57 protein-coding genes and 2 pseudogenes (2 of these 59 cut by a window edge) are annotated in these 55789 nt (G+C 70.4%); 37 read left to right on the top strand and 22 right to left on the bottom strand.

The features are described 5' to 3' along the window. The 6 genes from ABZ396_RS01885 to ABZ396_RS01860 all read left to right on the top strand — a co-directional run. On the top strand, nt 1-106 hold the 3' end of the coding sequence (locus ABZ396_RS01885; protein WP_358919493.1) for an ABC transporter substrate-binding protein. 1517 nt of this gene lie to the left of the window's left edge; only the last 106 of its 1623 coding nucleotides appear in the window; the start codon falls outside the window, past its left edge; its stop codon occupies nt 104-106. A 149-nt stretch (nt 107-255) separates the two neighbouring features. Next, nucleotides 256-1182, top strand: a complete 927-nt coding sequence (locus ABZ396_RS01880; RefSeq protein ID WP_358919491.1) for an ABC transporter permease — start codon at nt 256-258, stop codon at nt 1180-1182. Beyond that, nucleotides 1175-2113: an ABC transporter permease gene (locus ABZ396_RS01875; RefSeq protein WP_358919489.1), complete on the top strand. Its 939-nt coding sequence runs from the start codon at nt 1175-1177 to the stop codon at nt 2111-2113. The genes ABZ396_RS01880 and ABZ396_RS01875 overlap by 8 nt, the downstream gene beginning before the upstream one ends. Before the next feature lie 11 nt (nt 2114-2124). Further along, nucleotides 2125-3186 carry an ABC transporter ATP-binding protein gene (locus tag ABZ396_RS01870; protein WP_358919487.1) on the top strand — a complete coding sequence of 354 codons (1062 nt, stop codon included), beginning with the start codon at nt 2125-2127 and terminating at the stop codon, nt 3184-3186. Next, nucleotides 3179-4327, top strand: a complete 1149-nt coding sequence (locus ABZ396_RS01865) for a dipeptide ABC transporter ATP-binding protein (RefSeq protein ID WP_358919486.1) — start codon at nt 3179-3181, stop codon at nt 4325-4327. Before ABZ396_RS01870 ends, ABZ396_RS01865 begins: the two co-directional genes overlap by 8 nt. An 80-nt stretch (nt 4328-4407) precedes the next feature. Next, on the top strand, nt 4408-4815 hold the full coding sequence (locus ABZ396_RS01860) for a VOC family protein (RefSeq protein WP_358919484.1): 408 nt from the start codon (nt 4408-4410) through the stop codon (nt 4813-4815). On the opposite strand, the gene ABZ396_RS01855 is transcribed toward ABZ396_RS01860, so the two are convergent. Genes ABZ396_RS01855 through ABZ396_RS01835 form a run of 5 tightly spaced genes read right to left on the bottom strand, consistent with a single transcriptional unit; the run spans nt 4805 to nt 10678 of the window. Continuing rightward, nucleotides 4805-5797 (bottom strand): ABC transporter ATP-binding protein, encoded by a 993-nt coding sequence (locus tag ABZ396_RS01855; protein WP_358919482.1) that lies wholly within the window; start codon nt 5795-5797, stop codon nt 4805-4807. The genes ABZ396_RS01860 and ABZ396_RS01855 overlap by 11 nt on opposite strands. After that, a complete protein-coding gene (locus ABZ396_RS01850) occupies nt 5794-6792 on the bottom strand; it encodes an ABC transporter ATP-binding protein (RefSeq protein ID WP_358919480.1) in 999 nt (332 codons plus the stop codon). Before ABZ396_RS01850 ends, ABZ396_RS01855 begins: the two co-directional genes overlap by 4 nt. After that, the gene (locus ABZ396_RS01845; protein WP_358919478.1) at nt 6789-7730 is read right to left on the bottom strand and encodes an ABC transporter permease; all 942 of its coding nucleotides are present in this window, start codon (nt 7728-7730) and stop codon (nt 6789-6791) included. The genes ABZ396_RS01850 and ABZ396_RS01845 overlap by 4 nt, the downstream gene beginning before the upstream one ends. Then, on the bottom strand, nt 7727-8803 hold the full coding sequence (locus ABZ396_RS01840) for an ABC transporter permease (protein ID WP_358919476.1): 1077 nt from the start codon (nt 8801-8803) through the stop codon (nt 7727-7729). Before ABZ396_RS01840 ends, ABZ396_RS01845 begins: the two co-directional genes overlap by 4 nt. Before the next feature lie 3 nt (nt 8804-8806). Continuing rightward, nucleotides 8807-10678, bottom strand: a complete 1872-nt coding sequence (locus ABZ396_RS01835) for a peptide ABC transporter substrate-binding protein (RefSeq protein ID WP_358919474.1) — start codon at nt 10676-10678, stop codon at nt 8807-8809. Nucleotides 10679-11105: 427 nt separating this feature from the next. Here ABZ396_RS01835 and ABZ396_RS01830 point away from each other — a divergent pair, with 427 nt between their 5' ends. From ABZ396_RS01830 to ABZ396_RS01810, 5 genes are read left to right on the top strand one after another with little or no spacing between them, the layout of a single operon-like run. Beyond that, on the top strand, nt 11106-12737 hold the full coding sequence (locus ABZ396_RS01830; RefSeq protein WP_358919472.1) for an ABC transporter substrate-binding protein: 1632 nt from the start codon (nt 11106-11108) through the stop codon (nt 12735-12737). A gap of 6 nt (nt 12738-12743) precedes the next feature. Then, nucleotides 12744-13667 carry an ABC transporter permease gene (locus ABZ396_RS01825; RefSeq protein WP_358919470.1) on the top strand — a complete coding sequence of 308 codons (924 nt, stop codon included), beginning with the start codon at nt 12744-12746 and terminating at the stop codon, nt 13665-13667. Continuing rightward, nucleotides 13660-14640 (top strand): ABC transporter permease, encoded by a 981-nt coding sequence (locus ABZ396_RS01820; protein ID WP_358919468.1) that lies wholly within the window; start codon nt 13660-13662, stop codon nt 14638-14640. The genes ABZ396_RS01825 and ABZ396_RS01820 overlap by 8 nt, the downstream gene beginning before the upstream one ends. A gap of 8 nt (nt 14641-14648) precedes the next feature. Further along, nucleotides 14649-15635: an ABC transporter ATP-binding protein gene (locus tag ABZ396_RS01815; protein ID WP_358919466.1), complete on the top strand. Its 987-nt coding sequence runs from the start codon at nt 14649-14651 to the stop codon at nt 15633-15635. Next, nucleotides 15616-16701, top strand: a complete 1086-nt coding sequence (locus ABZ396_RS01810; RefSeq protein WP_358919464.1) for a dipeptide ABC transporter ATP-binding protein — start codon at nt 15616-15618, stop codon at nt 16699-16701. Before ABZ396_RS01815 ends, ABZ396_RS01810 begins: the two co-directional genes overlap by 20 nt. Nucleotides 16702-16860: 159 nt before the next feature. Here ABZ396_RS01810 and ABZ396_RS01805 read toward each other — a convergent pair whose 3' ends face one another. Then, the gene (locus ABZ396_RS01805) at nt 16861-18981 is read right to left on the bottom strand and encodes a prolyl oligopeptidase family serine peptidase (RefSeq protein ID WP_358919462.1); all 2121 of its coding nucleotides are present in this window, start codon (nt 18979-18981) and stop codon (nt 16861-16863) included. 189 nt (nt 18982-19170) lie between these two features. On the opposite strand from ABZ396_RS01805, the gene ABZ396_RS01800 reads away from it, so the two are divergent. The 8 genes from ABZ396_RS01800 (at nt 19171) to ABZ396_RS01765 (ending at nt 27064) form a co-directional block, all read left to right on the top strand. After that, complete coding sequence (locus ABZ396_RS01800; protein ID WP_089098958.1) at nt 19171-19365, top strand: hypothetical protein; 195 nt, start codon at nt 19171-19173, stop codon at nt 19363-19365. A gap of 351 nt (nt 19366-19716) precedes the next feature. After that, on the top strand, nt 19717-20598 hold the full coding sequence (mshB, locus tag ABZ396_RS01795; protein ID WP_358919460.1) for an N-acetyl-1-D-myo-inositol-2-amino-2-deoxy-alpha-D-glucopyranoside deacetylase: 882 nt from the start codon (nt 19717-19719) through the stop codon (nt 20596-20598). Beyond that, on the top strand, nt 20595-21011 hold the full coding sequence (locus ABZ396_RS01790; protein ID WP_358919458.1) for a DUF6113 family protein: 417 nt from the start codon (nt 20595-20597) through the stop codon (nt 21009-21011). Before mshB ends, ABZ396_RS01790 begins: the two co-directional genes overlap by 4 nt. A 156-nt stretch (nt 21012-21167) precedes the next feature. Beyond that, nucleotides 21168-23423, top strand: a complete 2256-nt coding sequence (locus ABZ396_RS01785) for a hypothetical protein (protein WP_359183574.1) — start codon at nt 21168-21170, stop codon at nt 23421-23423. A gap of 143 nt (nt 23424-23566) precedes the next feature. After that, a complete protein-coding gene (locus ABZ396_RS01780; RefSeq protein WP_358926733.1) occupies nt 23567-24511 on the top strand; it encodes an ABC transporter ATP-binding protein in 945 nt (314 codons plus the stop codon). Further along, nucleotides 24508-25248, top strand: a complete 741-nt coding sequence (locus ABZ396_RS01775) for an ABC transporter permease (RefSeq protein ID WP_358926734.1) — start codon at nt 24508-24510, stop codon at nt 25246-25248. Before ABZ396_RS01780 ends, ABZ396_RS01775 begins: the two co-directional genes overlap by 4 nt. Nucleotides 25249-25253: 5 nt before the next feature. Next, nucleotides 25254-26453 carry a histidine kinase gene (locus tag ABZ396_RS01770; protein ID WP_358926747.1) on the top strand — a complete coding sequence of 400 codons (1200 nt, stop codon included), beginning with the start codon at nt 25254-25256 and terminating at the stop codon, nt 26451-26453. Continuing rightward, complete coding sequence (locus tag ABZ396_RS01765; RefSeq protein ID WP_358926735.1) at nt 26450-27064, top strand: response regulator transcription factor; 615 nt, start codon at nt 26450-26452, stop codon at nt 27062-27064. The genes ABZ396_RS01770 and ABZ396_RS01765 overlap by 4 nt, the downstream gene beginning before the upstream one ends. Nucleotides 27065-27135: 71 nt before the next feature. Here the strand turns inward: ABZ396_RS01765 and ABZ396_RS01760 are convergent, their stop codons facing one another. Both ABZ396_RS01760 and ABZ396_RS01755 read right to left on the bottom strand, forming a co-directional pair. After that, nucleotides 27136-27999 (bottom strand): transglutaminase-like domain-containing protein, encoded by an 864-nt coding sequence (locus ABZ396_RS01760; protein WP_358926736.1) that lies wholly within the window; start codon nt 27997-27999, stop codon nt 27136-27138. A 76-nt stretch (nt 28000-28075) separates the two neighbouring features. After that, complete coding sequence (locus ABZ396_RS01755; protein ID WP_358926737.1) at nt 28076-29080, bottom strand: GNAT family N-acetyltransferase; 1005 nt, start codon at nt 29078-29080, stop codon at nt 28076-28078. Nucleotides 29081-29220: 140 nt separating this feature from the next. On the opposite strand from ABZ396_RS01755, the gene fdxA reads away from it, so the two are divergent. Then, the gene (fdxA, locus tag ABZ396_RS01750) at nt 29221-29541 is read left to right on the top strand and encodes a ferredoxin (protein WP_130443832.1); all 321 of its coding nucleotides are present in this window, start codon (nt 29221-29223) and stop codon (nt 29539-29541) included. 165 nt (nt 29542-29706) lie between these two features. Next, nucleotides 29707-30801 (top strand): bifunctional succinyldiaminopimelate transaminase/glutamate-prephenate aminotransferase, encoded by a 1095-nt coding sequence (locus tag ABZ396_RS01745; RefSeq protein WP_358926748.1) that lies wholly within the window; start codon nt 29707-29709, stop codon nt 30799-30801. A 105-nt stretch (nt 30802-30906) separates the two neighbouring features. Here ABZ396_RS01745 and ABZ396_RS01740 read toward each other — a convergent pair whose 3' ends face one another. Then, on the bottom strand, nt 30907-31371 hold the full coding sequence (locus tag ABZ396_RS01740) for an ATP-binding protein (protein ID WP_358926738.1): 465 nt from the start codon (nt 31369-31371) through the stop codon (nt 30907-30909). A 281-nt stretch (nt 31372-31652) separates the two neighbouring features. Then, the gene (locus tag ABZ396_RS01735) at nt 31653-32588 is read right to left on the bottom strand and encodes a heavy metal transporter (RefSeq protein WP_358926749.1); all 936 of its coding nucleotides are present in this window, start codon (nt 32586-32588) and stop codon (nt 31653-31655) included. 158 nt (nt 32589-32746) lie between these two features. On the opposite strand from ABZ396_RS01735, the gene dapE reads away from it, so the two are divergent. After that, a complete protein-coding gene (gene dapE / locus ABZ396_RS01730; protein ID WP_358926739.1) occupies nt 32747-33826 on the top strand; it encodes a succinyl-diaminopimelate desuccinylase in 1080 nt (359 codons plus the stop codon). Between the two features lie 104 nt (nt 33827-33930). Continuing rightward, nucleotides 33931-34689: a TIGR00730 family Rossman fold protein gene (locus ABZ396_RS01725; protein ID WP_358926740.1), complete on the top strand. Its 759-nt coding sequence runs from the start codon at nt 33931-33933 to the stop codon at nt 34687-34689. A 58-nt stretch (nt 34690-34747) separates the two neighbouring features. Here ABZ396_RS01725 and folP read toward each other — a convergent pair whose 3' ends face one another. After that, nucleotides 34748-35608, bottom strand: coding sequence for a dihydropteroate synthase (folP, locus tag ABZ396_RS01720; protein ID WP_358926741.1), 861 nt, complete (start codon nt 35606-35608; stop codon nt 34748-34750). 157 nt (nt 35609-35765) lie between these two features. Between folP and ABZ396_RS01715 the strand changes: the two genes are divergently transcribed. Further along, nucleotides 35766-36116: a DivIVA domain-containing protein gene (locus ABZ396_RS01715; protein WP_358926742.1), complete on the top strand. Its 351-nt coding sequence runs from the start codon at nt 35766-35768 to the stop codon at nt 36114-36116. Beyond that, nucleotides 36113-36700, top strand: a complete 588-nt coding sequence (locus tag ABZ396_RS01710; RefSeq protein ID WP_358926743.1) for a DNA-3-methyladenine glycosylase I — start codon at nt 36113-36115, stop codon at nt 36698-36700. Before ABZ396_RS01715 ends, ABZ396_RS01710 begins: the two co-directional genes overlap by 4 nt. 86 nt (nt 36701-36786) lie before the next feature. On the opposite strand, the gene ABZ396_RS01705 is transcribed toward ABZ396_RS01710, so the two are convergent. Then, a complete protein-coding gene (locus tag ABZ396_RS01705; RefSeq protein WP_358926744.1) occupies nt 36787-37590 on the bottom strand; it encodes an enoyl-CoA hydratase-related protein in 804 nt (267 codons plus the stop codon). A 370-nt stretch (nt 37591-37960) separates the two neighbouring features. Here ABZ396_RS01705 and ABZ396_RS01700 point away from each other — a divergent pair, with 370 nt between their 5' ends. Next, nucleotides 37961-38128, top strand: coding sequence for a DUF3117 domain-containing protein (locus tag ABZ396_RS01700; protein WP_004950282.1), 168 nt, complete (start codon nt 37961-37963; stop codon nt 38126-38128). Nucleotides 38129-38230: 102 nt separating this feature from the next. Here ABZ396_RS01700 and ABZ396_RS01695 read toward each other — a convergent pair whose 3' ends face one another. Further along, nucleotides 38231-38929 carry an O-methyltransferase gene (locus ABZ396_RS01695; RefSeq protein ID WP_358926750.1) on the bottom strand — a complete coding sequence of 233 codons (699 nt, stop codon included), beginning with the start codon at nt 38927-38929 and terminating at the stop codon, nt 38231-38233. A gap of 235 nt (nt 38930-39164) precedes the next feature. Between ABZ396_RS01695 and sigE the strand changes: the two genes are divergently transcribed. From sigE to ABZ396_RS01670, 5 genes and pseudogenes are all read left to right on the top strand, one after another. Continuing rightward, nucleotides 39165-39881 (top strand): RNA polymerase sigma factor SigE, encoded by a 717-nt coding sequence (gene sigE / locus ABZ396_RS01690; protein ID WP_358926745.1) that lies wholly within the window; start codon nt 39165-39167, stop codon nt 39879-39881. Further along, nucleotides 39878-40831 (top strand): anti-sigma factor, encoded by a 954-nt coding sequence (locus tag ABZ396_RS01685; RefSeq protein ID WP_359183567.1) that lies wholly within the window; start codon nt 39878-39880, stop codon nt 40829-40831. Before sigE ends, ABZ396_RS01685 begins: the two co-directional genes overlap by 4 nt. Before the next feature lie 215 nt (nt 40832-41046). Continuing rightward, a pseudogene (locus ABZ396_RS01680) lies at nt 41047-41517 on the top strand (PDZ domain-containing protein); the annotation flags it as partial. A 203-nt stretch (nt 41518-41720) separates the two neighbouring features. Next, nucleotides 41721-42155 (top strand): sec-independent translocase, encoded by a 435-nt coding sequence (locus tag ABZ396_RS01675; protein WP_358926190.1) that lies wholly within the window; start codon nt 41721-41723, stop codon nt 42153-42155. Between the two features lie 226 nt (nt 42156-42381). After that, nucleotides 42382-43053 (top strand): hypothetical protein, encoded by a 672-nt coding sequence (locus ABZ396_RS01670; protein WP_358926192.1) that lies wholly within the window; start codon nt 42382-42384, stop codon nt 43051-43053. Between the two features lie 103 nt (nt 43054-43156). On the opposite strand, the gene ABZ396_RS01665 is transcribed toward ABZ396_RS01670, so the two are convergent. The 3 genes from ABZ396_RS01665 to ABZ396_RS01655 are packed head-to-tail and all read right to left on the bottom strand — an operon-like array spanning nt 43157 to nt 46212. Continuing rightward, complete coding sequence (locus tag ABZ396_RS01665) at nt 43157-44290, bottom strand: Mrp/NBP35 family ATP-binding protein (RefSeq protein WP_358926194.1); 1134 nt, start codon at nt 44288-44290, stop codon at nt 43157-43159. A 43-nt stretch (nt 44291-44333) separates the two neighbouring features. Continuing rightward, complete coding sequence (locus ABZ396_RS01660; protein ID WP_358926195.1) at nt 44334-44921, bottom strand: DUF1003 domain-containing protein; 588 nt, start codon at nt 44919-44921, stop codon at nt 44334-44336. After that, nucleotides 44911-46212, bottom strand: coding sequence for a CBS domain-containing protein (locus tag ABZ396_RS01655; RefSeq protein ID WP_358926197.1), 1302 nt, complete (start codon nt 46210-46212; stop codon nt 44911-44913). Before ABZ396_RS01655 ends, ABZ396_RS01660 begins: the two co-directional genes overlap by 11 nt. Nucleotides 46213-46411: 199 nt before the next feature. Here ABZ396_RS01655 and ABZ396_RS01650 point away from each other — a divergent pair, with 199 nt between their 5' ends. After that, a complete protein-coding gene (locus tag ABZ396_RS01650; RefSeq protein ID WP_358926199.1) occupies nt 46412-47143 on the top strand; it encodes a hypothetical protein in 732 nt (243 codons plus the stop codon). Between the two features lie 73 nt (nt 47144-47216). On the opposite strand, the gene ABZ396_RS01645 is transcribed toward ABZ396_RS01650, so the two are convergent. Both ABZ396_RS01645 and ABZ396_RS01640 read right to left on the bottom strand, forming a co-directional pair. Further along, nucleotides 47217-47729 carry a hypothetical protein gene (locus tag ABZ396_RS01645; protein ID WP_358926200.1) on the bottom strand — a complete coding sequence of 171 codons (513 nt, stop codon included), beginning with the start codon at nt 47727-47729 and terminating at the stop codon, nt 47217-47219. Between the two features lie 10 nt (nt 47730-47739). Next, nucleotides 47740-48870, bottom strand: a complete 1131-nt coding sequence (locus ABZ396_RS01640) for a magnesium and cobalt transport protein CorA (RefSeq protein WP_358926202.1) — start codon at nt 48868-48870, stop codon at nt 47740-47742. Nucleotides 48871-49355: 485 nt separating this feature from the next. Here ABZ396_RS01640 and ABZ396_RS01635 point away from each other — a divergent pair, with 485 nt between their 5' ends. Then, nucleotides 49356-49952 carry a suppressor of fused domain protein gene (locus ABZ396_RS01635; protein ID WP_358926204.1) on the top strand — a complete coding sequence of 199 codons (597 nt, stop codon included), beginning with the start codon at nt 49356-49358 and terminating at the stop codon, nt 49950-49952. Between the two features lie 43 nt (nt 49953-49995). Here the strand turns inward: ABZ396_RS01635 and ABZ396_RS01630 are convergent. After that, nucleotides 49996-50251 (bottom strand): annotated as a pseudogene (locus ABZ396_RS01630) (MFS transporter); the annotation flags it as partial. Between the two features lie 101 nt (nt 50252-50352). Between ABZ396_RS01630 and ABZ396_RS01625 the strand changes: the two are divergent. The 3 genes from ABZ396_RS01625 (at nt 50353) to ABZ396_RS01615 (ending at nt 52724) form a co-directional block, all read left to right on the top strand. After that, a complete protein-coding gene (locus ABZ396_RS01625) occupies nt 50353-50994 on the top strand; it encodes a DUF6758 family protein (RefSeq protein WP_358926206.1) in 642 nt (213 codons plus the stop codon). Between the two features lie 126 nt (nt 50995-51120). Beyond that, nucleotides 51121-51978 carry a PHP domain-containing protein gene (locus ABZ396_RS01620; RefSeq protein WP_358926207.1) on the top strand — a complete coding sequence of 286 codons (858 nt, stop codon included), beginning with the start codon at nt 51121-51123 and terminating at the stop codon, nt 51976-51978. 140 nt (nt 51979-52118) lie between these two features. Then, nucleotides 52119-52724: a MarC family protein gene (locus ABZ396_RS01615; protein WP_358926209.1), complete on the top strand. Its 606-nt coding sequence runs from the start codon at nt 52119-52121 to the stop codon at nt 52722-52724. Nucleotides 52725-52851: 127 nt separating this feature from the next. Here the strand turns inward: ABZ396_RS01615 and ABZ396_RS01610 are convergent, their stop codons facing one another. Beyond that, on the bottom strand, nt 52852-53004 hold the full coding sequence (locus tag ABZ396_RS01610; protein ID WP_351704745.1) for a hypothetical protein: 153 nt from the start codon (nt 53002-53004) through the stop codon (nt 52852-52854). A gap of 162 nt (nt 53005-53166) precedes the next feature. Here ABZ396_RS01610 and ABZ396_RS01605 point away from each other — a divergent pair, with 162 nt between their 5' ends. Beyond that, entirely contained in the window at nt 53167-54069 is a 903-nt protein-coding gene (locus ABZ396_RS01605; protein WP_358926237.1) for an NYN domain-containing protein, read from the top strand. Here ABZ396_RS01605 and ABZ396_RS01600 read toward each other — a convergent pair. Together ABZ396_RS01600 and ABZ396_RS01595 are read right to left on the bottom strand one after the other, a co-directional pair. Further along, complete coding sequence (locus ABZ396_RS01600; protein WP_358926211.1) at nt 54066-54941, bottom strand: alpha/beta hydrolase; 876 nt, start codon at nt 54939-54941, stop codon at nt 54066-54068. The two genes, ABZ396_RS01605 and ABZ396_RS01600, sit on opposite strands and share 4 nt — an antisense overlap. 150 nt (nt 54942-55091) lie before the next feature. After that, on the bottom strand, nt 55092-55789 hold the 3' end of the coding sequence (locus ABZ396_RS01595; protein ID WP_358926213.1) for a DEAD/DEAH box helicase. The gene runs 1633 nt beyond the window's last position; the window shows 698 of its 2331 coding nt (coding positions 1634-2331); its start codon lies beyond the right edge, outside the window; its stop codon occupies nt 55092-55094.

Genomic DNA, 55789 nt, shown 5'->3' with positions numbered 1-55789 from the left:
CATCCCGGTGTACTTCTACACCCTGAACACCGGCTTCAGCGACAAGATCAAGTCGATGAAGATCGCCGGTCACCAGATCCTGTGGGACACGGTCAAGCTCAGCTGACCGGGTTCTGAGCAGTTCTGACACAGAGCGGTACGGGGTGAGCAGGGGGAGCAACAGCCTTCCCCTGCTCACCCCTGCTGCCGCCTCCCGTCCGACCGTGCCGACCCCCCCGGCCACGGTCGGGCCGAGCACCCCCCTCTGGAGTACCCATGGGCCGATACGTCGTGCGCCGCCTCCTGCAGGTGATCCCTGTGGTGATAGGCGTCACGTTCATCATCTTCTGCCTGGTCTTCGCTCTGCCCGGCGACCCGATCCAGGCATTGGCCGGCGACAAGCGCGCCGACCCCAACATCGCGGCGATCCTCCGCGCGCACTATCACCTCAACGAGCCGCTCTACCAGCAGTACTGGCACTACATCAGCGGCGTCTTCACCGGTGACCTCGGCGAGACGTACAACGGACGTGCCATCTCGGACATCGTCTCCGAGCGGTTCCCCGTCACCCTGAAGCTGGGTCTGACGGCGTTCGCCATCGAGGCTGTCATCGGCATCCTCGCGGGTATCTTCTCCGCCCTGAAGAAGGGCAAGTTCATCGACAACGTCGTGCTGATCTCGACACTCGTGCTGATCTCCATCCCGGTCTTCGTGCTCGGCAGCGTGCTTCAGCTGGAGTTCGGCGTGAACCTGAAGATCACGCCGGTCGCCGGTATCGAGAAGGGCTGGCCGCAGAGCTTCATCCTGCCCGCCATCGTGCTCGCCTCGACGTCGATGGCCTACATCTCCCGCCTGGTGCGGACGAGCATGACGGAGTCGATCCGCGCGGACTACGTCCGTACGGCGATCGCCAAGGGTCTGCCGCAGCGGCGGGTCATCGGCGTGCACGCGCTGCGCAACTCCCTGATCCCCGTGGTCACCTTCCTGGGCTTCGACCTCGGCGCTCTCATGGGTGGCGCGATTATCACCGAACGCGTGTTCAACATGCCCGGTATCGGCGGTCAGTTGGCCCAGTCCCTCTATCTGCGCGAGCGGCCGGTCGTCGTCGGTCTGGTGACCCTGCTGGTGCTGATCTACCTGGCCGCCAACCTCCTCGTAGACCTGCTGTACGCCGTGCTCGACCCGAGGATCCGTTATGAGTGAGAAGACGATAGAGAGGCCCACCACCGACGAGGCCGCCATCGCCAAGGAGATCGAGGCCGAGGAGAAGGCCGCGGCTCGTCAGGCGAGCCTGCTCAAGGACGGCTGGGCGGATCTCCGCAAGCGGCCCATGTTCATCGTGACGGCCCTCATCATCGTGTGCCTGCTCGCCCTGGCGATCGCGCCCAGCCTGTTCACCCACCGTTCCCCGTTCTCGGACGGTTTCTGCCAGCTGCAGAACTCCATGAACGGGCCGTCGTCCGGGCACCTGTTCGGCTACGACGTCCAGGGCTGCGACATCTACACGCGGACCGTGTACGGCACCCGCAACTCGATCGTCGTCGGCGTGGTGACGACCGTGGTCACCACCCTGATCGGCGGTCTGCTGGGCATGCTGGCCGGTCTGGTCGGCGGCTGGATCGACGCCTTGCTGTCCCGGATCACCGAGGTCTTCTCGGCGCTCCCGCTCCTCGTCGGCGGCCTGCTGATCATGTCCATCTGGGGCGGCGGCGACGTGTGGTCGGTGTCGTTCATCATGGCGATCCTCGGCTGGCCCCAGGTCTTCAGGATCATGCGCGGCGAGGTCATCGGCAACAAGTACAACGACTACGTGATGGCCGCCCGGGCGTTGGGTGCCGACTCGTGGCGAATCGCGTTCCGGCACATCCTGCCGAACACCCTCGCCCCCGTCATCGTCATCACCACCATGAACCTCGGTGTCTACATCGCCGCTGAGGCCGCCCTGTCCTACCTGGGTATCGGCATCCAGTACCCGAACATCTCCTGGGGTGTCATGATCAGCGACGCCCAGGACCGGTTCCTGACGAACCCGCACGCGCTGCTGTTCCCGGCAGGTGCGCTGAGCATCACCGTGCTGGCGTTCATCGTGCTCGGCGACGTGGTCCGCGACGCCTTCGACCCCAAGACGCGCTGAGGGAGGCGTACGTGACCATCATCGACCCGACGGACGCCGTCCCGGCTCCCCGCCCCGGTGACCCGGAGCGAACCGGCCCACTGCTCGAAGTGCGCGATCTGCACGTCGAGTTCCAGACCCGTGAGGGCGTGGTCCGCGCCGTCAACGGCGTCAACTACTCCGTGAACTCAGGGGAGACCCTCGCCGTGCTCGGCGAGTCCGGCTCCGGCAAGTCCGTGACCGCGCAGGCGATCATGGGCATCCTGGACATGCCGCCGGCCCGCATCCCCAAGGGGGAGATCCGCTTCTACGGCCAGGACATGCTCACCATGTCCGACGAGGAGCGGCGCAAGCTGCGCGGCGCCCGGATCGCGATGATCTTCCAGGACGCGCTCTCCGCGCTCAACCCCGTGCTCAGCGTGGGATACCAGCTCGGTGAGATGTTCCGCGTCCACCAGGGCATGTCCCGCAAGGCGGCCAAGGCCAAGGCCGTCGAGCTGATGGACCGGGTGAAGATCCCGGCCGCCGCGGCCCGGGTGAACGACTACCCGCACCAGTTCTCCGGCGGTATGCGCCAGCGCATCATGATCGCGATGGCGCTCGCCCTGGAGCCGGACCTGATCATCGCCGACGAGCCGACCACGGCCCTCGACGTGACGGTCCAGGCCCAGGTGATGGACCTGCTCGCGGAACTGCAGCGCGAGTACCAGATGGGCCTGATCCTCATCACCCACGACCTCGGCGTCGTGGCGGACGTGGCCGACAAGATCGCCGTGATGTACGCGGGCCGGATCGTGGAGACAGCGCCGGTGCACGAGCTGTACAAGCGTCCCGCGCACCCCTACACCCGCGGTCTGCTGGACTCCATTCCGCGCCTGGACCAGAAGGGCCATGATCTCTACGCGATCAAGGGTCTGCCGCCCAACCTGCTGAAGGTGCCGAGCGGTTGCGCTTTCAACCCGCGCTGCGAAAAGGCACAGGACATCTGCCGCACCGACCGCCCGCAGCTGGTCCCGGTGACCGAGCAGGACGGCTCGGAACTGCCGGGCCGCGCCAGCGCATGCCACTTCTGGAAGGAGACGATCCATGGCTGAGTCGACCAAGACCGACGAGCCGATGGACGCGACGCCGAACGTCTCCGACGTCGAGGTCGCGGACGTGCACACCGAGGACGAGGCGGTCGCCGCCCTCGAGGCTCCGGTGGACCGGGGTGAACCGATCCTGCAGGTGCGCAACCTCGTCAAGCACTTCCCGCTGACGCAGGGCATCGTCTTCAAGCGGCATGTCGGCGCGGTGAAGGCCGTCGACGGTGTCTCCTTCGACCTGTACCAGGGCGAGACCCTGGGTGTCGTGGGCGAGTCCGGCTGCGGCAAGTCGACGGTGGCCAAGCTCCTGATGAACCTGGAACAGGCCACGGCCGGCGAGATCTTCTACAAGGGCCAGGACATCACCAGGCTCTCGGGCAAGGCGCTCAAGGCCGTCCGCCGCAACATCCAGATGATCTTCCAGGACCCGTACACCTCGCTCAACCCCCGGATGACGGTGGGCGACATCATCGGGGAGCCGTACGACATCCACCCCGAGGTGGCCCCCAAGGGGGACCGGCGGCGGAAGGTCAAGGAGCTGCTGGACGTCGTCGGGCTCAACCCGGAGTACATCAACCGCTATCCGCACCAGTTCTCCGGCGGACAGCGCCAGCGCATCGGCATCGCGCGTGGCCTGGCGCTCAACCCGGAGATCATCATCTGCGACGAGCCGGTCTCCGCGCTGGACGTGTCCGTCCAGGCCCAGGTCATCAACCTGATGGAGGGACTGCAGAACGAGTTCAACCTCTCCTACCTCTTCATCGCCCACGACCTGTCGATCGTCCGGCACATCTCGGACCGGGTCGGGGTCATGTACCTCGGCAAGATCGCCGAGATCGGCTCCGACGAGCAGATCTACGAGCATCCGACGCACCCCTACACCCAGGCGCTGCTGTCGGCCGTCCCGGTGCCCGACCCGCAGGACCGGGAGCGGCGCGAGCGGATCATCCTGACCGGCGACGTGCCGTCCCCGGCCAACCCGCCGTCCGGCTGCCGCTTCCGCACTCGCTGCTGGAAGGCCCAGGACAAGTGCGCCGAGGAGGTTCCGCTGCTGGCGATCCCCGAGCGCTTCAAGGCCTCGGACACCCCGGCGGCCCATGAGTCGGCCTGCCACTTCGCCGAGGAGAAGGACGTCGTCCACGTGGCCTGACGTCCCGACATCACTGCCACGGTTCCCGGTACCTTCTTCAGGGGTACCGGGAACCGGCACGTCCTGAGGAGACGGCCCGGATGCCGCACCATGTCGAGCTGCGGGTTCCTGACCTGCCCCGTGCCGCCGACGAATGGGGCTGGCTTCTGGGCCGGCTCGGCTACCGCACCTACCAGGAGTGGGCGAGCGGCCGCAGCTGGCGCATGGGCGCGGCCTACCTCGTCGTCGAGCAGTCGCCCGCGATGCGGTCCGGCGCCCACGATCGGATGCGTCCTGGTCTCAACCACCTCGCGTTCCACGCCGGACCGCCCGCACAGGTCGACGAGCTGGCGGACACCGCGCCCGCGCACGGCTGGTCGCCGCTGTTCACCGGTCGCTACCCGCACGCCGGCGGCCCGCAGCACTACGCGGCCTATCTCGTGAACACCGACGGTTTCGAGGTGGAGCTGGTCGCCGCCGACGGGCCACCGCCCGGCCTCACGCTGTGATCCGGGCCCGTGCCCAGTGGCACGCCACCTGTGCCCCGCCCGCTCCGCCCAGCACCTCCAGGTCCTGGCCTCGGCAGGCGTCCGCGACGCCCGCGCGGTCCGCCTCACCCCTCGCCAGGATCTGACAGCGGACGTGGAAACGGCAGCCTGCGGGGATGCGGGAGGGGTCGGGGGGTTCGCCGGTCAGCACCACGCGCTCGCCCGGCGCCTCGGGCAGCACCGACAACAGGGCCTGGGTATAGGGGTGCCGGGGAGCTGTGAGGACCTGCTCGACGTCGCCCGTCTCCACGATCCGGCCCAGGTACATCACCGCCACCCGGTCGGCGATGTTCCAGGCCAGACCGAGGTCATGGGTGACCACCAGTGCGGCCAGGCCCAGTTCGGCGCGCAGCCGCAGCAGCAGCGCCAGGATCTCGCCGCGCACGGAGGCGTCGAGGGAGGCCACCGGTTCGTCGGCGACGATCAGTTCGGGTTCGAGGACCAGCGCGCCGGCGATCACCACGCGCTGGCGCTGCCCTCCAGACAGCTCGTGCGGGTAGCGCAGGAAGAAGCGCTCCGGTGGACGCAGTCCCGCGTGGCCGAGCGCCTCGGCGACCGCCGCCCGCTCGTTTCCCGTAAGGCCGTGAATCCGCAGCCCCTCGGCCACGGCGTCGTACACCGTGTGCCGGGGATTCAACGAGCCGGTCGGATCCTGCAGCACCAGCTGCACCCGCCTGCGGTACGCCCTCAGCGCCCGCGAGGAGTACTCCAGTGGCTTGCCGGCGAAGGAGATCCGGCCCGCGGTCGGCGTCACCAGGCCGAGCAACGAGCGCGCCAGCGTCGTCTTGCCGCAGCCGGACTCGCCGACCAGCGCCACGATCTCCCCGGCCTGGATGTCCAGTTGGACGCCGTCCACGGCCCGGGCCCCCGGGGCGCCGTGGCGTCCGGGGAAGGCTACGTGGAGCCCTTGGGCGCTGAGCAGCGGTGGGGGTGTCGTCGTCATGAGGCGCTCCTGGTGTCCTCGGCCGCGGTGGTCGGTCCGGGCGCTGCCGCCCCTACGTGCACACAGGCGGCCCGGCGGCCCGGCCCGGCGTCCCGCAGCACCTGGTCCTGCGTGGCACAGAGGTCCAGTGCCACCGGACAGCGCGGATGGAACGCGCAGCCGGAGGGCAGTGCGGACGGGTCGGGCGGGTCACCGGCCAGGCCGCGCGGGGCGAACCGGGAGGCGGGGTCGCCGATGCGCGGGAACGCCGCCGACAGCGCCTTGGCGTACGGGTGCCGGGCGTCCTCGTAGACTCGGCGGGCGGAGCCCTCCTCGACGACGCGGCCCGCGTACATCACCATGAGCCGGTCGCAAGTGTCGGAGAGCACCGCCAGATCGTGGCTGATCATGATCAGGCCCATGTCCTGCTCCGCCACGAGCTGTTCGATCAGCCGCAGGATCTGCGCCTGGATCATCACGTCCAGGGCCGTGGTCGGCTCGTCCGCGATGATCAGCCGTGGGTCGCAGGCCAGCGCCATGGCGATCATCACCCGCTGGCGTTGCCCGCCGGAGAGCTCGTGCGGGTACGCGGAGGCGCGGGACGCCGGCAGACCTACGTGGTCCAGCAGTTCGCCGGTCCGTCTGCGTGCCGCGGCCGCCGTCGCCCTGCGGTGCAGCAGGATCGGCTCGGCGATCTGGTCGCCGACGCGGTGCACCGGATTGAGCGAGTGCATCGCCCCCTGGAAGACGATCGAGGCGCCCGCCCAGCGCACCGCCCGTACCTGCCCCCAGCGCATGGTCAGCACGTCCTCGCCGTTCAGCACGACCTCCCCGGACACCCGCGTCCCGGCCGGCAGCAGCCTGAGCAGCGCGAGGGCCAGCGTGGACTTGCCGCAGCCCGACTCGCCCGCGATGCCGAGCTTCCGTCCCGCCGCCAGCGACAGGTCCACGCCCCGCACCGCGACCGCTCCGCCGGGGTAGGTCACCTCCAGGTTCCGGACCTCCAGCAGCGTCAACGGGCCACCCCCAGCCTGGGGTTGAGGACGGACTCCACAGCTCGCCCGCACAGCGTGAACGCCAGTGCGACCGCCGCGATCGCGATGCCCGGCGGCACCAGATACCACCAGTCCCCGGCGCTGACCGCCCCCGCCTCCCGCGCGTCCTGCAGCAGCCCGCCCCACGAGATGACCGTCGGATCACCGAGGCCGAGGAAGGCCAGCGTCGCCTCGGCGAGGACGGACGAGGAGATCATCAGGGTGGTCTGGGCGAGGACCAACGGCATCACGTTGGGCAGCACATGCCGGGTCATGACGTGCCAGTGGCCGCCGCCGAGTGCCCTGGCCCGTTCGATGTACGGCCGGGACTCCACCGCGAGCGTCTGCGCGCGCACCAGCCGGGCCGTCGTCGGCCAGGAGGTGACGCCAATGGCGAGGATCACCGTGCCCAGCGACCGGGACATCACGGTGGCCAGCGCGATGGCGAGCACCAGCGCCGGCATCACCAGGAACCAGTCCGTGATCCGCATCAGCACGGTCGCGTACGCCCCCCGGAAGTGCCCGGCGGTGACGCCGACGACCGTACCTATCACCACCGACAGCACCGCCGCCAGCAGCCCGACCAGGAGCGAGATCCGGGACCCCCACACCACGAGGCCCAGCAGATCACGCCCGAAACGGTCGGTGCCCAGTGGGAACTCACCGCTCGGCGCCTCCAGCGCACCGCCCGGCGCAGTGGTCACCCCGGCCACGCCGGAGCCGACTGTCAGCGGCGCGGTCAGCGCCACCAGGGCGAACAGGACGAGCGCGGTCAGGCCGACCAGTCCGGCGTGGTGTGTACGGTACTGCCGCCAGAACCGTACGGCGGAGCGGCGGCGCCGCTGCCAGGCCAGCGTGTGCGGTCCGGCGATCTCGGGAGCCCCGGCTTCCGGCGCCGGCGGGGTGGCCTCGGTCGTCATCGGCCCACCCGGGGGTCGAGCAGCGGATAGACCAGGTCGGCCAGAGTGTTCATGATGACCACCGCCGAGGCGAAGAAGAGGAACAGCCCCTGCACCAGGGGCAGGTCGGGCACGCTCAGGGCCTGGTAGAAGAGTCCGCCGAGGCCCGGCCAGGAGAAGACGGTCTCAACCAGGATGACGCCCGCGACGGTCCGGCCGAGGTTGACGAAGACCAGGGTGACGGTGGGCAGCAGCGCGTTCGGTACCGCGTGCCGGCGGCGCACCAGGTCGTCCCTCAGGCCCTTGGCGCGGGCGGTCGTGAGGTAGTCGCTGCCCATCTCGTCGAGCAGTGCCGAGCGGGTGACCAGCAGCGTCTGCCCGTACTCGACCGCGACGAGGGTGAGCACCGGCAGGACGAGATGGTGGGCGACGTCGAGGACGTAGGCGAAGCCCTCCTTGCCGCCCGTTTCCATGCCGCCGGTCGGGAACAGCCCGGGGACGGGGCCGAGGCCCACGCCGAACACGATGATCGCCAGCAGGCCGAGCCAGAACGACGGGACGGAGTACAGGACCAGCGCCAGGCCGGTGTTGAGCCGGTCGCCGGGCCGGCCGTGCCGCCATGCCGAACGGGTGCCGAGGAACATGCCGAGCGCGGTGTAGAGCATGAAGGCCGTGCCGGTCAGCAGCAGCGTGTTCGGCAGCGCCTCGCCGATCTTGTCGACGACCGGGGTGCGGAACTGGTACGACGTGCCCAGGTCGCCGGTGAGCGCCTTGCGGCAGTAGTCCGTGAACTGCTCCCACACCGGCAGGTCGAGCCCGAACTCCTTGCGGTACTCGGCCAGTTGCGCGGCCGAGACCGGACGGCCGCCGGTCATGGTCTTGACCGGGTCGCCGGGGATCAGCCGGAAGAGGAAGAAGCCGGTGACGAGGACGGCGAGCAGCGAGACGGCGGCACCGCCCGCCTTGGCCGCCCCGTAGCGTAGATACGCGGCGGCCGTGCGCGCCCGCGGTCTGCTGGCCGCCGGACCGTCCGGAACCGGTACGGCGTCCGTGTCGACCGACGCGGATGCCGCGTCGCGAGCAGTCGGCTGCATGGGCTACTCGCGGTCGTCGGCGGTGGCGCGGCGGCGCCTCGCGAAGAACACTCCGGCGCCGGCGAGGACCACGGCACCCGCGACGATACCGGCGACGGTCCCGGTCGAACTGCCCCCGGAGGAGCTGCCGGAGCCCGCCGGTACCGCCGACCACCAGCTCCAGTAGCCGTCCTGGCCGTAGATGTTGCCGGCGGCCTTGGGCATAGTCTCGATCGACTTGATCTGGTCGGTGCGGTATGCCTCGACGGCGTTCGGGTATGCGATGACGTTCATGTACCCCAGGTCGTACAGCCGCGACTCCATCTGCTTCACGAGAGTCGCCCGTTCGGCGGAGTCGTACTCGGCGACCTGCTCGGCGTACAGGTCGTCGTACGTCTTGTCGCAGACGAAGTTGTCGGTTGCGCCGGTGTCCTTCGGGGTGGCGGGCAGGGCGGCGCAGGTGTGGATGGACAGCACGTAGTCCGGGTCGGGGTTGACTGACCAGCCGTCGAAGGCCAGGTCGTACTTGCCCGCGAGCCAGGGGTCGGTAACGTTGTCCAGGCAGTTGAGGGTCGTGCCGATGCCGAGCTTGGCCCACCACTCCTTGAGGTACTGACCCACGGCCTTGTCGTTGGGGTCGGTGGCGTGGCAGAGGACGCGGTAGTTCAGTGGCTTGCCGTCCTTGCCGACCCGTTTGCCGTCGGCGTTCTTCTTGTAACCGGCCTGGTCGAGGAGCCGGGCTGCTTTCGCGGGGTCGTAGGTGAGTTCCTGGCTCGCCGACGGCTTCCAGAAGTACGTGGAGAAGCGCGGCGGGATGTAGCCCTGGCCTTCGACCGCGTGTCCCTGGAACACCTTGTCGACAATGGTTTTCCGGTCGACGGCCAGGAACAGCGCGTGTCGCACCCGCTCGTCGAGCAGGGAGGGGTCGCCGTCGCCGAACTTCTGGCCGTTCTGCGCCTGTGCGCCTGGGTTGGTGGCGAGGGCGTAGAAGCGGCGGCCTGGGGCGTCGTTGACGTGGGTGTCCTTCTGCCCCTGGAGAAAGGACGCCTGAGCCGGCGTCAGGGCCGGCGCGCCCGCAACGAAGGAGACCTCGCCCTTGCGCAGAGCGGCCACGGCGGCGTCCTGGTCCTTGTAGTACTTGAAGACCAGCTCGTCGAACTTCGGGGCCCCGCGCCAGAAGTCCTTGTTGGCCTTGAACCGGACGTAGCTGTCCGCCTTGTAGTCGGAGAGGACGAACGGCCCGTCGCCGACGACGGGCAACTTGTCGTCGTTGTTGGACTTCGAGAAGTCCGAGACGTCCTTCCAGATGTGCTCGGGCACGATCGGCACGTCCAGGGCGGTCATCGTGGCCTGCGGCTTCTTCAGTTCGATGACCAGCTTGGTGGGGCTCGGGGCCGTCACTCTGCGGAAGTTGGTGACGAAGTTGCCGTTCGCGGTGGCGGCCGCCTGGTCCGTCATCAGCTTGTCGAACGTCCATGCCGCGTCTTCGGCGGTCACCTTCTGCCCGTCCGACCACTTCGCGTCGGAGCGGATCGTGTACGTCCAGGTGAGCTTGTCGGCGGACGCGGCCCACTTGGTGGCCAGGCCGGGAATCGGGTGCGCGTCCCCGGGGTCGTAGTCGGTGAGGTACTCGTACATCAGCCGCTGGAGGCTGGTGCTGAGCAGACGCACCGCCAGGAAGGGGCTCAGCGAGTCGACGCTCTGTGCGACCGCGACAGTGAGCACCTTGTCGCTCTGGGCGGCCTCGGCCTGTTGGGGCGCCGGGTTGAGCGGGGTCGCGAGTGCCGCCGAGATCGTCAGGGTGACGGCGCCAGCGGCTGCCACGAGCCGGGGCGTACGGCGGCGTGGGCTTCTCGGGTGTGAACGCCTTGCGCTGTGCTGGGCTTGTGGGCTCATGGATCGTGACCTCGCGTCATCGCTCGCACAGGGACGGCTTGCTCGGACTTCAGGGCCGGGTTCTCGCCTGGTGACGCCAGTGGGGTGATGAGTGTGTCTATCAGCGGCTGTCTGGGTGCGTCAACGGTGCGTGGATCCAGTGTGGCCTGCGGAAAAGGCGAGTTGACGCCCAATGGGATCATCATTGGTCTAGACCGGTAAAAGGTACCTGGTGGGGCGCCGCCTGATGCCGGACGCGGCCGCCGTTGAAACGTGCCTCGTCGTTGCGGTCGAACGCCCGGCGAAGGCGTCGCCAGCCGGATGGCGCCACTCCTCCGGGTGGGTTGTCCCGCGGATGGGTGCAGTGAATATGTGTTATGCGCCATTTCTGATGCTATTGACCGATGAGGGATCACTCGCGGATCACCCTTCACGGAGGAGGCACGCCATGCGTTCAGCCACGCACGCCCGACGGGCGGCCTGCGCGGTGGTGACGGCGCTCGCCGCCACCGCCTGCGGGGGCGGCGGCAGTGGCGGCGGCGGGGGTGGCGGCAGCGCCGTACTCAGCTCCTCCTGGGGCGACCCGCAGAACCCCCTGGAGCCTGCCAACACCAACGAGGTCCAGGGCGGCAAGGTCCTCGACATGATCTTCCGCGGCCTGAAGAAGTACGACCCGAAGACCGGCAAGGCCCAGGACATGCTCGCCCAGAAGATCGACACGAGCGACTCGCAGAACTACACGATCGCCGTCAAGGACGGCTGGACCTTCTCCAACGGCGAGAAGGTGACCGCCAGATCGTTCGTCGACGCCTGGAACTACGGAGCGAGCCTCAGGAACAACCAGAAGAACGCCTACTTCTTCGGGTACATCGAGGGATACGACAAGGTCCACCCCGACAGCGGCGGCCAGAGCGCCGACACGCTCTCCGGTCTGAAGGTCGTCGACGACAAGACCTTCACGGTGAAGCTGAACCAGAAGTTCTCCGGTTTCCCCGACACCCTCGGCTACGCGGCCTTCGCCCCGCTGCCCCGGTCCTTCTTCACCGACCACGCCGGCTGGCTGAAGCGGCCGGTCGGCGACGGGCCGTACGCCATCGAGTCGTACACCAAGGGATCGCAGATGTCCCTGAAGAAGTGGGACGGCTACCCCGGCGACGACAAGGCGCAGAACGGCGGAGTGACCCTCAAGGTCTACACGGACAGTGGCACCGCCTACACCGACCTCATCGCCGGCAACCTCGATCTGGTCGACGACGTTCCCGCCGCACAGCTGAAGAACGTCAAGAACGACCTCGGTAGCCGTTACATCAACACCCCCGCCGGCATCATCCAGACCCTCGCCTTCCCCTACTACGACAGCGCCTGGAACAAGAGCGGATCGGACAAGGTCCGCACCGGGCTTTCCATGGCCATCAACCGGAAGCAGATCACCGAGACCATCTTCCAGAACACCCGCACCCCGGCCACCGACTGGACCTCGCCGGTGCTCGGCACGGCGGGCGGCTTCAAGGAGGGGCTCTGCGGGAGCGCCTGTGACTACAACCCCGCCGAGGCCAAGAGGCTGATCCAGGAGGGCGGGGGGCTGCCCGGCGGACAGTTCAAGATCACGTACAACGCCGACACCGGCTCGCACAGGATGTGGGTGGACGCCGTGTGCAACTCCATCAACAACGCGCTCGGCAACAACAAGGCGTGCGTCGGGAATCCGGTGGGTACTTTCGCCGACTTCCGCAACCAGATCGGCCGGCACAAGATGAGCGGACCGTTCCGCGCGGGCTGGCAGATGGACTACCCGCTCATCCAGAACTTCCTCCAGCCGCTCTACTACACCAACGCCTCCTCCAACGACGGCAAGTGGTCCAACAAGGACTTCGACAAGCTCGTCGACCAGGCCAACGCCGAGACCGACACCGCCAAGGCCGTCGGAACCTTCCAGAAGGCCGAGGAAGTCGTCCGCGACAACATGGCCGCCATTCCGCTCTGGTACCAGAACGGCAGTGCCGGCTACTCGGAACGGCTGTCCGACGTGGCCCTCAATCCGTTCAGCGTCCCCGTGTACAACCAGATCAAGGTCAGCTGACGCGGCATGGGTCGCTATGTCGTCCGGCGGCTGCTCCAGATGATCCCAGTGTTCGTCGGGGCCACGCTGCTGATCTTCCTGATGGTCAATGTCATGGGCGACCCGATCGCCGGGCTGTGCGGAGAGCGGGCCTGCGATCCGGCGACCGCCGCCCAGCTGAAGAGGGATTTCGGACTCGACAAGCCGGTGTGGCAGCAATACCTCACCTATATGGGGAACGTCTTCACCGGAGACTTCGGTACGGCGTTCAACGGGCAGCCGGTCACCGAGCTGATGTCCACCGCGTTCCCCGTCACCATCCGGCTGACGATCGTGGCCATCCTCTTCGAGATCGTCATCGGCATCACCCTCGGAGTCCTGACCGGTCTGCGGCGCGGGCGGCCCGTCGACACCGGGGTACTGCTGGCGACCCTGGTCGTCATCTCCGTACCGACCTTCGTCACCGGCCTGCTGCTCCAGCTCCTGCTCGGCGTGGAGTGGGGCTGGATCAAACCCTCCGTCTCCCCGGACGCCGCCTTCGGCGAGCTGATCGTGCCGGGGCTCGTCCTCGCCTCCGTCTCGCTCGCCTATGTCACCCGGCTGACCCGCACCTCCATCGCCGAGAACAAACGGAGCGACTACGTCCGTACGGCCATTGCCAAAGGGCTGCCCCGGCGCCGGGTCATCGCACGGCACCTGCTGCGCAACTCCCTCATCCCCGTCGTCACCTTCATCGGCACCGACATCGGCGCGCTCATGGGCGGCGCCATCGTCACCGAGCGGATCTTCAACATCCACGGCGTGGGCTTTCAGCTCTACCAGGGGATCCTGCGGCAGAACACCCAGACGGTCGTGGGCTTCGTGACCGTGCTGGTCCTGGTGTTCCTGGTGGCCAACCTCCTGGTGGACCTGCTCTACGCCGTACTCGACCCGAGGATCCGTTATGCCTGAGCAGCCGTTCGAGCGGGACCGGGCCATCGCCGGCACCGGCATGGGCGGGGCGATGGACCTGGCGGCGACCGAGGCGGAGACGCTGGAGCGGACTCCCGGGGGACCGCTCGGCACCGGCCCGGCCGACAAGCCGCGCTCCCTCTGGTCCGACGCCTGGCGGGACCTGCGCCGCAACCCGGTCTTCATCGCCTCCTCCCTCGTCATCCTCTTCCTCGTCGTCATCTCCCTCTGGCCGTCCCTCATCGCCTCCGGCAGCCCCCTCAAGTGCGACCTCTCCAAGGCCCAGGAGGGCCCCCAGCCGGGCGCTCCCTTCGGGTACGACGGACAGGGCTGCAACGTCTACACGCGGACCGTCTACGGGGCCCGTACGTCCGTCACGGTGGGTGTCTGCGCCACGCTCGGGGTCGCCCTGCTCGGGTCGGTGCTCGGCGGGCTCGCCGGGTTCTTCGGCGGGGGCTGGGACGCGATCCTGTCCCGCATCACCGACGTCTTCTTCGCGATCCCGGTCGTCCTCGGCGGTCTCGTCCTCCTCTCCGTGGTGACCAGCAACACGGTCTGGCCGGTCATCGGGTTCATGGTGCTGCTCGGCTGGCCCCAGATCTCCCGGATCGCCCGCGGCTCGGTGATCACCGCCAAACAGAACGACTACGTCCAGGCCGCCCGCGCGCTCGGCGCCTCCAACTCCCGGATCCTGCTGCGGCACATCGCGCCCAACGCCGTGGCCCCCGTGATCGTCGTGGCCACCATCGCGCTCGGCACCTACATCGCGCTGGAGGCGACGCTGTCCTATCTGGGCGTCGGTCTGAAGCCGCCCAGCGTCTCCTGGGGCATCGACATCTCCGCCGCCTCTCCCTACATCCGCAACGCCCCGCACGCGCTGCTGTGGCCCTCCGGGGCCCTCGCGCTCACCGTCCTGGCCTTCATCATGCTCGGCGACGCGGTGCGCGACGCCCTCGACCCGAAGCTGAGGTGAGTGCCGCCGTGCTGCTCGAAGTACGCGACCTGCACGTGGAGTTCCGGACGCGGGACGGGATCGCGAAGGCGGTCAACGGGGTCTCCTACGCCGTCGACGCGGGGGAGACGCTGGCCGTGCTGGGGGAGTCCGGGTCCGGGAAGTCGGTCACGGCCCAGGCGGTGATGGGGATCCTGGACGTGCCGCCGGGGCGGATCGGCGGGGGCCAGATCCTCTTCCGGGGGCGAGATCTGCTGAAGCTCAAAGAAGAGGAGCGGCGCAGGGTCCGGGGCGCCGAGATGGCCATGATCTTCCAGGACGCGCTGTCGGCGCTGAACCCGGTGCTGAGCGTGGGCGATCAGCTCGGCGAGATGTTCGTCGTGCACCGGGGCATGTCCAGGAGGGACGCGCGGGCCAAGGCGGTCGAGCTGATGGAACGGGTGCGGATCCCGGGCGCTGCGCAGCGGGTGCGGGACTATCCGCACCAGTTCTCCGGGGGCATGCGCCAGCGCATCATGATCGCCATGGCGCTGGCCCTGGAACCGGCGCTCATCATCGCCGACGAGCCGACCACGGCCCTGGACGTGACCGTCCAGGCCCAGGTCATGGATCTGCTCGCGGAGTTGCAGCGCGAGTACCACATGGGGCTGATCCTGATCACCCACGATCTGGGCGTGGTCGCGGACGTCGCCGACCGGATCGCCGTGATGTATGCGGGTCGGATCGTGGAGTCCGCGCCGGTGCACGACATCTACAAGGCGCCGGCGCATCCGTACACGCGCGGGCTGCTTGACTCCATCCCGCGCCTGGACCAGAAGGGCCAGGAGCTCTACGCCATCAAGGGCCTGCCGCCCAACCTCATGCACATCCCTCCGGGGTGCGCCTTCAACCCGCGCTGCCCCATGGCCCAGGACGTGTGCCGCACCGACGAACCACCGCTGTACGAGGTGGATCAACACCGGGGCAGTGCCTGTCACTTCTGGAGGGAGTGCCTCAATGGCCGACGCGAAGGTTGAGCCGATCCTGGAAGTGAGTGGACTGGTCAAGTACTACCCCTTGACCCAGGGCATCTTGATCAGGAGACAGATCGGTGCCGTCAAGGCCGTTGACGGTGTTGACTTCGTGCTCAACAAAGGAGAGACCCTCGGCATCGTCGGGGAGTCCGGCTGCGGCAAGTCGACAGTCGCCAAGATGCTCGTCAATCTTGAGCGGCCGACGGCGGGGTTGATCAAGTACAAGGGTGAGGACATCACCACGTTGAGCGGCCGGGCACTGAAGGCCGTCCGCCGCAACATCCAGATGGTCTTCCAGGACCCGTACACCTCTCTCAACCCCCGGATGACCGTCGGCGACATCATCGGGGAGCCGTACGAGATCCATCCCGAGGTGGCCCCCAAGGGCGACCGGCGCAAGCGTGTCCAGGAACTGCTGGACGTCGTGGGTCTCAACCCCGAGTACATCAACCGCTATCCGCACCAGTTCTCCGGCGGCCAGCGGCAACGCATCGGTATCGCACGGGGGCTGGCGCTCCGCCCCGAGGTGATCGTCGCGGACGAACCGGTGTCCGCGCTGGACGTCTCCGTCCAGGCCCAGGTGATCAACCTGCTGGACCGGCTCCAGAACGACTTCGACCTGTCGTACGTCTTCATCGCGCACGACCTGTCGATCGTGCGGCACATCTCGGACCGGGTCGGGGTGATGTACCTCGGGCGGATCGTGGAGATCGGCAAGGACGAGGAGATCTACGACCACCCGACCCACCCCTACACCCAGGCCCTGCTCTCCGCGGTGCCGGTGCCGGACCCGGAAGCGCGCGAACACCGGGAGCGGATCATTCTCAGCGGGGACGTCCCGTCGCCGACGAACATCCCCTCCGGCTGCCGGTTCCGCACGCGGTGCTGGAAGGCCGAGGAGCGGTGCGCCGTGGAGGTGCCGCTGCTCGCGGTGCCCGCCGCGTTCCGGCTGACGCCGGGGCCGGCCGCCCATGATTCGGCGTGTCACTTCGCGGAGGAGAAGCAGGTGGTCCCACCGGAGGAGCCGGCCGGGGAGGCGCCGGACGATCGTGGCAACGGAGGTGCATAGCGGGGCATGTGCGGATCAACCGCGTTAACACTCGGGCAACTTCTCCGACCCGGTCCCGATATACGGACGCGGCACGCTTAACAGCGTACGGCCGTGCGGGTGCCGTAAACGGGCCGGGATGCGCCATGTCATCCCGGCCCGTTGCCGCGCGCTCCGCGCCTACGCGAGGCCCAACGAACGCTTGATGAAGTCCAGCTGGAGCAGCAGCAGGTTCTCCGCCACCTGCTCCTGCGGGGTCATGTGGGTGACGCCCGACAGCGGCAGGACCTCGTGCGGGCGGCCCGCCGCCAGCAACGCGCTGGACAGGCGCAGCGAGTGGGCCACCACCACGTTGTCGTCCGCCAGGCCGTGGATGATCATCATCGGGCGGTGCGGGTCGGCCGCGTCGACCAGGCCCGCGTCGTCGATCACCGAGTTGCGGCGGTACACCTCCGGCTGCTCGCCCGGGTGGCCGAGGTAGCGCTCCTGGTAGTGGGTGTCGTACAGGCGCAGGTCGGTCACCGGGGCGCCCACCACCGCCGCGTGGAAGACGTCCGGGCGGCGCAGGGCCGCGAGGGCGGCGAGGTAGCCGCCGAAGGACCAGCCGCGGATGGCCACCTTGGTCAGGTCGAGCGGGAAGTCCGCGGCGAGCGCCAGGAGCGCGTCGACCTGGTCCTGCAGGACGATCGCCGCGATGTCGTCCTTGATGGACTTCTCCCAGGCCGGGGAGCGGCCGGGGGTGCCCCGCCCGTCCGCGACGATCACCGCGAATCCCTGGTCGGCGAACCACTGGGAGGTGAGGTGGGCGTTGCGCGCGGCGACCACGCGCTGGCCGTGCGGACCCCCGTAAGGGTCTAGCAGAACCGGAAGGGGAGTGTCCCCGTGGTAGTCCCGTGGCATAAGCACGGCGCACGGAATTCGGCGTGCGCCCCCTTCGGTGAGTGTCACGCGCGGGGTCAAACCGGGATCTTCGGCGTACGACGTGACACTTCCCAGATGTTTTCCGTCACGCAGCACCTGGACGCGGGCGCCCGGGCTGTCCAGTGCGGCGGACACCAATACGGTCACGCCCCCCGCGCGCACGGCCGTGTGCACGCCGGGCTCCTGCGACACGCGCTCCACGCCGAGTTCGTTGACTCGGTAGACGTGTACCTCGCCGACCTCGGGGGACTCGGCCTCCTCGCCGGCGGACGCGGAAACCAGCACGTCATCGGCCGTCACGTCGAGAACCGCACGGACGTGCAACTGGGCCCCCGTGAGGGGCCGTTCACCCACCGCGAGCACCCGGGCGCCGCCCTCGTCGGCGATCCGGACCAGCTGTCCGGAGGGGCTCCAGCAGGGCACTCCACCGAACAGTTCAAGCCATGTTGGATCTTCATCGGCGTGCACCATCCGGGTCGCCCCCGACCCCGGGTCCACGGCGAGGAACAGCTGGCTGCGCTGGTCGCGCGCCTGTACGAGCAACAGTGGTGCACCCGCCTCTGACCAGTGCACACGCGCCAGGTACGGGTAGCGCGCCCGGTCCCAGGAGACCTCCGTGCGCTCCCCTTCGAGGTCGTAGGCGAACAGCCGCACGTCCGCGTTCTCGGTGCCCGCCGCCGGGTAGGCGACATGATGTGGCTCACGCTCCGGGTGTGCGGGGTCGGCGATCCACCAGCGCTGTACCGGCGTGTCGTCCACGCGGGCCACCAGCAGCCGGTCGGAACGCGGCGACCACCAGAAGCCACGTGAACGCCCCATCTCCTCGGCCGCGATGAACTCGGCCAGTCCATAGGTGACCTGTTCGGACTCGGGCTCTGCCAGCGCCCGGTCGCCCTCGCCGTCGGCGCCCACGACACGCAGGGCGCCCTCCACGACGTACGCGACATGGCGGCCGTCGGGGGACGGGCGGGGGTCGATCACCGGTCCGGGGACCGGGAGTACGCGTGTCGTGCCGGCCCGGAGCTCCGCCGTGAAAAGCCGCCCCGACAAGGTGAAAGACGCCAGCTCCAGGGCCGCGTCGGTGGCGTAGCCGACGATGCCGGCGCCGCCCTCACGGCTGCGTTCGCGACGGGCCCGCTCCTGCGCCGAGAGGTGTTCCTCGGCGCCGCCGAGCAGCGTGCGCGGGTCCGCCGCCAGACGCTCCTCGCCGCTCGGCACATCGAGAACCCACAGGGAATTGGCCCGGTCCGTACCGGAACCGGAGCGCAGAAACGCCACGCGGGAGCCGTCGGGGGCCACGGTGAACGCGCGCGGCGCGCCGAGCGTGAAACGCTGGGTGCGGGCGTGCCGGCGGGGGAATGAGACAGCGTCGGTCTTCATGCCCCGACCATATTGGCCATGCGCCCCCTTGTGCGGCCGTGCGCCGAGCGATGCGCGAGCACGCATAGTTATGATCACTACCGCTGAGTGGGTATGAACCCGCTGGCTTCCGCATGGATTTGCTGTACCGATCTACAACCCCCATACCCGAACCCCCCGCGTCCCTGGGATCTTTGGAGGTGAGCCGCCGTGGCACTCTCGATTTCGGCGGTGGTGCTGCTGGCGATCATCGTCTTCTTGCTGATCAAGAAGTCGGGTCTGAAGGGCGGGCATGCGGTTGTCTGCATGCTCCTCGGTTTCTATCTCGCCTCGTCGACCATCGCACCGACGATCAGCGATCTGACGACCAACGTCGCCAGCATGATCGGCAGCATCAAGTTCTAACCGGTGCCGAGACGGCGTCTCCGGTGGGCACGGCCGACCGGAGACGGCGTATGTGCTGTCCCGTTCGACTGCTTCCCCCAGCCCTCCTCCGCAAACTTGGCGGACCTGGGACATGCGAGGCCGCTGCGTCGAACGCGGCGTGACTGCCGCATACAAGGTCATCGCGGACGAGCGCCTTCCGCTCCCTGACCCCAGGAAACGGAGGGGCGCTGACAGGCTCGACGACAAAGGGCGATGTCACTCTTCCGGACGCGGTTGTCGAGCAGCTGCGGGACAAGCTCGCGGCCCAGCTCTCCGACGGCCGGGCGGGGAGGTGGCCCGGCGACGGGTGGCGTTTCGTAGGGTGGGCACATGACGGAACCGCCCGCCCGGCCGCTACCCGCCCGGCGTCTGCTGCTCGTGCACGCGCACCCGGACGACGAGTCGATCAACAACGGCGCCACCCTGGCCCGCTACGCGGACCAGGGCGTCCATGTGACGCTGGTCACCTGCACGCTCGGAGAGGGCGGTGAGGTCATCCCGCCCGAGCTTCGGCATCTGGCCGGCGTCGCGCTCGGCGAGTACCGGTTGGGCGAACTCACCGCCGCCATGCGTGAGCTCGGTGTCGACGACTTCCGGCTGCTCGGCGGGCCCGGCCGCTACCGCGACTCCGGGATGATGGGCCTGCCCGACAACGACGCACCCGACTGCTTCTGGCGGGCCGACGTCGACGAGGCCGCCGGGCACCTGGTCGAGGTGATCGTGGAGACCCGCCCCCAGGTCCTCGTCACCTACGACGACAACGGCGGGTACGGCCACCCGGACCACATCCAGGCCCACCGGGTGGCCATGAGAGCCGTGGAGCTGGCCGCCGAGGCCGGCCACCGCATCTCCAAGGTCTACTGGAACCGCGTCCCCCGCGCGGTCGCCGAGGCCGCCTTCGCCCGGCTCCACGACGATCTGCCTGGGCTGCCGTTCGAGAAGGCCGCCGCCGTCGACGACGTGCCGGGCGTGGTCGACGACCGCCGGGTCACCACCGAGATCGACGGCACCGCGTACGCCGCCGCGAAGACCGCCGCGATGGCCGCCCACGCCACCCAGATCGAGATGGCACCGCACGGCGTCCCCTACTTCGCGCTCTCCAACGAGCTGGCGCAGCCCGTGTTCACCACGGAGTACTACGAGTTGGTGGGCGGCGAGCCGGGTGCCGGGCGTGAGACCGATCTCTTCGCGGGCCCAGGGGAGGCGTCATGAGTTCCGCCGGACGCGGCTCGATGCTCGCGCAACCGTTGCAGCGGCCGTCCGCCGGGCGGATCGCCGGCCTGCTCGCGCTGGTCGTGCTCGGTGCCGTGGTCGGCGTTGCCGGGACACTCGTGGAGGCCGCCTGGTTCCCCGGCGGGCTGCTGCTCGCCCTGGCCGGTGCCGCGGGGCTCTTCCTCGGCGGCGCGCGGGCGGTGGGCAGCCGGTCCGGGGCCGTGGCGCCCGCGTTCGGCTGGGTCGTCGCAGTCATCCTGCTCACCGCCAGCCGGCCCGAAGGCGACTTCCTGTTCGGTGCGGGAGGCGGCTCCTATCTCTTCCTGCTCGGCGGCATGGCGCTGGCTGTGATCTGCGCCACTATAGGTTTGGGGTGGCAACCTGACACGGACGGCGCCCGACTTGGCAAGTGACGTACCGGTTCGCCGTGGGGCGCGCGTGCGAGTCCGGTGTGGGTTTCCCCAGCGGTCATGGGATAAGCGCCAGGGCTGGCCAGTATGGTGGTGCGCGCCGCCGAGCCGCCCGAGAAAGGTCGCCACGGGCGGTGGAGCCAACCGGGAGAACCTGCCTTGAGTCGTGAAACTGACACTCCGTCCTCCGGGCCCGACGGGCACGGCGGAGCCGCATACCCCTCGGGCACGCCGCCGTACGGGACCCCCATGGCTTCCGGCGACGGCAAGGGCGCGGGCCGTTCGGCCGCGCAGCCGGAGGAACGCAAGACCGAGACCACCCTGACGACCCGGATCCGGATCAACATCCCCGGATCCCGGCCGATTCCGCCCGTGGTCGTCCGCACCCCCGTCGCGGACGCCGACACCGGCGCCGGCGAGGAGACGGGCACGCACGCGCAGCCGAGGGGCGCCGCCATGTCCACCGGCGCCGTCGAGCCGGCCGCCGAGCCCGCGCCCGCCGCCGGGGAGAAGCCCAGCGACTGGTTCGCGCCCCGCAAGTCCGGCCCGGCCAAGGGCGGCCAGCGCGGCGGCGCCACCAACGGCGCCGGTGCGCCCGGTGGTTCGCCCGTCGCGGCGCCGAACGGCCCGGCCGCACCGGGCACCCCCGGTGCCGCGCGTCCGAACGGCGGCCGTCCCGGCGGTGTCGTGGGCTCCATGAGTGCGCCCGGCGTGTCCCGGCCCGGCGCGACCAACGGCGCGGGGCTGCCCACGGGCGCGACCGGCGGCCCGGTGGCCCCGGGGCACGGCGGCGGCACCGGCTCCTTCGACGTGACCGAGGCGCTCGCCACGGGGCCGCTCGGCGGCCCCCGGGCCGGTGCCAACGGCGCTGGCGAGCCCCGCCGCGACGATCTGCCGTACTTCTCCGAGAACGGCGGCCAGAACGGCGCCCAGGCCGGTCCCGGCGCACCCGGCGGCGGCCCGGCCGGTCCCGGCGGCCCCAGCGGCTTCAACGGTCCCGGCCTGCCCGGTGGCCCCGGCGGCCCGCAGGGCCCGGCGGGCCCCACCGGCGGACCGGTCACCGGCGACGGCCCGTTCATCCCGCCGGTCAACGGTGGCGAGCCCTTCGGCGCGCCTGGCGGGCCCGCCGGTCCGGGCGGCCCCGCCCGACATGCCGCCCAGGCCGGACCCGGCGCGAGCACCGCCCCCGCCGGTACCGGCCTCGGCCCCGGCGGCGGCCTGAGCGACGACACCGCGATCCTCACCCCGCAGAAGCCCGCCCCCGAACCGGGCATGTCCGGCTACGGCTCCCCGGCGGACAACGTCTCCGGACACACCGTCACCAGTGGCATCCCGGTGGTACAGCCGGGCGCGAGCTCCCCGTTCGCGCCGGGCGCGCCCAACGACGGGGCGCTGACCCACACGCCCCCGAAGCTGCCCGAACCGGTCTCGCCGCCCCCGGCCGAGTCCAAGGGCAAGGCCAGGGCGAAGAAGAAGCGTGGCAAGCTGCCGTTGCTCTGCGGTGTCGTGGTGGTCGCCGGCCTCGGCGTCTACGGCACCGGGCTCCTGATGAGCCACTCGGACGTACCCAAGGGCACCACTGTGCTCGGCGTCGACATCGGCGGCGGCACCCGCGACGACGCCGTCAAGAAACTCGACGACGCGTTCGGCACGCGGGTGAACAAGCCGCTGAAACTGTCGGTCGACGGCAAGGCGGTCTCGCTGCCGCCGGACCAGGCGGGCCTGCAGTTCGACATGCCGTCCACGGTCGACGCGGCCGCCAAGAGCGACTACAACCCCGTCTCCGTGATCGGCTCGCTGTTCGGCCAGAAGCGGATCGTCACGCCCGTCATGCCCGTCGACGAGGAGAAGCTCCAGGCCGCCCTCAAGGGCCTCGGCGGCAGCTCCGGTTCGGTCACCGAGGGCACGATCAAGTTCGCCTCCGGCAAGGCCGTCGCGGTCTACGGCAAGGCGGGCAAGGGCATCGACGCGGCCGCCTCCACGAAGGCGGTCGAGCAGGCGTACGAGTCGATGGTGGAGACGGGCACCGCCTCCGCGGTCGCCGTACCGACGACCACCGTGCAGCCGGCGGTCTCCAACGCGGAGGTCGACCGCGAGATGAAGGCGTTCGCGGAGCCGGCGATGTCCGCCAAGGTCTTGGTGCAGACGGACGCGGTGCACAGCATCCCGTTCGGCGCCCTGTCCCTGCCGAAGATCCTCGGCTTCAAGGCCGTCGACGGCAAGCTGGTGGAGACGTACGACCTCGAGGCGCTCAAGAAGGCCTACGGCAGCACCTTCGACGGCGTGCTGATCAGCCGGGGCAACGGCCAGAAGACGGCCGTCACCCCGCAGGACGTCGCCTCCGCGCTGCGCAAGGCACTGGTCGGCAAGACCACTGCGGAGCGCGTCGGAGTCATCGACACCAACCCGAACTGACACCAACTCCGAGAGGGGGGTCGTCCGGTGCTCACCGGGCGCCTCCCTCTCGCGTGTCACCCCGGGCGGATGACATCTGTCATGCGGCACTCCGGACGCCCGGCACTGCCCCCGTCCGTGCGTCCACGGCCAGCATGGACGGCATGACAACGACAGCGGCGACGACCGCCACCGGCACCCCGGTGGTGGTCGGGTTCGACCAGGTGAGCAAGACCTACGGGAAGGTGCGGGCCGTCGACGGGCTCTCGCTGCGGCTGCACCCGGGGGAGACCGTGGCCCTGCTCGGGCCCAACGGCGCGGGCAAGTCGACCACGCTCGATCTGCTGCTCGGCCTCAAGCAGGCCGACAGCGGCTCGGTGAGCGTCTTCGGCACGAGCCCGCGCGAGGCCATCGTCGCCGGGCGGGTGGGTGCGATGCTGCAGAGCGGCGGGCTGATGGACGAGGTAACCGTCCGCGAACTGGTCAAGCTCGCCTGCGATCTGCACCCGAGGCCCTACAAGGTCACCGACGTCCTCGCCCGCGCGGGCATCTCGCAGATCGCCGACCGCAAGGTCGACAAGCTCTCCGGCGGCCAGTCCCAGCGTGTCCGCTTCGCCCTCGCCACCGCCGGCGACAGCGACCTGATCGTCCTGGACGAGCCGACCACCGGGATGGACGTCTCCGCCCGCCAGGCCTTCTGGGCCACCATGCGCGAACAGGCCGACCAGGGGCGGACGGTTCTGTTCGCCACGCACTACCTCGAAGAGGCCGACGCCATCGCCGACCGGGTGCTGGTGCTGCACCGGGGCCGGCTGCTGGCCGACGGTACGGCCGCCGAGATCAAGGCGAAGGCGGGGGCACGGCGGATCTCCTTCGACCTGGAGGGCGGGATCGACGAGGCGCCGCTGCGGGCGCTGCCGTTCCTCACCGCCATCGACATCAGCGGGCAGACCGTCCGCGTCCAGTCGTCCGACGCCGACGCCACCGTCCACGCCCTTTACGGCCTTGGCCTCTACCCCCGCAACCTCGAAGTCGCCGGGCTCGGTCTGGAGCAGGCGTTCGTCGCCATCACGGAGGCCGAGGAGGCCAAGGAGGTCACGCAGTCATGAACGCCCTGATCAAGCTGGAGCTCGCCCGGGCCCTGCGCAACCGCAAGTTCCTGTTCTTCTCGGTGATCTACCCCTCGATCATCTTCCTGCTGGTCGCGAGCCAGGGCGGCACCAGCGGCACCGTCGACAACTCCGGGCTCTCCGTGGCGGCCTATGTCATGGTCTCCATGGCCTCCTTCGGCGCCCTCACCGCCGTCCTGATGGGCAACAGCGAGCGCATCGCCAAGGAGCGCGAGAGCGGCTGGGTACGGCAGTTGCGGCTGACCACCCTGCCCGGGCGCGGGTACGTCCTCGCCAAGACGGCCAGCGCCGCCGTGGTGAGCCTGCCCTGCATCGTGGTCGTCTTCCTGGTCGCCGCCACGGTGAAGGACGTACGGCTGGACGCCTGGCAGTGGCTCGCCCTCACCGGCGCCATCTGGGCCGGCAGCCTGGTCTTCGCCGCGCTCGGCGTCGCCATCGGCTACCTCGCCTCCGGGGACGCGGTCCGCCCGATCACGATGATCACCTACTTCGGCCTGTCGATCCTCGGCGGTCTGTGGTGGCCGTCCTCCTCCTTCCCGACCTGGCTCCAGGACATCGCGAAGTGGCTGCCGACCCACGCGTACGCTGCCCTGGGGCGCGCCATCGAACAGAGTCAGGCCCCGCACACCCAGGACATCGCCATCCTCGTCGTCTTCTTCGCCCTCTTCGTCGGCGGCGCGGCCTGGCTGTACCGGAAGGACACGCTGAAGGCGTGAGCACGATGACGGAAGACCTGCGGTCCGGCGACGAGGTCCGGGCGGACCGGCTGGTGCGGATCGGCCGGCCGCCCCGCAGCCGGGGCGAGGCGATCCGCAAGATGGTGTGGGTCCTGCCCTGGCTGGTCTTCCTCGCCTCCCCGGCGAACGACCTGGCCTCCGGCCACCACACCACCGGGGTCACGGTGGCCGGCTGGGTGGGCCTGGCGGCCTTCGTCGGGATCTACCTGTCCATCGTGTTCCGCTCCATGGGCCGGCCCTTCCGCGGCCGGGTCGTCGCCGCCGCGATCGCCGTGGAGTGGACGCTCGCGGTCACCCTGGCCCTCGGCCTCGGCAGCTCCTGGCTCGGCCTGTTCGTGTACGTCTCCGTCATGTGCGGGACGACCTTCTCGCTGCGGGTGGCCTACTGGACGATCCCGCTGACCACCGCCGCCATGATGGTGGCGGGCTGGCACGCCCACGACCTGGGCGAGGCCTGGGGCCTGTTCCTGGTGGTGCTCCTGGTCGGCTACTCCATGACCGGCATACGGCAACTCGTCGCCACCACGATCGAGTTGCGCAAGGCCCGCGCCACCGTCGCCCAACTGGCCGCGAACGAGGAGCGGTTGCGCCTCGCCCGTGACCTGCACGACCTGCTGGGGCATTCGCTCTCCCTCATCACCCTGAAGAGCGAACTGGCGGGCCGGATGCTCCCCGACCACCCCGACAAGGCGGCCCAGCAGGTCTCCGACATCGAACAGGTCAGCCGGCAGGCCCTGGTGGACGTCCGCGAGGCGGTCACCGGCTACCGGCGCCCCCGGCTCGCCGCCGAACTCGCGGGCGCCCAGGTCGCCCTGACCGCCGCCGCGGTCACCGCCGAGGTCCCGGCCGACCCGGACCTCACCGACGTACCCGAGGGCGGCGAGGGAGCCCTCGCGTGGGCGTTGCGCGAGGCGATCACCAACGTCGTACGGCACAGCGGCGCGACCGCCTGCACGGTGGAGCTGCTGCGCCGCCAGACGCTGGACGGGCCGGTACTCGAACTCGCCGTCGAGGACAACGGCTCGGGCGGGTCCGGCAAGGGCCCCGGCAACGGCCTCACCGGGCTCACCGAGCGCCTGGAGAAGGCGGGCGGCACACTGGAGGCGGGCCGGGTGAAGCAGGGTTTCCGGCTGGTCGCCCGGGTCCCGCTGGCCGCCCGCGGGGCCATAGGATCCGGGGCATGAGCAGCACGATCAAGGTCCTCCTCGCCGAGGACCAGTCGATGGTCCGCGAGGCGCTGGCCGCCCTGCTGGGCCTGGAGGACGACATCGAGGTCGTGGCCCAGGTCGCGCGCGGCGACGAGGTGCTGGCGGCGGCACGGGCGCACCGCATCGATGTGGCGCTGCTCGACATCGAGATGCCGGGCTGCACGGGCATCGAGGCGGCGGCGCAACTCCACAAGGCGCTGCCCGCCGTGAAGCTGGTCATCCTCACCACCTTCGGGCGCCCAGGCTATCTGCGTAGCGCGATGGAGGCGGGCGCCGACGCGTTCCTCGTCAAGGACGCCCCCGCCGCCCAGCTCGCCGAGGCCGTCCGCAAGGTCCTCACCGGCGAGCGCGTCATCGACCCCACCCTGGCGGCGGCGGCCCTGGCGGAAGGCGCCAACCCCCTGACCGACCGCGAGCGGGAGGTCCTCCGCGCGGCGGCCGACGGCTCGACGAACGCGGAGCTGGCCGCGGCGCTGCACCTTTCGCAGGGGACGGTTCGGAACTACCTCTCGACGGCCATTCAGAAGCTGGCGGTACGGAACAGAGCGGAAGCGGTCCGCATCGCGAGAGAGAAGGGCTGGCTGTAGGGGACGCACCATCACCCACGTGAAGACGGTGAATGCGGTGATGAGTACGGTGAACAGACCCCTCTCCCCTCTCAGTTGAGACGAGCCCGAGCCGCCCGGGCCTCCTCCCGCACCTTCTCCGCCGCTCCTTCGTCGACCGTGTCGATCAACCCCGCGTACTCCTCCAACTCCGCGGCGCCGTCGGCGAAGTCACCCCGCTGCACCAGCAAACGCGCCCGCTCGTACCGCAGCCGGGCCGGATGCGACGGCAGCAGCAGTGACAGGTCCACCGCCCACAGACCCACGTCCGACCGCTCAGGCCGGGCCGCCGCCCACGCCCGTACGTTGTTGAGAACCCGCCGTACGACGTCCAGCGGATCGGCCGGTTCCAGCATCGCCGGCTCCAGCGGCACCCCCGCCGCCCCCACCACCAGCATCTGCGCGTCCGCCCCGCTCAGTACCCGCCCCCCGTCGGACGGATCGGCCAGCACCTGCTCCTCCGCCGTCCCGAACCCCACCACGAAGTGCCCCGGCAGCGCGACCCCGTACACCGGCGCCCCCGCCCGCCGCGTCACCTCCAGCCACACCACGGACAGCAGGATCGGCAGTCCGCGCCGCCGGCGCAGCACCTCGTGCAGCAGCGAGGACCCCAGCCGGCGGTAGTCCGCGGCGGCACCGTGAAAACCGAACCGTTCGCCCAGCACACGGCAAGCCGCGGTGGCCCAGTCGAGCGGGCCGCCCGGCCGGTACGGCAGCTGCCCGGCCAGCCGGTCCAGCTCCATCTGTGCCGCGTCGATCCCGGCCTCGTCCAGCGAGCCGTCGGCCACCGCGCTCAGCAGCAGACACAGCGTCGCCAGATCGGGCCGCTCGGAGCGCGCCTCCTCGGCGAACCGCCGCCGTACCTCGGCGGCCCGCTCCGGCGACGGTGGACGTGGACGCGGGTAAGGGGGCTGCATAGCTATTTCGTGCCCTTCCGGAACGATTCGTACCGTATGGCGGTATCGGCGTATCGGCGTATTTGCCGCATCGGCCTCAGCGGCCTTCCGCCTCCGGCGCCCTGTAGTGGTGGTACGCGTGGTGTGCCCCGAACCCCAGCCCGGTGTACATCGCCCGCGCCCCCGAGTTCTCGGTCTCCACCTGGAGCCAGGCCGCCGACGCGCCCTCCTCCAGCGCCCGCCGGGCGAGCGCGGCCATGACCTCGGTGGCCAGCCCCCGGCGCCGTAGCGCCGGATCCACCTCGACGGCGGCGAACCCGGCCCACCGGCCGTCCACCACCAGCCGCCCGATGGCCGCCGGGGCGCCCTCGCCGGGAACGGTCGCGAACCACACCGACGGCCCGCCCCCCAGCACCTGCAACGCGACCCCGCTCACACCCTTACGCTGGTAGCGCGCCAGCCACGCTTCGTCGGCCGCCCGGGAGAGCACCACAGCGGCTCCCTCCGCCCGGTCCGCCACCGGCGCCAGAGCCCCGGTCCACAGTTCGGCGCTCACCTCACGCACCCAGCCCCGCCGCTCCAGCTCCGCGCAGAGCAGTTCCTGGGTGCCCTCGGCGCCGGTCGCGGTCTGCACATACGCGGGCAGCCCCCGTTCGCCGTACCACCGTCGTACGACATCCAGGGCCGCGTCGAGCGGCAGCCCCGGATCGCCGAGCGGCAGCACACTGTTCGCCCGCCGGGTGAATCCTCCGGCGGCCCGCAGCTCCCACTCTCCCAGCCGCTCGCTCTCCACCGGCCGCCAGCCGCGCGAGGCGACACGCGCGAGTTCCTGATACGTCGCCGCAGGTCCCCGGCGGCGCGCCGGAGCGGCCGGGACAACCTTCGCCGCCACCAGTGCGGACTCCGGTATCCGCACGGTTTCCCCGTCCCGCCGTGTGATGGTCAGCACGCCGTCGTCGTCCCATGATGTGAGAACACCCACCGTGTCGGTGAACTTCTCCCCGGTGGCACCATTTCCCGTCAAACGGCGCACCGATACCCGTTTGCCCACGTCAGCAGCGGTGACACGGACCTCGAAGCGTCCTGCGGCCGAGATTTCCACTGGTCAGTTCACCCCTCCTGTTCGGATCTTGCCCAGGAACGGAGATACTAGAAGCGGGCATCGACGACGCCGCGCTCCCGCGCGCCAGGCGGCGGAGCCTACGGAGGCCCGCCAGCGCCCAATCGAGGAGGAACGACAGCGTGACCTACGTCATCGCGCAGCCTTGTGTCGACGTGAAGGACAAGGCGTGCATCGAGGAGTGCCCGGTCGACTGCATCTACGAGGGCCAGCGGTCCTTGTACATCCACCCGGACGAATGCGTTGACTGTGGTGCCTGTGAGCCGGTCTGCCCGGTCGAGGCCATCTTCTACGAGGACGACACTCCGGAGGAGTGGAAGGACTACTACAAGGCCAATGTCGAGTTCTTCGACGAGCTCGGCTCCCCCGGCGGCGCCAGCAAGCTGGGCCTGATCGAGCGCGATCACCCCTTCATCGCCGCGCTGCCCCCGCAGGCCGGGTAACCCGTACCGGCGGCCCGCCGCAACACCGTGCCGCCTCGGTCCCGTACGGCCTGATCACACCCGATCGGCGCCTGCGGGGCCGAGGCGTTTGCCGTACCGACCGTACCGGCTGTGCCTTGCCGTACCGGCCGTACCGGTCGTACCGAAGAAAGTGAGCCAGTGTCCGTGTCCGCAGTCTCCGACCGTCTGCCCACCTTCCCCTGGGACAAGCTGGAGCCGTACAAGAAGACGGCAGCGGCGTACCCGGACGGCATTGTCGACCTGTCGGTCGGCACCCCCGTGGACCCGGTCCCCGACCTGATCCAGAAGGCCCTGATCGACGCGGCCGACTCGCCCGGCTACCCCACGGTCTGGGGCACCCCGGCGCTGCGCGACGCGATCACCGGCTGGGTCGGGCGCCGCCTGGGCGCCCGCGACGTCACCCACCGCCACGTCCTCCCGGTCGTCGGCTCCAAGGAACTCGTCGCCTGGCTCCCCACCCAGCTGGGCCTCGGCCCGGGCGACAAGGTCGCCTACCCGCGCCTCGCGTACCCCACGTACGAGGTCGGAGCCCGCCTGGCCCGCGCGGAGTACGAGGTCTACGACGACCCGCGCGACCTGGACCCGACGAACCTGAGGCTCCTCTGGCTGAACTCCCCGTCCAACCCGACCGGCAAGGTCCTGTCCCAGCAGGAGCTGACGGAGATCGTCGCCTGGGCCCGCGCCCATGGCGTCCTGGTCTTTTCCGACGAGTGCTACCTCGAACTGGGCTGGGAGGCCGACCCGGTCTCGGTCCTGCACCCGGACGTGAACGGCGGCTCGTACGACGGCATCGTGTCTGTTCACTCCCTCTCCAAGCGCTCCAACCTGGCGGGCTACCGCGCGGCCTTCCTGGCCGGCGACCCGGCGGTGCTGGGCCCCCTCCTGGAGATCCGCAAGCACGGCGGCATGATGACGTCGGCACCGACGCAGGCGGCGGTGGTGGCGGCCCTGTCCGACGACACCCACGTCCGGGATCAGCGCGAGCGGTACGCGTCCCGCCGCAGCCTCCTGCGCGAGGCGCTGGTGGCCCACGGTTTCCGCATCGAGCACAGCGAGGCCAGCCTCTACCTGTGGGCCACACGGGACGAGTCCTGCTGGGAGACGGTGGCCCACCTGGCCGAGCGCGGCATCCTGGTGGCGCCGGGCGACTTCTACGGTGAGGCGGGCGAGAAGTTCGTACGAGTGGCGCTCACGGCGACGGACGAGCGCGTCCGGGCGGCTGTGGAGCGGCTTTCCTGAACGCACCCCAGCCGTTGCGATCCTTCTGCAGCGCCGAGAAGGGACCCGGGGAAAACCCCGGGTCCCTTCTGCGATCACCGGCTGTGCATCACCGGCGCCACGGCGTCAGCCGCCGAGCGGGAGCCCGTCCGTCGGCAGCCCGCCCTTGGCGAGCCCGTCCGTCGGCAGGCCGCCCTTGGCGAGCCCGTCCGTCGGCAGCCCGCCCTTCGTCGCCGTGGACGCCGTGTCGCCCAGCAGTCCACCGGCGGAGCCGGCCGCGTCGCTCGCGGTGTGCTGGACGACCGGCGCCGCCTTCTTGACGGCCTTGCCGCCGGTCTTGCCCGCGGCCGGTACCGCCGACTCGACCGCCTTGCCGCCGGTGTGGCCGACGGCCCCGGTGACGTTCTGCGCCGCACCGTCGGCGGTGTTGCCGACGCTCGCTCCGTCCAGGGCGGTCAGACCGCCCAGGTTCGGGGTGGCCGGCAGACTCGGGGCCGCGCTGGCGGAGCCGGCCGCACCGACCCCGGCAGCCGCTCCCGCTGCGACGAGCAGCGCGGCACGGGCGATCCGGCGGGTCAGAGGGAGGGACATGATGCTCCATTCGACGGGAGGGAACGTGATCGCCGTGACTACCGCTCGAAGCCCGGGAAGGTTGCGGAGGCTCAAGGTAAAGAATTGATAACGCATCGCATTATCGGGTGTGGAGAAAAACGGGCAAACAGTGCCTGAGCTGAGACCTCGCCGAAACCCGCAGAATCCTTACGGCCCCTGTGTTCCCAAGGGATTCGCGCATGCGTGAGTGATCGTGCGAAAGGCTGAGCACATCATGTGCGCGATCCGTCCGGGGTGACCCGCAGGAGTGAAATCCCGAACTACTGACCGGTCACGATCCGCACCGACCCCGTGGACTTCTCCGCACCGCCCGTGCCCTGCGGACCGGCCGCCGTCTGCCACCGGCTGTCCGTGCTCCCGGCGGACCACTCCCGGCCGGCGTACGACACCCGCTGGATGTGCAGCGCCGCGGAGTTGGCCACCGCCCAGTGCGCCAGCTGCCAGCCGCGCTCGCTCTCGGTGCGCCCGGACTTGTCGGTCTTCCCGCCCTCCGGCACCGGCACGGTCACCGTCCGCCCGTGCGCCGTGGCGGTCACGCTCGGCGTCGGTGTCGGCGAGGTCGCGGACGTGCCGTTCACCTCCGCACCGGCCTCCTCGACCGCATCCCGCCCGAAGTCCCGCACGAGCGCCGTCCGTACCGCGTCCGGACCCGTCGCCGCCGCCGCGCTCGTGACCGCCGGGCGCCCGTCGCAGGTCAGTGTGGCCGCCGCCTGCCCGGTCAGCGCCGCGGCGAGCAGCGTGGCGTCGGTCTCGTGCTTGGCGTACGCCTCCGGGTAACCGCTGCGCTGCACGCGCTGCGCGGCCACCGTCAGCGGCAGGGTCTCGTAGTCGCGCACCTTGGCCAGGTGGGCGTAGAAAATGCCCGCCGCGTACGCCGGGTCCAGGATCTGCTTGTCGGTGCCCCAGCCCTGCGAGGGCCGCTGCTGGAACAGGCCCAGCGAATCCCGGTCACCGTGCTCGATGTTGAGCAGCCCCGACTCCTGGATCGCGGTCGCCAGGGCGATGGCCACCGCCCGCTCGGGCATACCGCGCCCGGTGCCGACGGCGGCGATCGTCGCCGCGTTCACCGCCTGTTCGGGCGTGAACTGGTACGACTCGCTGTCGCTGCGGCCCGAGACGACCTTGCAGCCCTTGGCGCCACCGCCTCCGGTGACGTACTGAACGATCAGGTAGGCCGCGACGGCGCTCAGAATCAGCAAACCCGACACGAGACGCAGGACGCGGCCGCGACGCTTGGGACGGATGGGGGACGGCTCTGGCACGCGTACAACATACTGGAGGGTACGAGGCGCTCGGCGCTGGGCCCGGAGGCCTGTCAAACCGCCCGCGTGGTGGTGCGCGCTAGGGTCGGGCCATGGCCGACACCTCCCTTGACCTCACGCTGGACGCCGCCGCGCTCACCGCTCAGCTCGTCGACTTCCCCTCGGAGAGCGGCACCGAGAAGCCGCTCGCGGACGCGATCGAGGCCGCGCTGCGCGCCCTGCCGCATCTGACGGTCGACCGCCACGGCAACAACGTGATCGCCCGGACGAACCTCGGCCGCTCCGAGCGCGTGATCCTGGCCGGCCATATCGACACCGTCCCGATCGCCGGCAACGTGCCGTCCAGGCTGGACGAGGACGGCGTGCTGTGGGGCTGCGGCACCTGCGACATGAAGTCCGGCGTCGCGGTCCAGCTGCGCATCGCGGCCACGGTCCCCGCCCCGAACCGTGACCTGACCTTCGTCTTCTACGACAACGAGGAGGTCGCCGCCCATCTCAACGGCCTCAGGCATGTCGCCGAGGCCCATCCGGAATGGCTGGCAGGCGATTTCGCGGTCCTCCTCGAACCCTCCGACGGCGAGGTCGAGGGCGGCTGCCAGGGCACCTTGCGTGTGCTGCTGAAGACCACGGGTGAGCGGGCCCACTCCGCGCGCTCCTGGCTGGGCTCCAACGCGATCCACGCGGCCGCCCCGATCCTCGCCCGCCTCGCCGCGTACGAGCCGCGCTACCCGGTCATCGACGGCCTGGAGTACCGGGAGGGCCTCAACGCCGTCGGTATCTCGGGCGGGGTCGCGGGCAACGTCATCCCCGACGAATGCGTGGTCACCGTCAACTTCCGCTACGCCCCCGACCGTTCCGAGGAGGAGGCGATCGCGCACGTCCGTGACGTCTTCGCCGACTGCGGGGTCCAGGAGTTCGTCATCGACGACCACAGCCCCGGCGCGCTGCCCGGCCTCTCCCACCCGGCCGCGGCCGCGTTCATCGAGGCGGTCGGCGGCACCCCGATGCCCAAGTACGGCTGGACCGACGTCTCCCGTTTCTCGGCCCTCGGCGTACCGGCGGTCAACTACGGGCCCGGCAACCCACACTTGGCGCACAAACGGGACGAAAGAGTAGAAATCGTGAAGATCCTGGCGGGCGAGGAGCGCCTGCGCGTCTGGCTGACCAGCTGAGCCACACGGTGGCGCTTCGCACCCGACATGCCGACGTCCCGCGCCCGTAACCCGCGTGGATCTACGCTGAGGCAGATATACCTGCAAGCGGAGGGAGCGCACATATGCCTACCGGGAACCCCGAGGGGAAGAAGGTGCCGCCGGACGAGCAGCGCCTGGGACCGGTCCTCCGACGGCGCGGTCAGGTGACCGCGAGCACGACGGACCAGCGTCTGCTGGACGCGGGCGGCCCCTCCGACTGGGTCCACACGGACCCCTGGCGGGTGCTGCGCATCCAGTCGGAGTTCATCGAGGGCTTCGGCACGCTCGCCGAACTCCCGCCCGCGATCAGCGTGTTCGGCTCCGCCCGGACACCGGCGGACTCGCCGGAGTACGAAGCGGGCGTGGAACTGGGCCGGGGTCTGGTCGAGGCCGGCTGGGCGGTCATCACGGGCGGCGGCCCGGGCGCGATGGAGGCGGCCAACAAGGGCGCGCTGGAGGCGGGCGGCGTCTCGGTCGGCCTCGGTATCGAGCTGCCCTTCGAGCAGGGCCTCAACCCGTACGTCGACATCGGCCTGAACTTCCGCTACTTCTTCGTGCGGAAGATGATGTTCGTCAAGTACGCGCAGGGCTTCGTGGTCCTGCCCGGCGGGCTCGGCACCCTCGACGAACTCTTCGAGGCCCTCACCCTCGTCCAGACCCAGAAGGTCACCCGCTTCCCGATCGTCCTGTTCGGCAGCGCGTACTGGGGCGGCCTGGTGGACTGGCTGAAGAACACGCTGGTGGCCCAGGGCAAGGCGGCGGAGAAGGACCTCCTCCTGTTCCATGTGACGGACGACGTGGACGAGGCGGTGGCGTTGGTCTCGAAGGAAGCGGCCCGCTGAGCCGTCGCCCTGTCGCCCACCCGGCTGGGGGCGGAGCCCGGGGCGGGCGGACGGCGGTCTACGCCAGCCCGCGCCGCGCCACCGCCGGAGGCCGGTGGCCTGCGATCGACGCCACCATGTCGAGCACCTGCCGGGTCTCCGCCACCTCGTGGACGCGGTACACCTGCGCCCCCAGCCACGCCGACACCGCCGTCGTCGCCAACGTGCCGATCACCCGTTCCTTCAGCGGCCGGTCCAGGGTCTCGCCCACGAAGTCCTTGTTGGACAGGGAGACCAGCACCGGCCACCCCGTCTCGACCATCTCGCCCAGCCGCCGTGTCGCCTCCAGGCTGTGCCGGGTGCTCTTCCCGAAGTCGTGCCCGGGATCGATCATCACCGACTCCCGGGGCACCCCCAGCGCCACGGCCCGCTCGGCCAGCCCCAGGGTCACCCGCAGAATGTCGGCCATGACGTCGTCGTACGTCACCCGGTGCGGCCGTGTCCGCGGCTCCGCCTCACCCGCGTGCGTGCACACCAGCCCCACCCCGTAGCGCGCCGCGACCTCCGCCAGCCCTGGCTCGGCCCCGCCCCACGCGTCGTTCAGGAGATCCGCCCCGGCCTCGCAGACGGCCACCGCGACCGACGCCCGCCAGGTGTCCACGCTGATGACGACCTCCGGGAACCGCCGGCGCACCTCGGTGACGAACCCGACGATCCGCCGTGCCTCCTCCTCGGCCGTGACCTCTTCGCCCGGCCCGGCCTTCACCCCGCCGATGTCGATGATCGCGGCCCCCTCGGCGACCGCCTGCTCCACGCGTGCGAGGGCCGGTTCGTCGTGGAAGGTCGCCCCCTGGTCGTAGAAGGAGTCCGGTGTGCGGTTCACGATGGCCATGATCACCGGTTCGTGCGGTGCGAATTCCCGCTTGCCCAGCCTGAGCATCGCCTGTGACCTCTCGTAGTAAGTCCCTCGGTACGACCGCCTGCGGCCCTGACTGTCAGACTCGCATGGCACGATCGGACACAGACACATTCGACACCGAGCACTCCGAGCAGCATGAGTGCCGCACCGAGCTTCATCTAGCCTGGGGGCCACCGCGATGGTTATGTTCCTGTTCCTGGTCGTCGCGCTCGCGGTCGTGGTCGCCGCGGTCACGCTCTCCGTGGTGAGCGGCGGCGAGAGCGGCCCGCTGCCCGAGGTGGCGCCCGAGCGCTTCCAGGGCCCGCTGCCCCCGGACCGCCCGGTGAACCGCGCGGACGTGGAGAGCCTCCGCTTCCCGCTCGCCCCGCGCGGCTACCGCATGGCGGACGTCGACGACGCGCTCAGTCGCCTCGGCGCCGAGCTCGCGGAGCGCGACGCCCGGATCGCCGACCTGGAGTCCGCGCTGGCCGGCGCCCGGACCGCGGCCCCCACGTCGCTGGACAAGCCCGCCCCGGAGAACCGGCCGTGACCGACGGAGCGGCCATGGCCGGGCCGGACGGCAAGCTGCGCTGCCCCTGGGCCCTGTCCACCGAGGACTATGTGGCGTACCACGACGAGGAGTGGGGCCGCCCGGTCCACGGCGACGACGCCCTCTACGAACGCCTCAGCCTGGAGGCCTTCCAGTCGGGCCTCTCCTGGATCACGATCCTCCGCCGCCGCCCCGGCTTCCGCGCCGCCTTCGCCGACTTCCGCATCGAGAAGGTAGCCACCTTCACGGACGGCGACCGGGAGCGACTGCTGATGGACCCAGGCATCATCCGCAACAGATCGAAGATCGACGCGACGATGGCCAACGCGAAGGTCCTGGCGGAGTGGGCGCCCGGCGAGCTGGACGCCCTGATCTGGTCGTACGCCCCGGAGCCGGGGACCTACCCGGCTCCGAAGAACATCGCCGACGTACTGCCGGTGACACCGGAGTCGGCGGCCCTGTCCAAGGCGCTGAAGAAGCGCGGCCTGCGCTTCATCGGCCCGACGACGGCGTACGCCCTCATGCAGGCCTGCGGCCTGGTGAACGACCACCTGGAAGCCTGCGTGACCAGACGCGCCGTTTAAGGAGTCCGCGGGGGCCCGGCGGTGTGCGGCCACCGCCGCGCGGGCGCGCGGGACCGGCCACGACGCACCGCAGCCCCCCCGGTTGGTCACCGCCCCAGATACTTGGGCTTCTCCTTGTTCACAAACGCCTGAACGGCGATGCCGTGATCCTTGGAGGCCCCGGCCCGCGTCTGCAGTTCGTCCTCCTTCTGCAGCGTCTCCTCCAGGGAGTGCGTGAGCCCGTAGGCCACCGCCTCCTTCAGCGCCGCGTAAGCCACGGTCGGACCCTCGGCGAGCTTCCGCGCCACCTTCTCGGCCTCATCCCGCAGCTCGGCCGAGGGCACGACCTTGTTCGCGATCCCCAGGTCGTACGCGTCCTGCGCGCTGATGCTCCGGGGAAAGAGCAGCAGGTCAGCGGCCCGCCCCGGCCCCACGACCCGAGGCAGCGTCCACGAAATCCCGGAGTCAGCGGTCAGCGCGACCCCCGCGAACGACGTGTTGAAGGCGGCCGTGTCGGCGACCACGCGGTAGTCCGCGGCCAGCGCGAACCCGAACCCGGCGCCGGCGGCGACGCCGTTCACCGCGGCCACCACCGGCTTCGGCGCCCCGGCCAGCGCCCGCACGATGGGGTTGTAGTGCTCCCGGACCGTCGTCATCGTCTGCCCCGACCCCGTCTCCCGGTCGGAGGCGAGCAGCGTGATGTGTTCCTTGAGGTCCTGGCCCACGCAGAACGCCCGGTCCCCGGCGGCGGTCAGCAGGATCGCCCGGACGGCCGCGTCGGCCGCCGCTTCCTGCGCGGCCTCCCGAAGCGCGACCTTCGTCGCGATGTTCAACGCGTTCATCGCCTCGGGGCGGTTCAGCGTGATCGTCGCGAGTCCGTCACTCACCTCGTAGAGCACGGTGTCGGTCATGGTGCGTCCCCTCCGTCGTCGCGGCTGACGTACCGCTCAGTACGTCGATGTCCGCAGGACAGCATGGCGGAGATCGCCGCCCGGGGACCGGACCCGTCGTGTGACCTGCGTCAAAGAAATCCGGAGCCGACTCGGCAGGCGTAAGGACGCGCGTCGGCGCAGTATCGCAGCCACATCGCCGAATTGAGTGGTTTTGCTCGCGTGCGTTGCCCAAGCGATGCCGACTGATGTTGGTCATCGGGTCCTGAGATGCGGGATAATGGCTTGGAAGCAATGTGTTCGATGCCGGTGTCGCGTGTCCCGCCAGGATCGCGCGTGCCCTCCCGGGCCGTCGGCAGGCGATGAGCTGTTTTCAGGAAGGGGAACCAGCATGGCGGCCATGAAGCCGCGGACGGGTGATGGCCCGCTTGAGGTGACCAAGGAGGGGCGGGGCATCGTCATGCGCGTTCCGCTCGAAGGCGGCGGTCGGCTCGTCGTCGAGCTGACCCCTGACGAGGCCGCGGCGCTCGCCGACGCCCTCAAGAACGTCGTCGTCTGAGGCGTCAGCGACCATACCCTTTCGGCCGCCCCGGCATCGTATGCGGTGCCGGGGCGCTGCCGTCCTCCCGGTCCGTCCCCCCAGGTCCGTCCGCGCCGGGGGTCAGCGCTTGACGGCGCAGAGCAGTCCGTCGCCCACCGGCAGCAGCGACGGCACCAGTTCCGGGGTCTCACGGACCGTGCGCAGCAGCTCGCGCAGCCGCAGCACCTCGGTCGGCTGCGGCCTGGAGTCGACCGTACGGCCGTTGGCGAAGACGCCCTCGAAGATCACCAGGCCGCCAGGGCGCAGCAGGCGCAACGATTCAGCGAGATAGTCGGAGTACTCCTGCCGGTCGCCGTCGCAGAAGACCAGGTCATAGCCTGCGTCCGCGAGGCGGGGGAGTACGTCGAGGGCGCGGCCGGGGATGAAGCGGGCGCGGTTGCTGGCGAAGCCGCAGGCACGGAAGGCCTGCCGGGCGAACTGCTGGTGTTCCGGCTCGGGGTCGACGGTCGTCAGGACACCGTCCGGGCGCATGCCGTGCAGCAGATGCATCCCGGACACCCCGCAACCGGTACCGATCTCGGCGACCGCCTTGGCGTCCACGGAGGCGGCGAGCATACGCAGCGCGGCGCCCGTGCCGGGCGACACCGAGCGCAGCCCTGCCTCGCGGGCCCGGTCACGGGCCCAGCGCAGCGCTTCGTCCTCGGCGACAAAGGCGTCGGCGAACGCCCAGCTCGTCTGCCGGTTGCCGGTAATGACCCTCTCCTGTCCCCGTGGTTGCCTGGGCGTGACTGTATCCGTTGGCGCCGGGAACCCGCAGATGGGACCAGGCGTTTAGAGGGGTGGAAGACAGGGCGGGGGGACACGAATGGATCACGACGACGAGACAGTGGTCGGGCAACCGCTGATGCGGATGGATGAGCCGTATCAGCACAGACCAAGTTCTTGTAAAACCGCTTATCCGGTGCTAACGGGCGAGGTGGCTATGGTAGGGGCTCCACTGGACACCACCAGAGCCGACAGGGGAGGTGCGGCCGCGCCCGGGGATCGGGGACGAGTGCTACGGCGCTTTCTCGGATCGGCGGGCAGGCCGAAATCCGTGAACGACACCGCTGCTGACCCCAGCCACGCCGACGCGCTCGCCATGGGCGAGGACCGGACCGCGACCTTCTCCACCGACGCGGACGGGCAGGCATGGACTCCGCCCACGTGGGAGGAGATCGTCAGCACACACAGCGGCCGCGTCTACCGCCTGGCCTACCGCCTCACCGGCAACCAGCACGACGCCGAGGACCTCACCCAGGAGGTCTTCGTCCGTGTCTTCCGCTCCCTGTCGACCTACTCGCCGGGCACCTTCGAGGGCTGGCTGCACCGCATCACGACCAACCTGTTCCTCGACATGGTCCGTCGCAAGCAGCGCATCCGCTTCGACGCCCTCGGCGAGGACGCGGCCGAGCGCCTGCCCAGCCGCGAGCCCACCCCCTCCCAGGCTTTCAACGACGCGCACTTCGACGCCGACGTCCAGCAGGCTCTTGACACCCTCGCGCCCGAGTTCCGCGCCGCCGTCGTCCTGTGCGACATCGAGGGCCTGTCGTACGAGGAGATCGCCGCGACGCTCGGCGTGAAGCTCGGCACGGTCCGCTCCCGGATCCACCGCGGCCGCTCCCAGCTGCGCAAGGCCCTCGCGCACCGCTCCCCGGAGGCCCGCAAGGCCGAGCGCCGCTCCTTCGTGCCCCGTGTTGCCGCACTGGGAGGAGGGGGCGCGTCCGCGTGAGTGGTTCACGACCGAAACCCGCCGAGCGACAGCTCGCCGAGCAGCACCTGGGAGACCGACTCTCCGCCCTGGTGGACGGAGAGCTCGGTCATGAGTCGCGTGAGCGCGTCCTGGCCCATCTGGCGACCTGCGCCAGGTGCAAGGCGGAGGCCGACGCCCAGCGCGCGCTGAAGAACGTCTTCGCGGAGGCCGCCCCGCCCCCGCCGTCCGAGAGTTTCCTTGCCCGTCTCCAGGGGCTGCCCGGCGGCGGCGACACGGACGGCGGCGGCTCGCTGTTCGGCGGAGGCCCCTCCGGACGCCGGTCCGACAGCGGGGTCTTCGGCGTGGGGCAGGAGGACCGCTTCGAGTTCGGCTATGTTCCGGCCCACCCGCACGACTCGGCCGCCGGTCGGGGCTTCCGTATCCACCCCGTCGGCCGCCCGGACGGCGACCGCTCCGCCTCGCGCGGCATGCGGTTCGCGTTCGTCGCCGCCGGCGCGGTCTCACTGGCCGCCGTCGCCCTCGGCGGGGTCACCGCCGGCCTGCCCGGTTCCCCGGCCGCCGACGCCCGCAGCGGCATCGGCGGCGGCAGTGTCGCCCCGGCCGGTACCACGGGCACGGGCGCCGCGGGCGCCGCCGACTCGCAGCGCCGCCGCTCGCTCACCCCACTGCTGGCCTCCGGCACCCTGCTCGGGACCACGGCCGCGGCGCCCACCTCGGTGTCCGCGCCGCTGCTGCCCGGGGTGCCCTCCCCGGCCGCCGGGCCGAAAGCCCTGCGGGAGCTGACCGCACCAGTGCTGGCCGGCGCGGCCGCAGTATCCCCGCTGATACGGCCGCTGACCGCCAACCCCCCGTTCGCCCTCACCTCGTGGACCACCACCCCCGAGGCGACCGGCACCGCCCTGCTCGCCGCGCCCGTCCCCGACCCGTCCCCCGCTCCCTCCCCTTCCTCCTCCCGCGCGGCCCGCTGAGCACCTGCTGAACGGCCCCTGCCCGGTGACCCGCGAACCTGGTTGATCCTGTGAGCAAACTGTGCCCGTGGGGGCTGCCCCGGGCATGGATTCGACCTTCCGCCGCCCGCCCCTGAGCGCGGGCTGCGGTTCGCCCGCGAGGAGACCATGGACGAGGGCATACCGACGTCACCGGAGACTGCCGGCGATGCGGTGCCCGCTGCGCAGGATCAACCCCGGGAAACTCCGGTGGGCCCCTCCTCGACTTCCACGCCCGGGCCGGCGGGGTCAACTCCGCGATCCGCTCCGCCGACAGCCCGGGCAGCCTCGACGGCGGGCCGGCCGGGTCGGTCGGGCTCGGGTTCGCCATCCCCGTCAACCAGGCCAAGCGCGTCGCCGAGGAACAACACCGGGAAGGCGTCCCATCCGGTCATCGGGATCACCCTCGACATGCACTACAGCGGCGACGGCGCCCGCATCGACGACAAGCCGCCGACGGCGGGCCCGCCGTCGCAGCGGGCGGCCCCGCCGCCCGGGCGGGCCTGCGGGCGGGCGACGTCGTCACCGGGCTCGACGGGCGGTCCGTCCACTCCGGTGAGGAACTGATCGTCCGCACCCGCGCACACCGCCCCGGCGACCGGCTGAGCCTCACCGTCGAGCGCGCCGGCGCCCGGAAACGCCTCACGCTGGTCCTCGGTTCCTCGGACAGGAACTGACAGAAACGTCACAGGCGGCGCCCCGCTCATGTCCCGACTAGGCAAACAACCCGGAAAACCGGTCGTACACGCGCGGCCGGACACCTCGGGACGGTACCCGTCGGACAGGTACGGCGGGTACCGTGGACCCGGCCCGGGCCACGGAACACCCGCAACAGCAACCGGAGGGCCGAGGACATCGCAAGGAGCTTCAGGTGTTCAATGACATAGGACCACTCGAGCTGGTGACCATCATTGTGCTCGCCGTGCTCGTCTTCGGTCCGGACAAGCTCCCGAAGGTCATCCAGGACGTGATGCGGACCATCCGCAAGATCCGGGAGTTCTCGGAGAGCGCCAAGGCGGACATCCGCGAGGAACTCGGCCCGGAATTCAAGGACTTCGAGTTCGAGGACCTCAACCCCAAGACCTACATCCGCAAGCACCTGGACAACGAGGATCTGGGGCTGAAGGAGATCCGCAACGGCTTCGACCTGAAGAAGGAGATGGCCGAGGTCACGGACGCGGTGCACAGCCGCGAGACCGACTCGTCCCCTTCCGCGGGTACGACGGGTGGCCGGATCGACATGACCAAGAAGCCCGAGGACTCCGGCAAGGACGACCGTCCGCCGTTCGACGCGGACGCCACCTGAGCATCACCGGACACCCGGACCTGAGCGGCGCACGTGACGCGATTCATACCGCGTGTGCGCCGCTCACGGCTTGATCCAGCCGCCCGCGCGACCCACGCGCCGGGCGGTTTCGCTGCCGGTCCCAGCGGTGTGGATATGCTGCCGAGTTGTTGTGCGGACCGGACGAGTGCGCCCGAAGGGGGGCGGGCCGCCCCGGACCGACGAGAGCTAGGAGGCGTCCGGGCAGATGGAGACGACAAGTCGGGTGGGCGGACAGACGCCGGTCGCGGAGAACGGACAGCAGGTCCTCTCCGCCCGTCGCACGGTCGGCGGCTACCTGGAGGCGCCCTTCCCCTGGTACGGCCTCGACGAGGCGTTCACGGGGCCTCGCTGGCTGATGCAGGTGGGTACGGCGGCCGACGGTGCGGTGGAGCACGGGTCGATCGGGCACGGGGACGAGCCGTCGGTGCGGAACGAGCACCTGGCCGCGTCCGTCGGTGAACCCAGGGAGAAGTTCGCGGTGGTCGTGACCGTCGCGGCGAGTCCGTCCCGGAGGAGCGCCGACGGGACGGGGCTGCTGGAGGCGACGTCGGTGTCGTCGGCCGCGTGGCTGGCGGGGGTGGGGCTGCTGTCCTTCACCTGGCCGGGGCAGATGGACCACAGTCTGCGGGACGACTGGCTCGAGCAGCAGACCGAGACGGCGTGGGAACTGGCCGACGAGCTGAGCGGGCCGGAGTGGTCCACGCTCTCGCTGCCGGTGGACGGGGTGCCGACGCCGTTCCACTACCGGGAGTCGGAGTTCGGGTGGGTGCTCGCCGGGTCCACGTCGCAGGGGGTGCACCTGGGGGCGTACGGCAGGGGGATGTCTGCCTATGGCCTGGGGTTCGCGGTGATCAAGGACATCGCCGCGTACGCATGAGGAGTACGTATGAGAAATGCGTATGAGAAGTACGCATGAGAAAGGGGCGCCGAGGATTGTCGGCGCCCCTTCGCCGCGCCCTTGAGGGGCGCTCCAGGTCTCTCTAGAACTTGTTGCGCGGGGTGATGCCCAGGGACATACCCGAAAGGCCCCGCTGCCGCCCTCCCAGCTTCCCCGCGATGCCCCTCAGCGCCGCGCCCGCCGGGCTGTCCGGGTCCGTCAGGACGACCGGCTTGCCCTCGTCGCCGCCTTCGCGGAGGCGGACGTCGATCGGGATGCTGCCGAGGACGGGAACGGTCGTACCCGTCGTACGCGTGAGGCCTTCGGCCACCACCTGGCCGCCGCCCGTGCCGAAGATGTCGACCATCTCGCCGCAGTGCGGGCAGGGCAGGCCGGACATGTTCTCGACCACGCCGACGATCTTCTGGTGGGTCTGGACCGCGATGGAGCCGGCGCGCTCGGCGACCTCCGCCGCCGCCTGCTGAGGCGTCGTCACGACGAGGATCTCGGCGTTCGGGACCAGCTGGGCGACCGAGATGGCGATGTCACCCGTGCCGGGCGGGAGGTCGAGAAGGAGAACGTCGAGATCGCCCCAGTACACGTCCGCGAGGAACTGCTGGAGGGCGCGGTGCAGCATCGGGCCGCGCCAGACGACCGGGGCGTTGCCCGGGGTGAACATGCCGATCGAGATGACCTTCACGCCGTTCGCCGACGGCGGCATGATCATGTTCTCGACCTGGGTGGGGCGGCCGTCCGCGCCGAGCATGCGCGGGACCGAGTGGCCGTAGATGTCGGCGTCGACGACACCGACCTTGAGGCCGTCGGCGGCCATCGCGGCGGCCAGGTTGACCGTCACCGACGACTTGCCGACACCACCCTTGCCGGAGGCGACCGCGTAGACGCGGGTGAGGCTGCCCGGTTTGGCGAAGGGCACCTCGCGCTCGGTCTGGCCGCCGCGCAGGGCGGACGCCAGCTCCTTGCGCTGCTCGTCGCTCATCACGTCCAGGGTGACGTCGACGCGGGTGACGCCGTCGAGCCGGGAGACCGCCTCGGTGACACGCTGGGTGATCGTGTCGCGCATGGGGCAGCCGGAGACCGTCAGGTACACGGTGACCGCGACCGCGCCGTCCTCTCCGATCTCCACCGATTTGACCATCCCCAGTTCGGTGATGGGCCGGTTGATCTCGGGGTCGTTCACCGTAGCCAATGCCTCGCGCACCGCGTCTTCGCTAGCCATACAGACGATGGTACGGCGCGGCACAGCGCCCCTATAACGCCCCTCACCGGTCGTCTACGTCACGTCTCGCCGACCGCTCCGCCGGGAACACGCAGTGCCCGTCCCGCCGCTCGTCCATCTCCTTGATCAGATCCTGGAGCTCGGAACGGATCCAGTCCCGGGTCGCCACCTCGCCCAGCCCCATGCGCAGCGCGGCGATCTCCCGGGTGAGGTACTCGGTGTCGGCGATGGATCGCTCGTTCTGCTTGCGGTCCTGTTCGAGGTTGACCCGGTCACGGTCGGCCTGCCTGTTCTGCGCGAGCAGGATCAGCGGGGCCGCGTAGGAGGCCTGCAGGGACAGGGCCAGGGTCAGGAAGATGAACGGGTACTGGTCGAAGCGCAGGTTGCCGGGCGCCGCGATGTTCCACAGCACCCAGGTGATGACCACGAACGTCATCCAGACGATGAACCGCCCGGTACCCAGGAAACGCGCGATGCGCTCGGACAGCCGGCCGAAGGCCTCCGGATCCCACTCGGGCAGCAGCCTGCGCCGCGGCGGGCGCGGCTGGTCCAGACGGGGCCCGCGCGGCCGGGCGGCGGCGGTGGCGCCCGACAGGGTGCGCTCCCGGGTGCTCTCGCGTTCAGGCGCCACGATCCCCCGCCCCCTTCTCCTCCGTCTGCTCCTCCTCGTCCAGGTGGAACTCGGTCTCCCGCCAGTCGTCCGGCAGCATGTGGTCCAGTACGTCGTCCACGGTCACCGCACCGAGCAGCGACCCGGTCTCGTCCACCACGGGCGCCGCGACCATGTCGTACGTGGCGAAGAACCCGGCGATGATCGGCAGCGTGGCCTCGGGATCGAGCGGCTGCAGGTCGTCGTCGACGAGCGAACTGACCAGGGTGTACGGGGGGTCGCGCAGCAGGCGCTGGAAGTGGACGGTGCCCAGGTACTTGCCGGTCGGGGTCTCGTCGGGCGGGCGGCAGACGTAGACCTGGGCGGCGAGGGCCGGGGAGAGGTCGGGGTTGCGGACCCGGGCGAGGGCGTCGGCGACGGTGGAGTCGGGCCGCAGTACGACCGGCTCGGTCGTCATCAGACCGCCGGCCGTGTGCTCCTCGTAGGACATCAGCCGCCGCATCTCGGCCGCGTCCGCCGGCTCCATCAGGCTCAGCAGCCGCTCCTTGTCCCCCTCGGGGAGTTCGGCGAGCAGGTCGGCCGCGTCGTCCGGGTCCATGGCCTCCAGTACGTCCGCTGCCCGCTCCTCCTTCAGCTTGCCGAGGATCTCGATCTGGTCGTCCTCGGGAAGTTCTTCGAGCACGTCGGCCAGGCGATCGTCGTCCAGTGCGGCGGCCACCTCGCCGCGGCGCTTGGCGGAGAGGTGGTGCAGCACATTGGCGAGGTCGGCGGGGCGCAGCTGCTCGAAGGTGGCGAGCAGGCTCTCGGCGCCCTGGCCGTGCTCCTCCAGGGAGAAGCCGGTGACCTGCGACCACTCGACGGTGAGCGTCTCGCCTTTGGTCCGCCGGAAGGTGCCCGTCCGGCCCTTGCGGACGAAGACGCGGTCGACCTCCCACTCCCGGCGGGCCGGACGCTGCTGCACGCCCAGGTCCAGGACGGTGACCTCCTCGCCGGTCTCGACCAGCTGGACGCGGCGGTCGAGGAGTTCACCGAAGACCAGGCGCTCGGTGGGCCGCTGCTCGAAGCGGCGGACGTTGAGCACACCGGTCGTGATGACCTGGCCGGACTCGACGCTCGTCACCCGGGTCATGGGCAGGAAGATGCGGCGCCGGGTGGACAGTTCGACGACCAGGCCGAGCAGCCGCGGGGGCTTGCGGCCGACGCGCAGCATGACGACGAGGTCCCTGACACGTCCCACCTGGTCGCCGTTGGGATCGAAGACGGCGACACCCGCGAGGTGCGAGACGAAGATCCGGGGAGCGCCGGCTGCCATGGGTTCGCTTCCTCTTCCTGCCGAAGTGCCGCTTGATGAGATTCCTGTCCCCTTTGCCCGCTCGGTGGGCTTCAGGCTAGCCCGTACCGATCGGATACGCCCTGGTGGGCGGTCCGGACGGACTGGCTCCGCCGGGCGGCCGAGGCACCGGTACGCTGCGGTACGCCGTGCCGGACCCGTCAGAAAGGTGGCCCTGTCCGTGACCGCGATTGCTCCGGGCCGTACCCGTACTCGTCGCGCCGCGCTGGTGACCGCGATGTGCGCGCTGACTCTCGTCACGGCATGCAGTGAGGATCCGGACGCGGGCACGAACGGGGTGGGCAAGCTGTCCCCGGATGTCATCCAGTCGAAGACACGCGCGGCGGCGACGTCGGTGGCGACGGTACGGATGGCGGGGACGGTGGTCACGAGCGGGCGTACGTACGACCTGGACATGCGCCTGAACGCGGACGGCGGTACCGGGTCGGTCACGTCGAAGGGGGCGACCTTCCATCTGCTCCGGGTGGGCGAGACGCTGTATCTGCAGGCCGACGCGGACTTCTGGAGCCATGCCGACGGACGCGACACGAGCGCGGCCGGCAAGCTCGACGGCAAGTACGTCAAGGTTCCCCAGGGGGACCCCTCGTACAAGAAGTTCAGTGGCTTCACGGACAAGGACGTCCTCCTCTCGGGCCTCCTGACCCTGCACGGTTCCCTCTCGACCGACGGTCACCACGAACAGTCGGGCACACCCACCATCCGCATCACCGGCGACAGCGGCTCCGGCGGCACGCTGGACGTCTCGCTGCAGGGCAAGCCGTATCCGCTCCGCCTGGAGCGTGGCGGCGGCGCCGGCACCCTCACCTTCTCGGACTGGGGCAAGGCCTTCAGCGTCACCGAGCCGGAGAAGGGCGAGACGGTGGACTACGGCAAGCAGCTGCCTACGTCGTAGGCCGCCCACCGCCGTGGCGGTGCTGAGCCATGACCGCGATGTCCGGCGGCGCCGAACCCGGGCCGGACTTCGGCTACTTGGGCTTTCGTCGCTTCCTGAGGAGCTTCGGCAGGCCCGCGGGGGCCGGGTGCCGGGTCGTGGCCGGGGACGGCAGCGGGCTCTCCGCGAGGCTTTCCGTCGGCAGTGGCGTCGTCGCCCCGGTCGGCCGCAGGCGCAGCACCCTGCACTCCCTCGCCCAGCGGTCCGTCATGGCCTCGCCGTCGGGTGCGTTGAGGCGCTTGCCCTTCAGCTCCGCGACCGCCGCGTCCCACTCGGGGGAGCCGGCGGACAGCTCCGTCACCGTCGCCGTCCAGGTGACCAGCCGGCCGCCCTTGTCCTTGCTGCGGACGGTCACCTCGGCCGACCCGCCGTCGGTCAGCCCGGTCAGCGGCTGCTCGGTCCCGTCGCCGACCAGGCACACACCGCCGTCGGCCCAGGCATGCCACACCGCGCGCGCGGCCGGCGCCCCGGCGCCCCGGACCCAGATGAGGCCGGACTTCTTCGTGGCCTCCTCGACGACGGCCTGGTCGAGCAGCTCGCTTGTCATGGCGCCCAGCCTAGAGCCAGCCGTTGCGCTTCAGGGTGCGGTGGATGCCGAGGCAGATCACACCGGTGACGGCCATGATCACCGGGTAGCCGTACCGCCAGTGCAGCTCCGGCATGTACTTGAAGTTCATGCCGTACACACCGCACACCATCGTCGGTACGGCGATGATCGCGGCCCAGGACGTGATCTTCCGCATGTCCTCGTTCTGCGCCACGGACGCCTGCGCGAGGTTGGCCTGGAGGATGGAGTTGAGGAGTTCGTCGAAGCCGACGACCTGCTCCTGGACGCGGGCGAGGTGGTCGGCGACATCCCGGAAGTACTTCTGGATGTCGGGGTCGACCAGCCGCATCGGGCGCTCGCTCAGCAGCTGCATGGGACGCATGAGCGGTGACACCGCGCGCTTGAACTCCAGTACCTCGCGCTTCAGTTGGTAGATGCGCGCCGAGTCCACACCACGCGAGACCCCGCCCTTGCGGCCGGGCGAGAAGACCTCGGTCTCCACCTCGTCGATGTCGTCCTGCACGGCGTCGGCGACCGCGACATAGCCGTCGACGACATGGTCGGCGATGGCGTGCAGCACGGCCGAGGGACCCCTGGCGAGCAGCTCGGGGTCGTCCTGGAGCCGGTGCCGCAGCGCCCGCAGCGAGCCCTGGCCACCGTGCCGGACGGTGATGAAGAAGTCCCGGCCGGTGAAGCACATCACCTCGCCGGTCTCCACCACCTCGCTGTTGGCGGTGAGCTGGTCGTGCTCGACGTAGTGGATGGTCTTGAAGACGGTGAAGAGGGAGTCGTCGTAGCGTTCGAGCTTCGGGCGCTGGTGGGCCTGCACGGCGTCCTCCACCGCCAGCGGGTGCAGCCCGAACTCGCCCGCGATACCGGCGAATTCGGCCTCGGTGGGCTCGTGCAGGCCGATCCACACGAACCCGCCGTCCCGGCGCACCTGGCGCATCGCCTCCTGCGGGGTCAGCGGCTTCGGCGTCTGCACGCGCGCGCCGTCTCGGTAGACGGCGCAGTCCACGACGGCCGACGGCGTACCCGGGTCGCGGGTGCTGTCGTACGCGCCGGTCTCCGCGCGCAGGCTCTTGCCCAGCGAGGGGCGGGTCGGGCGGACCACGGCACGGAGGTCGCGGATCATCGACATGGGCAGGCTCCTTCGCGACAGGCAGCGGAAGACCGCCGGCGAACGGGTGGAACTACCCGGAATGGGGACGTCCTGACTGCGGATGTTTGGCACGTCCACAAAGCGGGGAGCACCGCACCGTTGCGGTGGCGACTTCGCTGCTGATTCGGATCAGACGAACGGATCCAGACGGATCCGGAACGGATCGGTCAGAGGGATCAGGCAAGCGGAAACAAGTGCTCTTCCGAACGACAACGCGAACGTGGAGGCGGCAGCCGGCCAGTAGACGAAATCAGCGGGCGGAAGAGCGAGTGGTACTGCACGGGTGACTTCGATCCATGACAGCCCCACCTCCTCCAGCCGGTCCCTCGTAAGGGAGTCCTTTGGTGTCGGGGTCTGACCGCGACGCTCTGCGTGCTGCCCCGAACCACCGCGGTCAGAGTAGCAGCAGCCCTCGGTGTCAAGGCGCCGCTTTGCCCGGTGGTGACGAGTTCTATGCTCACGACATGGCTGATGTTCTTCCTCTGGTCGAGGCCCGGTTGACCACCGCGCTGGGCGAACCGGATGCGCGCGCGGCGGTCACCTTCCTCGGAACGGACCGCATCGAGGTGCTCCGTTTCCAGGAGGATCTCCAGGGCGAGAACGTCCTGCGCTACGCCACGCTCGGTATGTCCGCGCATCCCATGAGCGAACCCACCGCGATGCTCGCGGACCCCGTCAAGGGCCCCCGCGCCGAACTGGTCCTGTCGGTCCGCGCCGGGTTCGCCGAGACCGACAAGGTGCTCCGCGCGCTCGCGGTCCTCGCCGCGTCTCCGCAGGTGGAGGGGCTGATCGTGACCCCGGGCGCGTCCCTGGACGTCGGGGAGCCGCTGTGGCCCGGCGCTCCCTTCACCTCGGTCCTGGTCGGCGAGCCGGGCGGGCTCGTCGAGGATCTGGCACTGGACGAGCCGCTCGATCCCGTACGGTTCCTGCCGCTGCTGCCGATGACCCCGAACGAGGCCGCCTGGAAGCGCGTGCACGGCGCCCAGGCCCTCCAGGAGCGCTGGCTCGCGAACGGCACGGACCTCCGGGACCCGCACCGGAAATCCGTCCCGCTGGACTGATGTACGAGGGTGAGCAAGCTCACCAAGCGCCGCTCGGGAAGAGTCAGTTGGCGAAGACCGCGACGCTGTCCGCCGTGGCGGGCTTCGGCTCCAGCCCTTCAGCCTGGTGCGTGAGCGCGTTCCGTCGTACGAGAACCACGACCGCGCCCAGCAGGGCGGTGGCCGCCGCCACCACGAGCGGGATGTGGATATCGGTCCACTCCTCGATCTTCGGCGATCTTCGGCGCGAAGTAGGGGGCGGCCGCGGCGGCGAACCAGCGGACGAAGTCGTAGCCCGCACTCGCCACCGGGCGTGGCGCGACACGCCGAGCGCAGGTGAAGAGCAGGGAGACCTGGCTGTTCCGCCCGGACGGGTGATCGTCCTTGACGTGGGGGATTCCGGGTAGGACCGTGGGGCCCTATGAGGGGCGAACCCAGTTGCCCGAAGTGCGGTGGCCGGGTCAGGGCTCCCGGACTCTTCGCCGACACCTGGCAGTGCGATGTGCACGGGACCGTGCATCCGGTACAGCCCGTGATCCCGCCCAGCGTCGAGGCCCTCGATGTCGTGGTGCACCGCACCCAGGTGCCGGTGTGGATGCCCTGGCCGCTGCCGGTCGGCTGGCTGTTCACGGGTGTGGCGTGCGCCGGTGACGACCGCAGCGGTGGGCGCGCGACCGCCGTCGCCTGCTCCGGGCCCGCGCCGCTCGGCGGCATAGGGGAGATGATCCTGGTCGCCGAGGAGCTGGGCGTCGGTCTCGGGGCGCGGTACGCGGGCATCGACGGGCCGGATCCGGGACCGTCGATGAACGTGGAGAAGCCGCCGCAGGCCAAGGTGCTGGCCGCCGGGCGTCCGGCGCCGCTGTGGCATGTGTCGGGGGCGCCGGCCGACCGGGCCGTCTTCGCGGGTGAGGCGCGGGGGCTGTGGCTCTGGGCCGTGGTGTGGCCCGAGCAGACCGGCTTGCTGATGTACGACGAACTGGTGATCACGGATCTGCGGGACGCGGGCGCCGAACTGGATCTGGTGCCTTGCGGCGCGTTGTCGCCGCGCCTGCTCGAGCCGTAGGAGCAGGGCATTGCCTGTGACGTGGCTGTACGGGGTGCCCCCGACTTCCGGGTGTGACAGGGCATCCGGTTCCGGCCGCTATTGTTGACGCGTCCCCACCGTCCCGTCCCGCCTGGAGTCCGCACCGTGCGCATCGATCTGCACTGCCACTCCACCGCATCCGACGGTACGGACAGCCCGGCCGAGCTGGTGCGGAACGCCGCCGCCGCGGGGCTCGACGTCGTCGCACTGACCGATCACGACACCACCCGGGGTTACGCCGAGGCCATCGCCGCGCTGCCCGAGGGGCTCACCCTGGTCACCGGGGCCGAGCTGTCCTGTCGTCTCGATGGTGTCTCCATGCACATGCTGGCCTACCTCTTCGACCCCGAGGAGCCCGGTCTGCTCGCCGAGCGTGAGCTGGTCCGGGACGACCGGGTGCCGCGGGCCCAGGGCATGATCGCCAAGCTGAACGGGCTGGGCGTGCCGGTCACCTGGGAGCAGGTGAAGCGGATCGCCGGGGACGGTTCCGTGGGGCGGCCGCATGTCGCCTCCGCGCTCGTCGAGCTCGGGGTCGTACCGACCGTGAGCGACGCCTTCACGGAGGAGTGGCTGGCCGACGGCGGCCGGGCCTTCGTGGAGAAGCACGAGACCGACCCCTTCGAGGCGATCCGGCTGGTCAAGCAGGCCGGCGGGGTGTGCGTGTTCGCGCACCCGGCGGCCGCCAAGCGCGGGCGTACGGTGCCCGAGTCGGCGATCGCCGAGATGGCCGCGGCCGGCCTCGACGGCATCGAGGTCGACCACATGGACCACGACGCCGACACCCGGGCACGGCTGCGCGGGCTGGCCGCGGAGCTGGGGCTGCTGGTCACCGGGTCCTCGGACTACCACGGCAGCCGTAAGACGGTGGCGCTGGGCGAGTACACGACCGACCCCGAGGTGTACGGGGAGATCACGCGCCGCGCGACCGGCGCGTTCCCCGTCCCGGGCACCGGCGGACGCTGAGGCTCTTCCCCTCGTTCCCCTGTTCCCGGCGCAGCAGGCTGTCGCCACCCTCTTCCAGGCTCGGCCCAGCTGCCCGCGGGGACTCCCATCGCCCTGCGGCACGACTGCCCGCAGCGCTGACCGATGCACAAGGCCCACGCATGTTCGACGTCACCGTCTTCGGCTCCCTCTTCCTGACCCTGTTCGTCATCATGGATCCCCCTGGGATCACCCCGATCTTCCTGGCCCTCACCTCCGGCCGGCCCGGCAAGGTGCAGAAGCGGATGGCCTTCCAGGCCGTGTGCGTCGCGGGCGGGGTGATCACCGTCTTCGGGCTCCTGGGGCACCAGATCCTCGACTACCTGCATGTGTCCGTGCCCGCGCTGATGATCGCGGGCGGGCTGCTGCTCCTGCTGATCGCCCTCGACCTGCTCACCGGCAAGAACGACGAGCCGAAGCAGACCAAGGACGTCAATGTGGCGCTGGTGCCCCTGGGCATGCCGCTGCTGGCCGGGCCCGGCGCGATCGTGTCGGTCATCCTCGCGGTGCAGAAGGCGGCCAGCGTCTCCGCCCAGGTGTCCGTGTGGACCGCGATCCTCGCCATCCATGTCGTGCTGTGGCTGGTGATGCGGTACTCGCTGCTGATCATCCGGGTCATCAAGGACGGTGGCGTGGTCCTGGTGACGCGGCTCGCGGGCATGATGCTCTCCGCGATCGCCGTACAGCAGATCATCAACGGCGTCACCCAGGTGATCAGGGGCGCGTAGGCGGCCGGACAGACGCGGAGCCCCCGTACGGCGTCGTGCCGTACGGGGGCTCCGAAGACTCTGCGGTGCTCCGCGCGTCAGTGTGCGTGTCGTGTTTCGTGTGTCGTGGCTCGGGCCTCGTATCTGGTTACGAAGCCTGGTTCTCGGCCGGTCGGATCCACAACCGCTGCCCGATGGCGGCGGCCTGCTGGACGATCCTGTTGACGGAGGCGGCGTCCACGACGGTGCAGTCCACGGTGGTGCCGTCGACTTCGTCCAGTCGCCTGATTTCGAAGCGCATCTGCCTCTCCCTTCGTCTCATGTTCTGTAGCAGTCAACGGCTTGCGTGTTACAAACATTCCCTACGCTAAGGAAATTTTTCGAACGCCTAATTACCGAGCGGTAAGAGACGTCCGTGAGACTGACCGGGAGCAGTTGTGTTCGCAGCGTGACCGCCGGGACAATGGAGGCGATGAACGACGACCTCGCCGCCCTACAGGCCCGTATCGACCGCACGAACGAGCTGCTCACCCGCATGCTCGCCGAAGTGGCGAAGACACCCTCGACACACGCGATCTTCGTCGACGCGGGCTACCTCTACGCGGCCACGGGACGGCTCGTCGCCGGGACGGAGGACCGCCGGGCCTTCGACCTCGACGCCGAAGGGCTGATCGAGGCGCTCATCGACAAGGCACGCCAGATCTTCGCGGACAGCCGGCTGCTGCGCGTCTACTGGTACGACGGCGCCCGCCGCCGCATCCACACCGCCGAGCAGCAGACCATCGCCGAACTGCCCGACGTCAAGGTCCGGCTCGGCAACCTCAACGCCAACAACCAGCAGAAGGGCGTCGACTCCCTGATCCGCACGGACCTGGAGTCACTCGCCCGGCACCGCGCCATCAGCGACGCGGCCCTGCTCGGCGGGGACGAGGACCTGGTCTCCGCGGTCGAGGCCGCCCAGGGTTACGGCGCCCGCGTCCACCTGTGGGGCATCGAGGCGCCCGAGGGCCGCAACCAGGCCGAGCCGCTGCTCTGGGAGGTCGACAGCCAGCGCACCCTCGACCTCGAGTTCTTCAAGCCGTATGTCGCCCGGCGCACCGCCCCCGCCTACGAGGCCGGCGCCACCAGACCCACCCGGGAGGACGTCCGTTTCGTCGGCGCGCAGATCGCCGCGAAGTGGCTGTCCTCGCGGGGCAGCGCGGCGCTCGGCGAGCTGCTGCCCGGCCACCCCTACCTGCCCGGATCGGTCGATCAGGATCTCCTCGTCGAGGCCGAGGGCCTGCTCCAGTACTCCCTGCGCGGCCAGGCCGACCTGCGCCGCGCCCTCCGGGACGGCTTCTGGGAGCACCTTCAGAAGCAGTACTAGCCGTTCGCCCCGTCCCAGAAGGCGGCGATCGCCTCGGCCGTGGCGGCCGGCCGGTCGGTGTTGGGAGAGTGCTCCGCCCCCTCGATGACCGTCCGGTGGGCCCGTAGCCGTAGCGCCATGTCGTCCAGCAGGGGCAGCGGCCAGGTGTCGTCCCGCGCGCCCGACAGCACGTGGAACGGCACTGGTACCGCGGCGAGTTCGCCGACGCGGTCCGGCTCGGTGCACAACTGGCGTCCGGTGGCGAGGAGTTGGGCCGGCTTGTTGCCAAGCCAGCGGCGCCGCAGATCCTCCTGGTCCTCCAGGTCCTCCAGGTCCTCGTCCAGCTCCTCCGGTGCCTCCATGGCCCGCATGGCCTCCCACACCTCGGCCATCGGCATCACGGCGAGCGCGTCCCGCAACAGCTTCACCCGCTGCAGCTGGGAGACGGAGATCTGCGCCGGGCCCGAGGACATCAGTGTCAGCGAGCGGAACGGCGTGTGGTCGAGGAGCACGGCCGCGCGCGCGATCTGACCGCCGAGGGAGTGACCCAGCAGATGCACGGGCCGGCCGTCGCTGACCATCGCCGCCTGCGCGAGTACGTCCCGCGCCAACTCCTCCTGGGCGTAGGCCGATTCGTCGTCCTGTGGGCCGTCCGACTCGAACTGCCCACGCCCGTCCACAGCGACGGTCCGGTACCCGCGCGCGCCCAGTGCCTCGTGCAGCGGGTTGAAGTCCTCCTTGCTGCCGGTGAACCCGGGCAGCAACAGCGCGACCGCCTTGGGCCCGGCCCCGCCGGCCGCGGGAGAGTCGATGACGGCGAACTCACCACGCGCGGTGGTGAGCGCGTACGCGCGGGCACCGGCGGGCGGGACAAAGTTAAGAGGCCTGCTCATGGGGAGAGATTATCCGGAGGACGGCGACGGACCGGGAGACGGTGGATGAATCCTGCCGCGGGCCTCCGGCAGGCCGGGGCCGGGAACGCCGACGGCCCGGCCCACACGGGGTGGACCGGGCCGTTTCGTAACGCTCAGCGGTACTCGCGATCAGGCCTCGGGAGCCGCAGCGGCGGCCTTCCGGGTCCGGCGGGCCTTCGGTGTCGCCTCCGCGCCGGCCGTGTCGACCGCCTCGGCGGACTCGGCCGCCTTGCGGGGGCTACGACGCCTCGGCTTGACCTCCGGCTCCTCGCTGGCCTGCGCCGGGATCTCCGGGCCGGCGGCTGCCGTCTTGCGGGTGCGACGGGGCTTGGCCTCGGTGCCTTCGGCCGCTTCGACGGCGGCCTCGGCGCCCTTGCGGGTCCGACGCGGCTTGGTCTCCGCGACCTCGGCGACCTCGGCGGTCTCCGGGGCGGCGGCTGCCGTTTTGCGGGTGCGACGGGGCTTGGCCTCGGTGCCTTCGGCCGTGTCGACGGCCGCTTCGGCGGCGGCTGCCGTCTTGCGGGTTCGACGCGGCTTGGCGGCCTCCGTCTCCGTCTCGGCCTCGGCCGTCTCCGGAGCGGCTGCAGCGGTCTTGCGGGTGCGGCGCGGCTTCGACTCCGTCGCCTCGGCCGTGTCGACCGCGGCCTCGGCCGCCTTGCGGGTGCGGCGGCGGGGCTTGACCTCGGCCTCCGTGGCCTCGGCCGTGTCCACCGCCGTCTCGGCGGCAGCGGCGGTCTTCCGGGTGCGGCGCGGCTTGGGCTCCGCGGCGGCCTCGGGCTCCGGCGTGGTCACTACCGCCTCGACGACCGGCGTCACCGGTGTCGCGG

Origin of the sequence: Streptomyces sp. NPDC005866, assembly GCF_040629895.1 — a bacterium.
Lineage (GTDB): Bacteria > Actinomycetota > Actinomycetes > Streptomycetales > Streptomycetaceae > Streptomyces.
Note: the sequence above shows the minus strand (reverse complement) of the source record. Positions and strands in the feature narration are given on the sequence as shown.

Coding starts and splice junctions, on each gene's coding strand:
- ABZ396_RS01670 (WP_358926192.1), top strand. CDS start 42,382: ATGGAGACGACAAGTCGGGTGGGCGGACAGACGCCGGTCGCGGAGAAC.
- ABZ396_RS01760 (WP_358926736.1), bottom strand. CDS start 27,999: ATGCAGCCCCCTTACCCGCGTCCACGTCCACCGTCGCCGGAGCGGGCC.
- ABZ396_RS01840 (WP_358919476.1), bottom strand. CDS start 8,803: ATGCAGCCGACTGCTCGCGACGCGGCATCCGCGTCGGTCGACACGGAC.
- ABZ396_RS01835 (WP_358919474.1), bottom strand. CDS start 10,678: ATGAGCCCACAAGCCCAGCACAGCGCAAGGCGTTCACACCCGAGAAGC.
- ABZ396_RS01790 (WP_358919458.1), top strand. CDS start 20,595: ATGAGTTCCGCCGGACGCGGCTCGATGCTCGCGCAACCGTTGCAGCGG.
- ABZ396_RS01645 (WP_358926200.1), bottom strand. CDS start 47,729: ATGACAAGCGAGCTGCTCGACCAGGCCGTCGTCGAGGAGGCCACGAAG.
- ABZ396_RS01825 (WP_358919470.1), top strand. CDS start 12,744: ATGGGTCGCTATGTCGTCCGGCGGCTGCTCCAGATGATCCCAGTGTTC.
- ABZ396_RS01810 (WP_358919464.1), top strand. CDS start 15,616: ATGGCCGACGCGAAGGTTGAGCCGATCCTGGAAGTGAGTGGACTGGTC.
- ABZ396_RS01855 (WP_358919482.1), bottom strand. CDS start 5,797: ATGACGACGACACCCCCACCGCTGCTCAGCGCCCAAGGGCTCCACGTA.
- dapE (WP_358926739.1), top strand. CDS start 32,747: ATGGCCGACACCTCCCTTGACCTCACGCTGGACGCCGCCGCGCTCACC.
- ABZ396_RS01830 (WP_358919472.1), top strand. CDS start 11,106: ATGCGTTCAGCCACGCACGCCCGACGGGCGGCCTGCGCGGTGGTGACG.
- ABZ396_RS01605 (WP_358926237.1), top strand. CDS start 53,167: ATGGAGGCGATGAACGACGACCTCGCCGCCCTACAGGCCCGTATCGAC.
- ABZ396_RS01765 (WP_358926735.1), top strand. CDS start 26,450: ATGAGCAGCACGATCAAGGTCCTCCTCGCCGAGGACCAGTCGATGGTC.
- ABZ396_RS01740 (WP_358926738.1), bottom strand. CDS start 31,371: ATGTCCCTCCCTCTGACCCGCCGGATCGCCCGTGCCGCGCTGCTCGTC.
- ABZ396_RS01610 (WP_351704745.1), bottom strand. CDS start 53,004: ATGCGCTTCGAAATCAGGCGACTGGACGAAGTCGACGGCACCACCGTG.
- ABZ396_RS01665 (WP_358926194.1), bottom strand. CDS start 44,290: ATGGCTAGCGAAGACGCGGTGCGCGAGGCATTGGCTACGGTGAACGAC.
- ABZ396_RS01700 (WP_004950282.1), top strand. CDS start 37,961: ATGGCGGCCATGAAGCCGCGGACGGGTGATGGCCCGCTTGAGGTGACC.
- ABZ396_RS01805 (WP_358919462.1), bottom strand. CDS start 18,981: ATGAAGACCGACGCTGTCTCATTCCCCCGCCGGCACGCCCGCACCCAG.
- ABZ396_RS01880 (WP_358919491.1), top strand. CDS start 256: ATGGGCCGATACGTCGTGCGCCGCCTCCTGCAGGTGATCCCTGTGGTG.
- ABZ396_RS01875 (WP_358919489.1), top strand. CDS start 1,175: ATGAGTGAGAAGACGATAGAGAGGCCCACCACCGACGAGGCCGCCATC.
- ABZ396_RS01820 (WP_358919468.1), top strand. CDS start 13,660: ATGCCTGAGCAGCCGTTCGAGCGGGACCGGGCCATCGCCGGCACCGGC.
- ABZ396_RS01725 (WP_358926740.1), top strand. CDS start 33,931: ATGCCTACCGGGAACCCCGAGGGGAAGAAGGTGCCGCCGGACGAGCAG.
- folP (WP_358926741.1), bottom strand. CDS start 35,608: ATGCTCAGGCTGGGCAAGCGGGAATTCGCACCGCACGAACCGGTGATC.
- ABZ396_RS01845 (WP_358919478.1), bottom strand. CDS start 7,730: ATGACGACCGAGGCCACCCCGCCGGCGCCGGAAGCCGGGGCTCCCGAG.
- ABZ396_RS01635 (WP_358926204.1), top strand. CDS start 49,356: ATGGCTGATGTTCTTCCTCTGGTCGAGGCCCGGTTGACCACCGCGCTG.
- ABZ396_RS01615 (WP_358926209.1), top strand. CDS start 52,119: ATGTTCGACGTCACCGTCTTCGGCTCCCTCTTCCTGACCCTGTTCGTC.
- ABZ396_RS01775 (WP_358926734.1), top strand. CDS start 24,508: ATGAACGCCCTGATCAAGCTGGAGCTCGCCCGGGCCCTGCGCAACCGC.
- ABZ396_RS01655 (WP_358926197.1), bottom strand. CDS start 46,212: ATGGCAGCCGGCGCTCCCCGGATCTTCGTCTCGCACCTCGCGGGTGTC.
- ABZ396_RS01600 (WP_358926211.1), bottom strand. CDS start 54,941: ATGAGCAGGCCTCTTAACTTTGTCCCGCCCGCCGGTGCCCGCGCGTAC.
- ABZ396_RS01860 (WP_358919484.1), top strand. CDS start 4,408: ATGCCGCACCATGTCGAGCTGCGGGTTCCTGACCTGCCCCGTGCCGCC.
- ABZ396_RS01640 (WP_358926202.1), bottom strand. CDS start 48,870: ATGTCGATGATCCGCGACCTCCGTGCCGTGGTCCGCCCGACCCGCCCC.
- ABZ396_RS01715 (WP_358926742.1), top strand. CDS start 35,766: ATGGTTATGTTCCTGTTCCTGGTCGTCGCGCTCGCGGTCGTGGTCGCC.
- ABZ396_RS01705 (WP_358926744.1), bottom strand. CDS start 37,590: ATGACCGACACCGTGCTCTACGAGGTGAGTGACGGACTCGCGACGATC.
- ABZ396_RS01780 (WP_358926733.1), top strand. CDS start 23,567: ATGACAACGACAGCGGCGACGACCGCCACCGGCACCCCGGTGGTGGTC.
- ABZ396_RS01770 (WP_358926747.1), top strand. CDS start 25,254: ATGACGGAAGACCTGCGGTCCGGCGACGAGGTCCGGGCGGACCGGCTG.
- ABZ396_RS01625 (WP_358926206.1), top strand. CDS start 50,353: ATGAGGGGCGAACCCAGTTGCCCGAAGTGCGGTGGCCGGGTCAGGGCT.
- ABZ396_RS01865 (WP_358919486.1), top strand. CDS start 3,179: ATGGCTGAGTCGACCAAGACCGACGAGCCGATGGACGCGACGCCGAAC.
- mshB (WP_358919460.1), top strand. CDS start 19,717: ATGACGGAACCGCCCGCCCGGCCGCTACCCGCCCGGCGTCTGCTGCTC.